The sequence below is a fragment of the Enterobacter sp. 342 genome, from assembly GCF_036663495.1.
In the GTDB taxonomy this organism is placed as follows: Bacteria; Pseudomonadota; Gammaproteobacteria; order Enterobacterales; family Enterobacteriaceae; genus Enterobacter.
This window is the reverse complement of the sequence record NZ_JAWUEI010000005.1, coordinates 113,839-171,509: the sequence shown is the minus strand read 5'-3', so window position 1 is coordinate 171,509 and position 57,671 is coordinate 113,839. Positions and strand designations below refer to the sequence as shown.

Below are 57,671 nucleotides of genomic sequence, written 5' to 3'. Positions count from 1 at the left end.
TGCGCCAACCAGCACCACTGGCTTATTGCACTTCACGGTTAGATCGAGGAAGTAAGCGGTCTCTTCCATGGTGTCGGTACCGTGGGTAATCACGAAGCCGTCGGTGCTGTCACACTCGTTATTGATCTTTTTCGCCAGGGTTAACCAGACGTCATCGTTCATATCCTGCGAACCGATATTGACGACCTGCTCACCCTTAACGTTAGCGATATCCTTAAGTTGAGGAACGGCTTTGACCAGATTCTCTACGCCAACTTTTCCCGCCGTATAGTTAGATTTGGTTGCGGAGTCACCGCCACCGGCAATCGTCCCGCCGGTCGCTAAAATGGTAACGTTCGGTAAGGCGAGCGTTGCACCGCTGAAACCCATTACCAGTGCTGCCAGTGCCGTTTTCCTGAAAAACTCCATGTTATTTCTCCAGTTACGTGAATTTATCGCATTATCCCAACCTCTTAGCTGAATAATGTGATTTCATCCAATTAACCAGACAAATGTATTTTTTAGATTTTTAAATTTAGAGGTAGATGTCGCTTCTACCCAAACCACCAGCAAAATCGCCGTTGCTACGTTTCTGAAAAACCTGCCAGTTCTTCGCCTGGACGGACCGCTTCTGCGCAGACTACTGCGGGGGTATCTGGAGTTTTTACACACTGAGTAACGGCGGTGCGTTTATGGCCCCGGAAACAAATGGAGATACCGATGAGAAGTTGGCGCTGTTTAACACCCTGAACGGCAATGGCGCAGAGATTACCAGTGAAGCTGCAGGGATAGTCGCCTGTCTGATGGCTTACAGCCACCACGCTTGTCGTACTTTTCATTGTAATGTCACTCTGCTGTACGGTGAGCGCTGGCAGATTCAGGGAGGGGATACTATGTCAAAAGCCAACAATGCAGCAACCACGAAGCGCAAGAGGAAATCAAATTAGCGCGAGCGGCTAACAACATATTTTAATCTACCGATCACGGCGCTAAATAGTTTGTATTGTTAGAAATCTAATAAATTGTACAAACATCATGTGATCGTTAACCTTAAATGGCCGAAACGTCCTGGCACCACCCAGAAGACAATAAAGGGGATAGAGTCTGCCGAAAAGTTTCGGCTGGATTGCTATAAAGTTCATCAGTATGATTGCTGGCACAATCAGTGATTGAGAAACAACTTCTGAGTGATAAAGGACGATACGATATGAAAGTGACTGATGAGGCGTTGTTACGTTCAGGGTTTACACCATCGGATTTGCAGAAGATAAAAAACAATGTTGAAAGCTATGGTGGAACGTTGGGGGAAGCGATTCAGGATCTGGCTAATCGATTCAGGGTTGTTTTATGGATAACATCGGCATGTCTGATGGTTTTTATCATTTTAGTGTTGTTTTCTGCGAAAGAAACCGTCGTAGGCGGTGGGATATCAATTCTGATCGCAATAGTCATCGTTGCATTTATTCAGCCGCCAGTCCTTTCTTACAAATCCTGGCGGTTCTGGAGAAAATTCAGAGGCTAATGGTTCGATGTGTCAGTAGAAAGCAGGTCAAATATTACTTTGGCCTTAAGTCCATACCCGACTATTTTCATTGTTAATTTTGGACGGCTCATCGTATCGACTTTGCGATAGAAATCACGGGGCATCCATTTAAATAGCCTCCACGCTTCGGGTCTTCTGGCTAATCCAAAGATGCTATATACACTTGCAGTTAACGTAATGGCGTTATAAGTCACAAGCCCTGTTTCAGGCTTGAAACCCATAAATTGGGCCGCTTCCATAGTGCCATCAGCCACAAATCCCTCTGTTTTATATTGTTTTCCATATATACCAGGAATAATTTCTTTTGACAGACCGTTAATGCCATCTGTGACAAGGATAGCCCCTGCCAGCATACCTAAAGGTGTCATTGTAGCGACCATCAACGCACCGCCAGCAATTGCCATTCCAGAAACCACAATGTGAATAACTGAAATCATGTAGCCGACGATTTTATTATTTTCCTTAACAAACTCGACCTTCGCGTAAAGCTGTGCGGACCTGGTTCTTAACAGACGCTCTTGTTCAAGCAGGTTGTCTGTTTCAGCACGCAGATTTTTGATGCATACGATACATTCTTCATCGGTTTTAGCCCGTCGTGCTGTTTCAAATTCTTTCTCTACAACCTGTTTTATCTCTCCAACAAACTTGATACGTGTTATCCCATCTTGCAAATAGAATGCTGATAACCGATTTGCTGTTTCGACGAGTTTCCGGGCTTCCAGATTCACCATGGTATCTGACCATGTTCTGTTCCTGCCCCTGTTGAGCAGTGCGATATCCATTAAAGACTCCTTCCCAAAATGTATCTGGTTATTTTACGTGCAATAAGGTCGAAGACAACAGGCAATGCTTTCCCAACGTCTGATTTTAGCGGAACTGTAGTGGCACACTGAATTTGGCCACCTGAACAGAGGTGATTTGCTCACCTAAGAACAACACCGGTACTCCAGTGAAAAGAAGAAATTTCAGCGCAGAGTTTAAACGTGTATCCGCTCACATGGCCCTTGACCAGTACCGGACCGTAGCAGCTGTGGCAACCCTGAGAGGCTTCAGAATATTACCGGCAGGGTCATGAAAGAGCAGGGCTGTGAGTTGTCAGCATCTCACCTGTAAGCACCCGTTTTAGTACGGCTTTCCCTATATACGAACAATCACTGCAGTTTCCTCTGACGCTGTGAAGTCAGAGAGGCAGGCATCGGCTGGAACTCCGCATCGGTATTACCCATTTTAGTAGCTGATGGGACTCTCCTGCTGTGAGATAATGCGTACGCAAACGGTTTCGTACCGTTTTCGACACATATATCTTGATGGAATTGATGCCTGGTTTTTTCATTCTGGACGCCGCCGTTCCCTGACGAGGCGTCTTTTTTTCCGTTACTAAAGCGTTAACGGATAATGAAAAAGTGCTGTGTAAGGCAGGAGAAAACGCTAAATGTGATTTAGCCGTTTTTGATTTTTAGGTCGACTTGAGATTGAGGTTTTCCGAACAGATACCCCTGCAGCAGATCGCAACCCAGAACCTGAAGACGTTCCAGTTGTTCTTCGGTTTCAACGCCTTCGGCAATGACCTTCATATTGAGGCTCTTTGCCATGCCCGCAATGAGCTTGACGATATTAAGAGCATCCTCTTTCGTAGATATAGAATTCACAAAGGATTTATCGATTTTTATTTTATCGAAATTAAGCTCACTGAGCCTTGATAGAGAGGAATATCCTGTCCCAAAATCATCAATGGAAATTTTCACACCCGTTGTTCTTAGTTTTTTTAGTATATTTATTGGGGCATTGATGTCTGTGAAGAGGGACGACTCTGTTACCTCTAACTCAAGACGGTTAGGCGGTAAACCCGTTTCTTTCAGAACAGACTGCACCATCGCGGTAAACGATTTGCTGCTCAACTGAACAGGTGAGACATTCACAGAAATCCTTGCCGGAACCGCCCAGGAGGCGGCTTCTCTGCAGGCAAGTTCAAGCACATATTTACCAATCTCGTTAATCATTCCTGTTTTTTCAGCGACAGAAATAAAGTAATCAGGTGACAGAATCCCTTTTGCAGGGTGTATCCAGCGAATCAACGCTTCATAGCCGTAAATTTCCTTGCTGAATGAATCGACAATAGGCTGGTAATAAACAACGAACTCATTGTTTTCTAATGCCAATACCATATCATGTTCAAGGGTTCTGCTTTCAAGCAGCTTTTGTAGCATCCGTTGGCGGAAGACTTTTATTTGTTGCGGGCCTTCTTTTTTGGCTTCATAGAGCGCCAGATCGGCAAATTTATAGAGATAATCAGAGCGTCGTTCATTGTCTGATAAAACGATACCCACACAGGTGGCAATTTTTATAAGTTGATTGTTAATCGTATAGGGCTGGCTAATCTCATCGCAGATTTCTTTGGCGCGTGAGAGTGCTGCTGTTTCGATTAAACCGCTGGACAGAAGCGCAAACTCGTCTCCGCCCAGACGGTAAAATGTCTCTGAATCGCAACTCATTGAAGTCAGACGGCGGGATACCTGACGTAACAGTAAATCGCCGGTGTCATGGCCGTAGGTATCGTTAACCTCTTTAAACCGGTCTAAATCAAATAACATTACCGTTACAGGGATATGGTTTTTATCTGCCTGAAGATTAATTTTGTTGAGATCGTCCCAGAAGTAAAGTCGGTTTTTCATCCCGGTGAGGGAATCATGGTAGACATCATATTCCAGCTTCGCATTCTGAATTTGCAGTGTTTCTTTTGATAACTGGAGCTCTTCCGCAAGGCTTTTAACCTGCATATGTGCTTTGAGAATATTTTTGTTCTGATAAATCATTAAAAACCCCAGGATGAAACTTAATATCACCAGGAGCAATGAAAGTGCAGAGTAAATATAATAAAGAATCTGTATTTTATAGTTCGATTCATTAACCGTGTTAATGTCTTTTGTTAATGCTGTTGCAGAAAGTTGACTCAGTGGTGCATCGAGCATATGCATATTTTTCAGGTATGCCTGTAACTCATGATGGCTCATTTTTTCAAGATTACCATCCAGATAGTTCAGTATTTGCTCTAAGCGTGAAGCGAGCTCCTGGTGCGCTTTATCGCTGTCAATATAGCGACCTAAATCCCCCCCTTTCATTAAATCGCCCTGGCTCAGCATAATTTCAAGGCGCATGCGGACCTGGTCTATCGTAACGTCATCGGTATCGGTTGCGTATAGACCAAGCCATGATTCAAAACGGTAATACTCAGATACCAGTTGGGCCACCGACCAGGACTCAGTATATTGAGTCAGTTTTTGCAACTCCTGCTGACGATCATAAACAAGGTATGCAATATATCCTGTCGTGATAAAAAGAGAAAAAATGATACCAACCAGTATCCTGTTCATTATGTTCTCCTGAACTACTACTCAATCTTCATTTTGCTAACCTGCCATGCTGATCGTGAGTAATAAATCTGATTATTCAACTCAGGAAGACTGTCATAGGGGTATACAATGAATGATGGACCTTTATCGCGGATGCGCATATATTCGCCATTGACCTTTAAGGCAAGTATGGCGTTGTATTTTTGGAAGTCACTGAGTGGGATGGTGGTAGAGTAATCATTGAGCGCGATAACATTAATGTTTGACCCCTTCGCACCCACATAATCCATGAGTTTGCTCATTGGAACACCCTCAAACTTAGTACGGCCATTATACCAGGGGGATGTTGTCTCAAAACTCACCATACCCAGTTTTTCAAGGCTGGCGAGATCAAACACTGCTTTTCCATTTTCATTGGTATTTTCTATATTACCGTAAATCGTTAAAATGGGTTTACCGACTGGTTTTGGCAGTTCACCAGCCCAGGTTACACTTTGCACCAGACAGCATAACAGCAGTAGCATTAATCGCATTTTGACCTCCACTTTTTACCAGAAGTATATGAATTATAATTTAGTTATCATACTAGTTTATATATTTTGTTGAGACGCTAATGTTTTTATACATTTTTTGTGTGTAAGCAAAGATAAATCAATGAGTTATGATTGTGAGGTGACAAGGTGTTTTCTGCTTAAAAACCGCTTAAGTTGTTGAGATAAACCAATGTTACTTGAATAAACCCATCCGCGTTTAAAAAACGATCGCTTTAATTGATTAATATTTGCTCACGCCACTGATTTTACCCGGCCTGGAAACGTAGAAAAACACTACACAATGGGTGCCGAACCCGTACGTTTATCCATCTGAGCGAGAACGTGTAAGCCACGTTGTTGCTGACGGGAAAAATTCATACCGGAAAATCTGTTTAATCAGCCTGCCTCCAGCATCCCAAAACTTACAATTCGCGCGCGGCCCAACTCTTTCGCCCGGTACAAGGCCACATCCGCAGCGCGCAGCAGGTTGTCACTCTGGGCATGTTGCGGGTAGCTGGCAATACCAATCGAAACATCCACCGGCCCAATTTCTGAAAGCCCGTAGCGAAGCGACAGCTCATGCACACCGTTGTAAATCTTCTGTGCGCAGGTGTGTGCCTCTTCCTCACCAGCACCGGCGAGCAGAACCAGGAACTCTTCTCCCCCGTAACGGAATGCCAGACCGTTTTCATGCACGGCCCGCTGGACAATCGACGCCACGCTTTTGATCACCTGATCGCCCGCTTCATGGCCGAAGCGGTCATTGATGCTCTTGAAGTGATCGATGTCGATCATCATGCAGCTTAACGGTTCACTGTTACGCATCGCCTGTGTCATTTGGGTTTGCAGGGTATCTTCCAGATGATGACGATTACGCAAACCGGTAAGCGGGTCAAACAAGGCTTTTTCCAGCAATGCGTCGCGTAGTCGCTGGTTGGCGAGCGCCAGACCGAGTGCTTCGGCCATCAGTTCCAGATACGCGCGGGAAGGGGCATTGTCCGCAGTGATATTCTGGAAGGAGAGCAAACCAATCGCCTCGCCCTGGGCAATAAGCGGCACACACAGTGAACTATTCGACTGTGACTCCGGCAGGTGGTAGCAGGCGATATCTGGCTCACCATTTACCGGCGGGTGGCTCTGCCCGCGACGCACGGCCCAGCACTCATCCGGATGGAATGTCATCTTTTCCCCGATTGGTGAAAGCCATTGTGCGACACAGCGCATTTGCCACGGATCGCGGTCAAGCACGTAGAGTTGGCCCGCTATCCCTGGCGCAATATTCGGTGCAAACAGCTCCGCCACGTTAATCACATCGTTAAAGTTCTCGCACCCTTGCAGTCGCTGGGTCATGCGCGCCAGCAACTCGCGGATGGCCCAGTCGGCATCGCGCTCTTTTTCCAGACGTTGTCGCGCTAGGCCATTTTCACGGAAGATGCGGATGGCTTGTGCCATATCACCGATCTCATCAATCTGGTTGAAGTTCGGCGTTTCAACCGCGTAATCCTGTGAGGCCAGGCGGTGTACCACATCACTCAGACGTACCACTGGGCGCAGCACGCGGCGTTTCAAGATAAAGCCGAGAACAAACAAGAACAGCAGGGCGGTCAGACCAACCATCAGCTCAGAAGCCGTACGCAGCGCTTTCGATTTTTTGGTTGCATCCTGAACGGAGGCGATGACGCGTTTGTCGAGGATCTGACGAAAATGATCGATCTGGTTCTGCGCGCGCTCCAGCTCCTGCTCATACGGGGTGCCATAGAGCAGGGCCACGGCCTGAGCGTCTTCTCCTCTTTCCAGGCTGGAAAGCGCGGTTTGCTGTTCGTCCTGCAGCTCATCAATAATTTTTAACCCTTCACGTAACAGAGACAGCTCATCATCCGTTGCACCATTGTCCCGCAGTTTCTCGAGTCGTAGTTCGATGCTCTTCAGGTTCTTCTCTGACTGGTTGTATTCCTTAAGCACCTGAGGATCTTTTTTGATGACGTACAGGCGCGCTATATCAGACTGTGCCCAGACATCGATTTCGATATCCTCCGTAAGTTCATCAAAACGCTGGCGCTGTTCAACGGCCTGACGTTCTATGGTGTCGGCATTGGACGCCATTAGCATGATGATGCCTGAGGCGATGGTCAGGCAGACCGTGGCACCATAGGCCCAGTTTGTTATCGTCGCGATTCGCACCTGGTGATCCTTTTACGACATGAGTAGGAGGGCGTTTTTTCAAATTATAGAAAACGTCTGATTTAAGGCGAAAAAAAAGGCGGCACAGTGCCGCCTGGTGTGGTCTTTATCGTCACATCCTCACAAATCTGGAGGGTTTTTTCCTTCTTCGATGAAATCCGCGTCCAGCTCTTCAGCATTACCTTCGTGATCGCGCCCGGAGAAGAGGTTCCAGCAGGCAATAAACAGCGCGGCGATCAGCGGGCCAATTACAAAGCCATTAATACCGTACAACTCCATGCCACCAAGAGTGGAGATCAAAATCAGATAGTCCGGCATTTTGGTGTCTTTTCCCACCAGCAGCGGGCGCAAGATATTGTCCACCAGCCCAACGATGATCACGAAGAAGCCTACAATAAACAGCCCTTGCCAGATTTGATGCGTGGCGAACAGGAAGATGGCGGCAGGCACCCAGACAATCGCCGAGCCGATGGCGGGCACCAGCGAGAGGAACGCCATCAGCGCGCCCCAGAGCACGCTACCGTCAATACCCGCGATAGCAAACGCAATCCCGCCGAGGATGCCCTGAACCACCGCCACCGCCGCTGTTCCTTTTACCGTGGCACGCGACACGCCGACGAATTTGGCGAACAGGTGCTGCTTGGCGAAATCCGACAGAGGGAGGGAGTCGAGGATCTGGCGCACCAGATACGGGCCGTCTTTCAGCAGGAAGAACAGCAGATAAAGCATGATGCCGAAGCTAATCGCAAAACCAAATGTTCCTTTGCCAATCAGAAACGCGCTGCCGGCCAGATACTGTCCACCCTGCAGGGCGACATCCGAGAGTTTTTTCTGGATTTGTGCCGCGTTGTTCAGGTTGTGATCTGCCAGGAAGCCGCTGGCCCAGTCCGGAAGGCGGTTGAACAGTCCTGCGACCACTTCCGGGAATTGTGTGTTGTTCTCCTGTAGCTTGGTGTAAACCACGTTCAGCTCAATGGCGAGTGAGGAGAGGATCACCATCAACGGGATAAACACAATCAGGCAGATGATGCCGATGGTCAGCAGCGAGGCCAAGCCGTTGCGATCCCCCAGCGCGGCGCGCAATCTGTTTTTTACTGGGTTAAAAATGACCGTCAGGATCGCGGCCCACAGTATCGCGGAGAAGTAGGGCGACAGCACATCGAAGAAAGCCCAGGTGACAAGGGCAAGGATAAAAATAAAGAAACCTTTGGTCAGTCCGTTAAAGCGCATCAGTCAGTCCAGGTTACTAAGAAACTGTGTCGACTATAGAACTGATTGTAAGAATTACCAACCTTACGCCGGGTGGCGGACAGTGTTGCGGTATGAATTCGCTCTTCACGGATACCACTTTCGACTGACCGAAGAGCGCCTCTTCCCGCACCATGCTGTAAGTATCTGCTTGCGGAGGTGCTTATGGCCTGGCGTCCGATTCTCTATGTGATCCTCACAACCCACCCCAGACTCAGCGCGCGGCGTGCCCGTTTGCGTCTGGTCATCTAGCTTTTTAGTAATAATCGCGGTATAACACACCTTCTTTGGATGTTTAGATGTCCATACGTATAGAAGGTAATATGCAAACACAACAAGAAAATGGGCAGCTTAAGCGCACCATGAAAACACGCCACCTGATTATGCTTTCACTGGGTGGCGTGATTGGGACAGGGTTATTCTTCAATACCGGTTACATTATTTCGACGACCGGGGCGGCAGGTACGCTGCTGGCGTACCTGATTGGCGCGCTGGTGGTCTGGCTGGTGATGCAGTGTCTGGGCGAACTCTCCGTCGCGATGCCAGAAACTGGCGCGTTCCACGTCTATGCCGCCCGCTATCTGGGTCCGGCGACGGGTTACACCGTGGCATGGCTGTACTGGCTGACCTGGACGGTGGCGCTCGGGTCGAGCTTTACTGCTGCCGGGTTCTGCATGCAGTACTGGTTCCCACAGGTGCCCGTCTGGGCGTGGTGCGTGGTGTTCTGCGCGGTGATTTTTGGCCTGAACGTGATCTCCACGCGCTTCTTCGCCGAGGGCGAGTTCTGGTTCTCGCTGGTCAAAGTGATCACCATCATCGCCTTTATTATTCTTGGTGGTGCGGCAATCTTTGGTTTTATCCCGATGCAGGACGGTTCGCCTGCGCCAGGCTTAACCAATATTACGGCTGAAGGCTGGTTCCCGCACGGTGGCCTGCCGATCCTGATGACCATGGTGGCGGTGAACTTTGCTTTCTCCGGCACAGAGCTTATCGGTATTGCAGCCGGAGAGACGGAAAATCCACATAAGGTGATTCCGGTCGCTATCCGTACCACCATCGCGCGCCTGATTATCTTCTTTATCGGTACCGTATTTGTACTGGCGGCGCTGATCCCGATGCAGCAGGCGGGAGTGGAAAAGAGTCCGTTCGTGCTGGTGTTTGAAAAAGTCGGGATCCCGTATGCTGCAGATATCTTTAACTTTGTGATTTTGACGGCGATCCTCTCGGCGGCCAACTCCGGGCTGTATGCTTCGGGCCGCATGCTGTGGTCGCTTTCGAACGAGAAAACGCTGCCGCGCTGTTTTGCTCGCGTTAATAAAAACGGCGTCCCGCTGGCGGCGCTCTCCGTTTCCATGCTTGGCGGCGTACTGGCGCTGTTCTCAAGTGTGGTGGCACCGGACACGGTGTTTGTGGCGCTGTCGGCGATTTCTGGCTTTGCGGTGGTGGCGGTGTGGATCAGCATCTGCGCGTCGCACTTTGTTTTCCGTCGTCGTCATTTACAGTCCGGCCAGCCTCTCTCGGCTTTGCAGTATCGGGCACCATGGTATCCGCTGGTGCCAGTGCTCGGTTTTATCCTCTGTGTGGTGGCCTGTGTCGGCCTGTGGTTTGACCCAAGCCAGCGCATTGCCCTTTATTGCGGGCTTCCGTTTGTTGCCCTGTGTTATGGTGCGTACTACCTGACCCGAAATATGACATCGCAGGAGCCTGAACATGTCGCAGAATAATCCGCTTACCGCCATCCTCGAAAAACAGCCATTTGTTGTACTGGACGGCGCGATGGCAACGGAGCTGGAAGCACGTGGTTGTAACCTTGCAGACAGCCTCTGGTCTGCCAAAGTGTTGGTCGAAAACCCGGATCTTATCCGTGAAGTTCACCTCGACTACTACCGGGCAGGCGCGCAGGTGGCGATCACCGCCAGCTATCAGGCCACGCCTGCGGGCTTTGCAGCGCGAGGTCTGGACGAGGTGCAATCCCGGGCGTTAATTGGCAAAAGCGTGGAACTGGCGCGTAAGGCGCGTGAAGCGTATCTGGCTGAAAATCCACATGCGGGTACGCTGCTGGTGGCCGGTTCCGTTGGGCCGTATGGTGCGTATCTGGCGGACGGCTCAGAGTATCGTGGTGACTATGTACGCAGCGAAGAAGAGTTCACTACCTTCCACCGTCCACGCGTAGAAGCGCTACTGGATGCGGGAGCGGATCTGTTGGCCTGCGAAACGCTGCCGTCTTTTGGGGAAATCAAGGCGCTGGCGGCACTTCTGGCCGAGTATCCGCGCGCGCGCGCGTGGTTCTCTTTAACCCTGCGCGACAGCGAGCACCTGAGCGACGGTACGCCGCTACGGGAAGTGATTGCAGAGCTGGTGCACTATCCGCAAATTGTGGCGCTGGGTATCAACTGTATCGCGCTGGAAAACACCACCGCGGCGCTGAAACACCTGCAAAGTCTGACCTCGCTGCCGCTGGTGGTCTATCCCAATTCTGGTGAACACTATGATGCGGTCACGAAAACCTGGCACCATCACGGTGAAGCGTGCGAGACGCTGGCAGGGTATTTGCCGCAGTGGCTGGACGCAGGGGCCAAATTAATCGGTGGATGCTGCCGGACCACGCCGAAAGATATTGCTGAGCTGAACGCGCAGCGCTGATGCCCTCACCCTGACCCTCTCCCACAGGGAGAGGGAAAAGCAACACCGCACAAAACCAACTATCCTTTCCCGTTTTTTTTCTAAAAACGAATCGTAATTAACGATTCTTTTTTATTCCTTTATCAAAATTCCCGCGCCGGAAATACTGCCCTCATAACAACAAGGGGAGCAGGCACTATGGCAATTTCATCGCGAATCACACTTCTCGGCGCACTGGCGCTGTGGGCATTTCAGGCGCAGGCGGTGGACGTCACCGTCGCCTATCAAACCTCTGCGGAACCAGCAAAAGTCGCGCAGGCGGATAACACCTTTGCCAAAGAGAGCGGGGCGAAAGTCGACTGGCGTAAATTCGACAGCGGCGCGTCCGTCGTGCGCGCGTTAGCATCCGGCGATGTGCAGATCGGCAATATAGGATCCAGCCCGTTGGCGGTAGCCGCCAGCCAGCAGGTGCCGATTGAAGTCTTCCTGCTCGCGTCTCAACTGGGTAACTCTGAAGCGCTGGTGGTGAAGAAAAACATCACTAAGCCGGAAGATCTGATTGGCAAGCGTATTGCCGTACCATTCATTTCAACCACCCACTACAGCCTGCTGGCGGCGCTCAAGCACTGGGGCATCAAACCGGGCCAGGTGCAAATTATCAACCTGCAACCACCAGCAATTATCGCGGCCTGGCAGCGCGGCGATATTGACGGCGCGTATGTCTGGGCACCGGCTGTCAACGAGCTGGAAAAAGATGGCACCGTGCTGACCGACTCAGAAAAAGTGGGCCAGTGGGGCGCACCAACCCTCGACGTTTGGGTCGTACGCAAAGACTTTGCCGAGAAACACCCTGAGGTGGTGAAAGCCTTCGCCAAAAGTGCGATTGACGCCCAGCAGCCCTATATCAGCAACCCTGATGAATGGCTGAAGCAGCCCGCCAACCTGGAAAAACTCTCCCGCCTGAGCGGCGTGCCGGAAGCGGACGTTCCAGGGCTGGTGAAAGGCAATACCTATCTGACGCCCGCGCAACAGGTGCAGCAGCTGACCGGGCCGGTGAACAAAGCGATTGTGGATACCGCTACCTTCCTGAAAGAGCAGGGCAAAGTGCCTGCGGTAGCCGCGGATTACAGCCAGTACGTAACCGATCGTTTTGTGAAATAAGGAGTCCGCCATGCTGAATATTACGAACCTGCACGCCGATTACGGCGGTAAACCCGCGCTGGAGGATATCAACCTGACGCTGGACAGCGGTGAACTGCTGGTGGTGCTGGGCCCGTCCGGGTGCGGAAAAACCACGCTGCTGAATCTGATCGCCGGGTTTGTCCCTTATCAGCATGGCACCATTCAACTGGAAGGCAAAAAAGTGGAAGGCCCGGGCGCCGAGCGCGGCGTGGTCTTCCAGAACGAAGGATTACTTCCCTGGCGCAACGTGCAGGAAAACGTGGCATTTGGGCTACAGCTTGCGGGTATCAATCGCGAACAGCGGCTGGAAACGGCACGGACGATGCTGAAAAAAGTGGGGCTGGAAGGGGCGGAAAAACGCTTTATCTGGCAGCTTTCCGGCGGTCAGCGGCAGCGCGTAGGTATTGCCCGCGCGCTGGCAGCGAATCCACAGCTATTGCTGCTGGACGAGCCGTTCGGGGCGCTGGATGCCTTCACCCGTGAGCAGATGCAAACTCTGCTACTGCGCCTGTGGCATGAGACGGGCAAGCAGGTGCTGTTGATTACCCACGATATCGAAGAGGCGGTGTTTATGGCGACAGAACTGGTGCTGTTATCGCCAGGGCCAGGCCGTGTGCTGGAACGCCTGCCGCTTGAGTTTGCCCGTCGCTATGTGGCGGGTGAACCGGTGCGTAGCATCAAATCCGACCCGCGGTTTATTGAACAGCGTGAATACGTTTTAAGCCGCGTGTTTGAACAACGGGAGGCGTTCTCATGAGCATCGTTTTCAGTGAAAAAACACGCCGTGCGCGCCCCGCATTACGCTGGCCGTTCCCTCGCCAGCTCACACTGAGCGTCGGCACGCTACTGGTTTTACTGGCGGTGTGGTGGGTGGTGGCCGCTCAGCAGTGGATTAGCCCGCTGTTTCTGCCGCCGCCGGGACAGGTGCTGGCGAAACTCATCACCATCGCCGGGCCGCAGGGGTTTATGGATGCCACACTCTGGCAGCATTTAGGTGCAAGTCTGGCGCGCATTCTGGTGGCGCTGCTGGCGGCGGTCATCATTGGTATTCCCGTAGGGATCGCGATGGGGCTGAGCCCGACGGTGCGCGGCATTCTCGACCCGCTGATTGAGCTTTACCGCCCGGTGCCGCCGCTGGCGTACCTGCCGCTGATGGTGATCTGGTTCGGAATCGGTGAAACGTCAAAAATCCTGCTGATCTATCTGGCGATTTTCGCACCCGTTGCCATGTCCGCGCTGGCGGGCGTGAAGAGCGCCCAGCAGGTGCGGATCCGCGCGGCGCAGTCTCTGGGGGCAAGCCGGACGCAGGTACTGTTGTTCGTAATTTTACCGGGAGCGTTGCCGGAAATTTTAACCGGGCTGCGCATTGGTCTGGGGGTTGGCTGGTCAACGCTGGTGGCGGCGGAGCTGATTGCGGCGACCCGTGGTCTTGGATTTATGGTGCAGTCTGCCGGAGAGTTTCTGGCGACTGACGTGGTACTGGCAGGAATTGCGGTGATCGCTGTGATCGCCTTTGGATTAGAACTGGGACTGCGCGCGTTACAGCGCCGCCTGACGCCCTGGCATGGAGAAATACAATGAGTGAACGTCTGACCATCACCCCGCTGGGGCCGTACATTGGGGCGCAAGTGTCGGGGCTGGATGTGACCCGCCCGCTGAGCGATAACCAGTTTGAACAGCTGTATCACGCGGTGCTGCGCCATCAGGTGGTCTTCCTGCGCGAACAGGCCATCACCCCACAGCAGCAGCGCGCCCTGGCACTGCGTTTTGGTGATCTGCATATCCACCCCGTTTACCCGCATGCGGAAGGCGTGGAGGAGATTATCGTGCTCGACACGCATAACGATAATCCACCAGACAACGACAACTGGCACACTGATGTGACGTTTATCGAGACACCTCCTGCAGGGGCGATTCTGGCGGCGAAACTGCTGCCGGAAACCGGCGGCGATACACTGTGGGCCAGCGGCATTGCAGCCTTTGAAGCGCTCTCCGCGCCGTTCCGGACGCTGCTGAGCGGCTTGCGGGCGGAGCATGACTTCAAAAAATCGTTCCAGGAGTACAAGTACCGTAAGAGCGAAGAAGAACATCAGCGCTGGCAGGAAGCGGTTGCAAAGCATCCACCGTTGCTACATCCGGTCGTGCGTACTCATCCGGTGACGGGCAAGCAGGCGCTGTTCGTCAACGAAGGGTTCACCACGCGAATTGTGGACGTGACGGAAAAAGAGAGCGAGGCGTTGTTGAGTTTCCTGTTTACGCATATCACTAAACCGGAATTTCAGGTGCGCTGGCGCTGGCAGGAGAACGATCTGGCGATCTGGGATAACCGCGTGACGCAGCATTACGCCAATGCGGATTACCTGCCGCAGCGCCGGATTATGCAGCGGGCAACGATTTTGGGGGATAAGCCGTTTTACCGTGCGCCTTGATCCCCTCATACCTGGCCCTCTTCCTTTTAGGGAGAGGGTTGTAAATGTGCCTCAATATACCGCTGGTAGCGGTTCGCCTTCAGGTAACACAAATCCACCAGCACCAGTCCGTCGACACAGTCGTTAAATGTCGGGTCGCTGCCGAAATCAATAAACTGCACGCCGCCGGGTTCGCAAAGTTCGGAATATTGTTTGTAGAGTGGCGGAATGCCACAGCCCAGATTGCCGAGCAGGGATTTCAGTTTTGTCAGATCATCCACGTAATCCACACCGCCAAACTGCGCGAGCACGTCCGGCAGCGATGCCGGGTACGGCTGACGTGAGGCGGCTAATGGATGCGTCGCCGGGAACCACAGGCGGTAAAACGCCACCAGCAGATCCCGTGCGGCAGGAGGTAAGCCACCGGAAATGGAGACCGGGCCAAACAGGTAGCGATAGTGCGGATAACGCGCCAGGTATGCCCCAATGCCGGACCACAAATAATCCAGGCCACGGCGTCCCCAGTAACGCGGCTGAATAAAGCTACGTCCCAGTTCAATGCCGTGCTCCAGCACATCCTGCATTTTGTCGTCGTAGTGGAAAAGGCTGTAGCTGTACAACCCTTCCAGACCCCGTCGCTCAACCTGGCTGGCGGTAGGCATAAAGCGATACGCACCGACGATCTCCAGATCTTCATCATCCCACAAGATCAGGTGCAGATAATCATCATCGTAACGGTCGGTGTCCCGGCGTTTACCGCTCCCTTCTTCCACCGCGCGAAAGGCAATCTCGCGCAGACGGCCCAGCTCACGCAGCAGCGGGACATCTTCCTGACCGTTACGCTGCCAAAGATAGATGGTTTTACCGTCACTGGTTTTGCCCAGACATTCGGCCTGCGCCAGCGCTCGTTTCAGAGTGGCCCGGTCTTCCGGGCGGGCGATAGCACACTGAGTTTTAAAAACGCCAGGCACTCCCTTGCCAAGACGCATCACGTGCTGTCGGCACTGCTCGGCCATCTCACGCGACGAAAGGGTGGCGCTATGCCAGTGCTGCCACGCAATCTGCTGGCCAATTTTAATCGGCAACTGGCTATGGCGGCGGCGGAACATCTGCTGCATGAGCAACAGCATCGACAGCGTCGGGGATACCAGCGTGCTGGCATAAAAGAGCAGGCTGTTATGCGCCTGAATATGCACCGGTAGCAGCGGGGCGCGCAGTTTACTGGCGAGCTTGATAAAGCCAGAGTGCCATTTTTTATCGCGAATACCCTTACGCGTGGGCCGCGAAACTTCTCCCGCCGGGAAGAAGATCAGCACGCCTGCGTTTTGCAGATGCTGTTCCATCTGGACCAGGGATGTTTTCGCCGTCCTGCCACCCATATTATCCACAGGAATAAACAGCGAACTGAGTGGCTCAAGGTGAGTCAGCATCCGGTTGGTCACGACTTTGACATCGCGTCGTACCCTGGAGACGGCGTACAACAGCGCCAGCCCGTCAAGCGTACCCGTCGGGTGGTTGGCAATAATGACCAGTGGGCCATGTTCGGGGATTTGTTCGAGATCGCGGGCGGAAACGGTGCAGAGAATATCAAGGTGCTCCAGAACTTGCTCCACCATATCCAGACCTTTCAGGTGGCGGTGTGCTGCGGCAAATTGCTGGAATTCGTCTTCGTAAAACAGTCTTTTTAACAGACTTTTTTGCCAGGGTGCAGGCCTCGCCTGAGGCCAAAGATCGTCGAGAACGCTATCGAGGCTAAACATGATTACTCCTCCTGCCGTCTTGCGAAGACAGTAGAAGGAGCAGATGTCGGTTGTATTGCAGTTTGGTGAAGATTAGCGCAGGATTTTTTTCTCGGCCAGATCCAGCGCAAAGTAGCTGAAGATCAGATCCGCGCCCGCGCGTTTGATCGCGCCGAGGCTTTCGAGGATCACTTTCTCTTCGTCAATTGCGCCTGCCAGAGCGGCGAATTTTATCATCGCGTACTCACCGCTCACCTGATAAGCACCCAGTGGCAGCTCGGTACGCTCGCGAATGTCGCGCAGGATATCGAGATAAGCACCGGCCGGTTTCACCATCAGGCAATCTGCGCCCTGGGCTTCATCAAGCAGGGATTCACGAATCGCTTCCCGACGGTTAAGCGGGTTCATCTGATAGGTTTTACGGTCGCCTTTCAGTGCCGTACCCGCCGCTTCACGGAACGGGCCGTAGAACGAGGAGGCAAATTTGGTGGAGTAGGACATGATGGCTGTGTCAGTAAAACCGGCGGCATCCAGTGCCTGACGGATAGCCTGAACCTGTCCGTCCATCGCGGCGGATGGCGCGATGAAATCCGCACCGGCAGCGGCAGCGACTACCGCTTGTTTGCCGAGATTAAGCAGGGTGGCATCGTTGTCCACGCCGTGATCGCACAACACACCGCAGTGGCCATGAGAGGTGTATTCGCAGAAGCAGGTGTCGGACATCACTACCATTTCCGGCACTGTCTCTTTACAGATACGTGACATACGAGCGACCAGGCCGTCCTCTTTCCAGGCATCGCTACCGGTAGCGTCGGTATGGTGAGAGATGCCGAAGGTCATCACCGAGCGGATCCCCGCATTGGCGATACGTTCGATCTCACGTGCCAGATATTTTTCCGGAATGCGCATCACGCCAGGCATGGCTTCGATGGCCTTATAGTCATCAATCTCTTCTTCAACAAAAATCGGCAACACCAGATCGTTTAAGGTCAGTGTTGTCTCTTCAAACATAGCGCGCAGTGCAGGTGACTTGCGCAGGCGGCGGGGACGTGCAATTAAATCGGTCATGGTATGCCTGATGTTTGTGGAACAAAGAAGGTTAGTGTACATCAAAGTGAAGACCGGTGTTTTACTAAAGTGGGCATTTTGTTTTTGCGAAAGGCAGTAATGAAATATTTGTGATGCTTCTATATTAAAGGTAATACATGGTTGAAAGTTATTTATTATTTTTAGGTGATATATTTCGTGACGGCCGACCAGTATTTTAACGTTGTGTTATTTATAATATTTATCTATTGTACCTCATTCTTTTCTTGTGCCGAAAACCTAATTGTCTGGATGCGGACTTAATGGAAACATTCATTGAACCTTTCCGAATTGAAACTGCATAATTCCCTCCGCAATAAAACATTGCAAAATGATTTGATGGACAAACTTGCTTACGTCCCTGAGGAGGGATGACCCAATGCAAACATGGAAAAAGAAACTGGTTGTATCTCAACTTGCATTAGCCTGCACCCTGGCTATCGCTTCTCAGGCCAATGCGAAGGATATTTCCGGTACGACATATAATACTTTTGTATACGATAATACAGCATCCATCCCCGGGTATTATGGTTATACTGACTGGAATGACTCTGACGTTGCTCACGACGGTGATATTTATCCAGTGATGAGTAAATCCACCGTGAATGGTATTATTTCCACATATTATCTGGATGAGGGTGTTAATGGTCGGGCGAATGCATTAAGCATTTCCAGTAGCACCATTAATGGCATGATCACCTCTCAATGTATGACCGCTTCGTGTTCTGATGGCCTGGATACCGACGGTACGATCCATTCGCAGTACGATCGTTTTAGCCTGACCGTCGATAACTCCACCATTAACGATACTTACGAGCACTATGCGTATGACGTTGTTAACGGGGAGAATACGGAAACACATTATCTGGATACTTATGGTCTGGGTAATGCGATTACCCTGGATGTGGAATCGGATATTGTTATCCAGAATAATTCTCACGTCGCCGGTATTACCCTGACGCAGGGTTATCAGGAACTGGACAATACCCCGTACGACGGTGTTGAAGGTGTAGCCAACAGCAGTAATGTGTTTACCGACACGCTTCTGGTGAAAGACTCTGTACTGACTTCTGGTGCGTATAGCGATCTGGGTACCAGCGGGTTTTATGGTCAAACCGCGAAGCCGAGCGATTATGGTGAAACCAACGCGACAGCAGCAGATGATGCAGCGCTGATTGTGGCAGCCAGCGCGTCTGATAATGCGATGCAGACCTCTGCCACGTTAGATCATTCCACCATCACTGGCGACATTCTGTTCTCCAGCACCTTCGACAACAACTTCTACCCGAATGGCGATCCGGCAACCGATACCACCGAAGATGGTATCTATAATCCAACCACCAATGGTTGGGATGGCACCGATAAGCTGGAGGTCACTCTCACCAATGGCAGCAAATGGGTTGGCGCGGCGCAGTCCAGGGTTGACGCCATCGGCACTGCACAGATGTATGGCCTGGGCTATAGCAACGTAGACTGGAGCACACTGTCCCCTAACAGCATTTGGCCGGACTCCACCTATGACGGCAACGGACACGTTGCGGGGGAGGCGGTTTATCAGAGTGGTCTTTTCAACGTTACGCTGGATAACGGCTCTGAGTGGGATACCCGCAAGGTTTCTAACATCGACACGCTGACGGTAAACAACCAGTCTCAGGTCAATGTTGAAAACTCTGCCATGTTGGCTGATTCCATTACTCTGACCAATGCTTCATCGCTGAATATCGGCGACAGCGGCGGTGTGGCCACCGACCATCTGTATCTGGACAGCGATAGCCGTGCAGCACTGCTGGAAGAAACGGCCGATCTCTACGCCAACACCATCACCGTGGATAACGGTGCTGAGCTGGTGCTGGGGCTGGGTCAGGTTGATACGCACAATATGGTGCTGACCGATGGTGGTGTGCTGAACGTTGCCAGTCGTGATTACGTGCTGAACAGCGATCTGAACAACGCTCGCTATATCACTAACGATAAGCACAATGCCGATTATGACTACGGTGTTGTGGCGATTAACTCGGACGGCCATCTGGCGGTGAACGGTGACGTTGCAGGCAACTACAAAGTACGCATTGACGATGCGACCGGTGCTGGTTCCGTAGCCGATTACAAAAACAAAGAGATCGTTCGCGTCTATGACAATAACGCGGAGACTGCAGCCAGCTTTACTGCCGCAAACAAAGCCGATTTAGGTGCTTATACCTATCAGGCGCGGCAGCAGGGTGACACCGTTGTTCTCCAGCAGAAAGCGCTGACCGACTACGCGAATATGGCGCTGAGCATCCCTTCTGCCAATACCAACATCTGGAACCTGCAGCAGGATACAGTCGGAACGCGTCTGACCAACAGCCGTCACGGACTGGCGGATAACGGCGGGGCGTGGGTGAGTTACTTCGGTGGCAACTTTGACGGTGATAACGGTGTAATCAGCTACGATCAGGACGTGAGCGGTATTATGGTGGGTCTGGATACCCAGATTGACGGTAATAATGCGAAGTGGATCGTCGGTGGCGCGGCAGGTTTCGCGAAGGGGGATATCAGCGATCGTACCGGTCAGGTCGATCAGGACAGCCAGACGGCGATGATCTACGCGTCGGCGAAGTTCATGAACGATCTGTTCCTCGACAGTTCCCTGAGCTACACCCGCTTTAACAGCGATCTCTCTGCAAACATGAGCAACGGTCAGTATGTTGACGGTAACACCACCAATGATGCAGTGGGTTTTGGGCTGAAACTGGGCTATGACTGGAAGCCAAACCTCTCTGGCTACGTTACGCCATACGCAGCGGTGTCTGGCCTCTTCCAGTCCGGTGATGACTATCGTCTCAGCAATGACATGCGCATGGATGGGCAATCTTACGATAGCCTGCGTTATGAACTCGGTGTTGATGCGGGTTACACCTTCAACTACGGCGGCGATCAGGCTCTGACCCCTTACTTCAAACTGGCCTACGTCTATGATGATGCCGACAACAATGCTGATATAAACGATGACAGCATTGATAACGGCGTGAAAGGCTCAGCTGTGCGGGTAGGGCTGGGCACCCAGTTCAGTTTCACGAAGAACTTCAGTGCTTACACTGATGCCACTTATCTGGGCGGCGGCGACGTTGACCAAAACGGGGGCGCAAATCTGGGTGTGAAATATACCTGGTAATGAATAAAGCGGGGGGAGTGATATCCCCCCGCTTTTTATATACAACAATAAAAATAATATTGAACCGACAAATACGGATGCCTTGAGGTCTGCATGAACGTTAATGCGAAACCACTTTCTGAATTACGCCGGCTCGAACAGTGTTTGAAATCAGCCAGTACCCCTTTTAAATGTGCCCCACAACAGCTAATTACCTCTGGCGAGTGTAGTGAGTCCCGGACGATCGTGTTACAAACAGGTATCATCGAAATCTATCGTCATTCTGATGAACTGCTTGTAGGCATCGCGACAGCGCCTTTTATTTTTGGTTTGTCTACCGTGATGATTAATCACTGTCAGGAATATAGAGTACAGGCCAAAACATCCTGCACGGGCTTTTATTTGCCCGCTGAGACCACCCGTCAACTGATACAACAGAACTCTTTATGGCAAGACGCTTTCGGCTGGTTATCCTGGATAAATTACATTCTGGGAAAACGCGATATGCAGCTGGTGGGAAATAACTCCTATCACCAGATCCGCGCCATGCTGCTGAATATGGCGGAGTGGGATGAAACGTTGCGCTCAAAAATTGGTGTGATGAATCATATTCAACAAAGTACGCGTATTTCGCGCTCGGTTGTTGCAGAGGTTCTCGCTGCTTTACGGCAAGGAAACTATATCAATATGAGCCGGGGCAAACTGGTTAGTATCAACCGTTTGCCCTCGGAATATTAAGGTCAGTTAGACGCAGTGAGCACCTGGGCTTTATTGGCACTCAGTTCAGCCACTAAGTTATTAAGACCGTCACTCATATTGACGAAACGCGTATGCGGAGAGCGGGTGACCACCACAAATGCGCCTACGTTAGACTGCGGGATCATCGCCATATACGTAATAAATCCACCGCCGCCGCCGGTTTTCTGAATAATACCCGGACGACCATTTTTCGGGGCCAGATAGACCCAGCCCAGGCCGAGCGCATCGGCTTTACCCGGAACGTCCATCCCGATGACGCGGTGCAGTTGAGTACGCTGATAAATCAGGGTCTGCATACGATCGGCCTGGTTGCTGCGCGAGTAGAAATCCGAAGAAAGGAACTGCTGCATCCAGCGCATCATGTCGCCAGGAGTGGAATACACCCCGCCACTGCCCACGGCTGCCAGCGTGTTATTACAGGGGCTGGCGCCTTTCTCTGCCACCATCAGACGACGGCACTGATCCGGGGAAGGGGTAAAGGTGGTGTCTTTCATGCCCAGCGGGCGGGTTATCTGTTCTTCAAACAGTTGCGGGTAGGGTTTTCCAGCCGCCGTTGAGAGAGCATCTGCCAGCAGGTCAAACGCCAGGTTTGAGTACGAGGCTTGCGAACCCGGAGCTGCCTTCAGCGTGGCGGTGCTCAGGTAATTCCAGCGCTGGTCGCGCGTTGGCCAGACAAATACGTCACGATGCGCTGCCCCACCAGGCTGCTCACGCGGCAGGGCGCTGGTATGAGTGGCAAGGTTCACAAGCCGGATCGGTGTGCCCTGGTAGGTTGGTACACGTGCGCCCGGCGGGGCGTACTTGCTGAGCGGATCGTCGAGCTTAACCACGCCCTGATCGAGCAGTTTCACCAGCATTTCACTGGTCATCAGCTTGGTTAAGGATGCGATGCGGATAACAGAATCCAACTGCGGGTGAATGTTATTTCCTGGGCGTGTTTCGCCAAAGCTTCGGAACACGCGCTGGTTGCCGTCGATCACGACCATCGCCATCCCGGTTGCGCCGCTGCCGTAATAGATAAGGTTCGCGTAACGATCGGCAATATCTGAAGCCAGAACGGGCGCCGTCAGCGGTTGGGCTGCCTGGGCGGTAGAAAAGCTCACCGCACACAGCGCGGCAAAAGAGAGCAGACAACGTTTCAACGAAAAGCATCCATGAAGTGAATGAGGAAAGTAATGGGTATTTATACTACTAATCGGAACCGTGCAATGCCCCGAATTGCATAACGATAGCGAGAAAAACGTAACCATGGGTAAATATGAACAATTTACCTGGCAAGCCATCTCCCATTTTGTGACATCGGGCTTATGATAAGCACCAGTGTCACTCAATCTTACGGAGAACGGTATGTCTGAAAAGCGTGTGGTTATGGTTGTCGATATGCAGAACGGGGTATTTGAAACGCCTCGTCATCAGCGTGAAAAGTGTGTCTCTCTGATCAACCAGCTTACGCAGGCAGCCGACAAGGTGATTTTTATCCAGCATACCGAGGCCGGGGGGCTGGAAGAGGGAAGTGATGGGTTTGCATTGCTGCCTGAACTGCATCAGCCAGCTGATGCGTTCTATGTTACCAAAACGGCCTGCGATGCGTTTTATAACACCCCGCTTGAGGCGCTATTACGCGAGCAGGGTATTCAAGAGTTTGTCATCTGTGGTTGTGCCACGGATTACTGTGTCGATGCCACGATCAAGAACGGCGTCAGCCGGGGTTATCACATAACCGTGGCGGAAGATGCCCATACTACCGCCGATCGCCCGGCGGCAGAAGCGCAGATCCTGATTAACCACCACAACGACGTCTGGCGTAACTTCATCGCGCCGGCGAATCCTCTCGCAGTGAAACGCACCGAAACAATTCTCGAAAACTGGAAAGCGAACTAATAATTAACCCTCGGGTCTGACCTTTTTGCCTGAGCCTGAAGACGGGCTCAGGCACGATTTTCGTGTGGTGATGTGTTGAGCACAGCAACAGCCATAACAACAAGAAGGAAGCATTATGTTTAAGTCTTTTTTCCCAAAGCCGGGGCCTTTTTTCCTGTCGGCATTTATTTGGGCACTTATCGCTGTCATTTTCTGGCAGGCGGGCGGCGGCGCATGGCTGATGCGCATCACGGGCGCGACAGGTGAGGTGCCGATTAGCGCGGCGCGCTTCTGGTCGCTCAGCTATCTGCTGTTTTACGCCTACTACACGGTGTGCGTAGGGGTGTTTGCGCTGTTCTGGTTTGTGTATTCTCCGCACCGCTGGCAGTACTGGTCGATCCTCGGCACATCGCTGATTATCTTTGTGACCTGGTTCCTCGTAGAAGTGGGCGTGGCAGTTAACGCCTGGTATGCTCCGTTCTATGATCTGATCCAGACCGCGCTGAGTTCACCGCATAAAGTGACCATTAATCAGTTCTACCATGAGGTAGGTATTTTCCTTGGTATCGCTCTTATTGCTGTGGTCATTGGTGTGATGAACAACTTCTTCGTCAGCCACTATGTTTTCCGCTGGCGTACTGCGATGAACGAACACTATATGGCGCACTGGCAACACCTGCGCCATATCGAAGGTGCGGCGCAGCGTGTGCAGGAAGACACCATGCGTTTTGCCTCCACCCTTGAAGATATGGGCGTAAGCTTTATCAACGCCATCATGACGCTGATCGCCTTCCTGCCTGTGCTGGTTGCGCTATCGGCACATGTGCCAGATCTGCCTGTTGTCGGCCATCTGCCGTACGGTCTGGTGATCGCGGCAATCGTCTGGTCGCTGATGGGTACGGGCTTGCTGGCGGTGGTTGGGATCAAACTGCCGGGTCTGCAGTTTAAAAATCAGCGTGTCGAAGCGGCTTATCGTAAAGAGCTGGTATACGGTGAAGATGATGCTAACCGCGCATCGCCACCGACCGTACGTGAACTGTTTAGCGCTGTGCGTCGTAACTATTTCCGTCTCTACTTCCACTATATGTATTTCAACATTGCGCGCATTTTGTACCTGCAGGTGGATAACGTTTTCGGTTTGTTCTTGCTGTTCCCGTCCATTGTTGCGGGTACGATTACGCTCGGTCTGATGACGCAGATCACCAACGTTTTCGGCCAGGTCCGTGGTGCGTTCCAGTATCTGATTACCTCCTGGACCACCCTGGTAGAACTGATGTCTATCTACAAACGTCTGCGTAGCTTTGAACGTGAGCTGGACGATCGTGACCTGCAGGAAGTGACCAATACTTTTAGCTAATACAGGGAGTTGTTATGTCTTTTGCCGTACCGCGTGTGTTACCGTTGTCCTTACTGGCTGCTCTCGTCCTGGTGGGATGCGCCGAAAAAGGGGCCGCTCCGCTCAAGAAGGGCGAAAAGCCGGTTGATGTGGCAAGCGTTGTACGGCAGAAAATGCCCGCTAGCGTGAAGGATCGCAATGCGTGGGCAGATGCACTGGCAAAAACCTTTGAAAGCCAAAAGATCGCGCCGACCGAGGAGAATATCTGCTCGGTGCTGGCGGTGGCGCAGCAGGAGTCGATGTACCAGTCAGACCCGGTGGTGCCGGGTCTGAACAAAATAGCCTGGAAAGAGATCGATCGCCGCGCGGAATCCATGCATATCCCGGTGTTCCTCGTTCACACCGCACTTAAAATCACCTCGCCAAACGGTAAAAGCTACAGCGAACGTCTGGATACGGTGAAAACTGAAAAACAGCTCAGCGCCATCTTTGATGATTTCATCGGTATGGTCCCAATGGGGCAGAAACTGTTTGGCTCACTTAACCCGGTACATACTGGTGGGCCGATGCAGGTGAGCATTGCGTTTGCCGAAAAGCACGCCGACGGCTACCCGTGGAAAATCGACGGTACGGTACGCCAGGAGGTCTTCTCACTGCGCGGCGGTCTGTGGTTTGGCACGTACCATCTGCTGAACTATCCGGCGAACTACAACGAACCGCTGTACCGCTTTGCCGACTTCAACGCGGGATGGTATGCCAGCCGCAATGCGGCATTTCAGAGTGCGGTCAGCCGCGCAAGTGGTGTGAAGCTGGCGCTGGACGGTGATCTCATTGCTTACGGCAGCAGCGAGGCGGGTAGCACCGAACTGGCAGTACGGAAATTATCGACAAAGCTTGGTCTGAGCAACAGCGACATTCGCCGTCAGCTTGAGAAAGGTGATAGCCTGGCCTTTGAGAAAACGGACCTCTACAAGAAAGTCTTTGCACTTGCTGAGCAGAAGAGCGGGAAAACGTTACCGAGAGCTATTCTGCCGGGTATTCAACTGGAAAGCCCGAAGATCACGCGTAACCTGACAACGGCATGGTTCGCAAAACGGGTGGACGATCGTCGGGCGCGTTGTATGGGGCTTTAATGGCGGCGGCGAATACGCAGAACTAACGCCACGGCACCTAAAATCATACAACCCGCGAGGAAGGGAACCAGGCCAAACAGGGTACTGACACCAAACCCAATCTCAACCCGTGGGCGTCCGTTATCCTGTACCTGCATAAGGTGCTCATATACCCCAGGTGCATGAACCAGCATATTGAGCAACTGTGAGCCTGCCCAGAAGCAGAACAGAACAAACAGGGCATAAGCAATATTACCTGCCGTGGAGGTTTTTGGTTTGCCGGCAAAAATCGGTTTCGACAATGTAAAATCAGCCATGATGACCTCCTGAAATATCACTCTGCTCAATACGCGTTTTTACAGGGGAAGTTTGACAGGTCATCGCATTTGTCAATATCAGAATCGTGGTAATTTACCCTCAGGAATTCTCCTGGATTGTCGATTTCTGCAGCACATCACAATTTCATTACTTAAGTGAAATTGCGTCGCGTTTCAGAATTTCCGTATCTGCCACAGACCTGGCCGTAAAACTGTGAGAGGATGTCTTTTTTTCCTGCCGGAGTTGTTATGAAGCTCACGTCCAAACTACGCCGTGACTGGCACTACTACGCCTTTGCTATCGGGCTGATCTTTATTCTTAACGGCGTCGTGGGGCTGCTGGGATTTGAAGCAAAAGGATGGCAAACCTATGCTGTCGGGCTGGTGACCTGGGTGATAAGTTTCTGGCTGGCAGGATTGATTATCCGCCGTCGTCCTGAAGAAACGACAGCGGATGAAACGGAGACGGCGAAGAGAGCCGATTAACCGTTTACGGAGCTTTTAAGGGCGCTGTCGGCGGCATGACGCTCCAGCGCCAGCTCGATCAGGCGGGTGATAAGTTCAGAGTAGCCCAGCCCGCTCGCCTGCCACAGTTTCGGATACATACTGATATTCGTGAAACCCGGCAGCGTGTTGATTTCATTGATGACCACCTCGTTTTCCGGTGTCAGGAACACATCCACACGTGCCATGCCACTGCAGCCGAGTGTCTGATAGGCGTTAATGGCGATCGCCCGGATCGTATCGTTGACCGCCGGATCGATATTTGCTGGCACGACTACCTGAGCGCCTTTGTCATCAATGTATTTGGTGTCGTAAGAGTAGAAGTCGCTGTTTAAGACCACTTCACCGCAGGTGCTCGCCTGTGGGAAATCGTTGCCCAGCACGGCGCACTCAATTTCACGGCCTTTAATACCCTGCTCAACCACCACTTTATGGTCGAATTCAAATGCCAGACGGACAGCCTGCGTGAATTCAGCTTCACTGGTGACTTTGCTGACGCCCACGGAGGAGCCCTGGTTTGCCGGTTTCACAAACAGCGGCAGGCCCAGTTGGTCAGCAATTTGCGCGAAGCTGTGTTTGTCGCGGTTGGCACGGGTGAGCGTGACGAAAGGGGCAATATTCAGCCCGGCATCACGCAGCAGGCGTTTGGTGACGTCTTTATCCATGCAGGCGGCAGAACCCAGCACATCGGAACCTACGAACGGCAGGTTGGCCATGCGCAACATCCCCTGGAGGGAACCATCTTCACCCAGAGTACCGTGAACGATGGGGAACACGACATCAATCTGAGCGAGAGCCTGTGCATTGCCAGCGTCGATGAGTTGCCCTTTCACGACGCCGGGCACAGTGGCGACGCTAATTTCCGAAGGATTAAGGGCGATATGTGCTGGATCGTTGGCATTAAGCAGATACTGGCTGGCATCGTTAACATGCCACTGGCCCTGTTTATCAATACCCAGCAGCACTACCTCGAAACGGCTTTTATCAATCGCATCAACGATATTTTTGGCCGATTGCAATGAAACCTCGTGCTCTGCTGATTTTCCCCCAAAGACAATACCTACGCGCTGCTTTGCCATCTCACTCTCTTCCAGTATGACGAAAAGCCAATAACATACCACGATGCCCTGCGGGTTTCGCGGCCTTCCGCCATAATGTTTTGGGGAATGTTGATGGGGAAGTCTGAGAAGAAAAATTCTTCTGAAGCAGAATGTTCCGCCATAAAATGGATGTTTTGTGACTTATTTCACAAATATGATGACTGGGAAGATAAAACACCAAAGTCATTACGGCCGCATCTCTGGTGCGACGTCAGTATGCGTAGCTTGCTAATCTGTAGGCGAATTCGCCTAAAAATGAAGACTGTTTCTTTATGGAATCATGGAAAGTTAATCTTATCTCGGTCTGGTTCGGTTGCTTCTTTACCGGGCTCGCCATCAGCCAGATCTTGCCGTTCCTGCCGTTGTACGTTTCACAGCTGGGGGTAACCTCGCATGAAGCACTCTCCATGTGGTCCGGTCTGACGTTCAGCGTGACTTTTCTGGTCTCTGCGATTGTGTCACCGATGTGGGGCAGCCTGGCCGATCGGAAAGGGCGTAAACTGATGCTGCTGCGAGCATCACTCGGGATGGCCATCGCCATTCTGCTGCAGGCCTTCGCCACCAACGTCTGGCAGCTGTTTTTCCTCCGGGCGGTGATGGGGCTGACTTCCGGGTATATTCCGAATGCTATGGCGCTGGTCGCCTCTCAGGTGCCACGCGAACGTAGCGGCTGGGCGCTGAGTACGCTTTCCACCGCACAGATTAGCGGTGTAATTGGCGGCCCGCTGCTGGGGGGCTTTCTGGCGGACCACGTCGGGCTGCGTGCCGTATTTATCATCACCGCGATCCTGCTGGTGGTCAGTTTTCTGGTCACGCTGTTTCTTATCAAAGAGGGCGGTCGGCCCGTTATCAGCAAATCTGAACGTCTGAGTGGTAAGGCCGTCTTCGCCTCTCTGCCTTACCCTGGGCTCATGATCAGCCTGTTTGTTACTACCATGGTGATCCAGCTCTGTAACGGTTCGGTCGGGCCGATTCTGGCGCTGTTTATTAAGTCGATGGAGCCAGACAGCAATAATATCGCCTTTCTCAGCGGCATGATTGCCGCCGTGCCAGGCGTATCCGCACTGATTTCTGCACCACGGTTGGGAAAACTGGGAGATCGGATCGGTACCGCGCGTATTCTGATGGCCACGCTGATTTTTGCCGTGGTGCTCTTTTTCGCCATGTCGTTTGTGACCTCTCCGCTTCAGCTTGGCGTGTTGCGATTTTTGCTCGGCTTTGCCGATGGTGCAATGTTGCCTGCGGTACAGACCTTACTGGTCAAATATTCCAGCGACCAGGTAACAGGGCGTATTTTTGGATATAACCAGTCGTTTATGTATTTGGGGAATGTTGCCGGTCCGCTTATTGGCGCATCGGTTTCCGCGATGGCTGGTTTTCGTTGGGTATTTGCCGCGACGGCAATTGTTGTTTTGATCAACATTATCCAGTTGGCTATTGCTCTGCGTCGCCGCAGACACATGGCGGAGGTAAAATCGGCAAAATAATACTTTTGTCGATGTATTATATATTCTTATTGTTGCCGCATTTTTCTATAACCAAATGCGGCATTTTTTTTAGAAAAACGTTTCGCTGATAATCCCTCTGCTCTATTTTTGCGGCGCTGTCACTTTTGCATAAGGTAATACCTTTCTCCGCTTTGCATATTTGACTCTTGATGTTAATTTCAGGAATAAATCACATAAGGAAATAACACGATGAAAAATCTCATTGCTGAGTTGCTGGTCAAGCTTGCACAAAAGGAAGAGGAGTCAAAAGAACTGGTCGCCCAGGTCGAAGCCCTGGAAATTGTTGTCACTGCGCTATTACGACAGATGACTCAATCTGACCAACAGGCATTGATAGAGAGCGTTGAAGGTGCGCTGGATAAGGCGCAACCTGATACTCAGGTTCCTGTGCAGGATGCAGAGTTGCTCCAGCAATATGTAAAGAAGCTCTTGAGGCATCCGCGCAGCTAAACCGTCACCGGACATAACGACGTGTCATAGAATTGTCATGCAGGATGCCTATAGTCGCTCTGTTTTTATTTTTATGTATTTGTACATGGAGAAAATAAATTGAAACAGAGCGCACTTTTCATCGCATTACTTCCCCTGCTAATTACCCCTGCCATTTATGCTGATATGTCCAATACCCACGTGCTGGATAATCGCGCAGCGAAAGGTGATATCACCCAGCCAGGCGGCGCGCGTCGATTATCAGAGGATCAAACCGCAGCCATTCGCGCTTCGCTGAATGAGAAACCGGCGAAAAATATTATTCTGCTCATTGGCGATGGAATGGGTGACTCCGAAATCACGGCAGCGCGAAATTATGCCGAAGGGGCAGGCGGATTTTTTAAAGGTATCGACGCATTACCGCTTACCGGACAATATACCCATTACTCACTGGATAAAAAAACCGGTAAACCAGATTACGTAACGGATTCGGCTGCCTCTGCTACGGCGTGGTCTACGGGGGTAAAAACCTATAATGGCGCGCTGGGTGTTGATATTCACGAAAAAGATCATCAAACCATTCTGGAAATGGCAAAAGCTGCGGGGCTGGCCACCGGTAATGTCTCTACTGCTGAACTTCAGGACGCGACGCCGGCGGCGCTGGTATCTCATGTGACCTCACGTAAGTGCTACGGCCCGTCGGTGACCAGTGAAAAATGTCCAACGAATGCCCTGGAAAAAGGCGGTAAAGGTTCAATTACTGAACAACTGCTGAATGCACGCGCTGACGTCACGCTGGGCGGTGGGGCGAAAACCTTTGCAGAAACCGCGACGGCGGGTGAATGGCAGGGGAAAACGCTGCGTGAACAGGCACAGGCTCGTGGTTATCAACTGGTGAGCGATGCAAGCTCTCTGGCAGCAATCACTGAGGCGAATCAGGACAAACCGCTGCTGGGACTGTTCTCTGATGGCAACATGCCTGTGCGCTGGGAAGGTCCAAAAGCCTCTTATCACGGCAATATTGATAAGCCTGCAGTGACCTGCACACCTAACCCGAAACGCACTGACAGCGTGCCGACGCTGGCGGCGATGACTGACAAAGCCATCTCTCTGCTGAGCAAGAGCGAAAAAGGGTTCTTCCTGCAGGTGGAAGGCGCGTCGATCGACAAGCAGGATCATGCGGCGAATCCGTGTGGCCAGATTGGCGAAACCGTCGACCTGGACGAAGCAGTCCAGAAGGCACTCGAATTCGCGAAGAAAGACGGAAACACCCTTGTGGTGGTCACCGCGGACCATGCGCACGCGAGCCAGATCATCCCGGCTGATACCAAAGCCCCTGGCCTGACGCAGGCGCTGAACACGAAAGATGGTGCTGTAATGGTGCTGAGTTATGGCAACTCTGAAGAAGAGTCCATGGAGCACACGGGCACGCAGCTGCGTATTGCCGCCTACGGACCGCATGCGGCAAATGTGGTAGGGCTGACCGATCAAACCGATCTGTTCTACACCATGAAAGCGGCGTTGGGTTTTAAATGATAAAAGCCCGGCGGAATTTGTCTCTGCCGGGTGGTTTTTTTCCTGTCACGGACCAGACTTACAGGGAATGTTCACAAAAGGATGGTGCAATGAAAACAACATTACTGGTTACTCTGCTCTCTGGCCTGTTCCTGATTTCATCGGCGAACGCGGAAGAAAAAACATTAACGCCTCAACAGCAACGCATGACCACCTGTAACCAACAGGCCACGTCCCAGAGTCTGAAGGGGGATGCCCGTAAGACCTATATGAGCGACTGCCTGAAAAATGGCGCGTCAAAACCTGCTGAAAAAAGCCTGACGCCACAGCAGCAGAAAATGCGCGACTGTAATGCGAAGGCTACTGAGCAGTCTCTGAAAGGTGACGATCGCAGTAAATTTATGAGCACTTGCCTGAAGAAAAAAGCGTAGTTCTAACGGGTGAGTGGCTCTGGCGACTCACCCGAAATTTCATACTTTCCTCGCACCCCCCCTCTCTATAATTTGGGAAAATGTTTCAGAATATTCCCAAAAATGATGAATGATGAATCTTATTACGACAAAAAATGCATTCGCGAAGAGTGGGATTTAACCCTTTCTCTGGATGCCCCTCACCGTGCTGGTATTCAGTTTGCCCGGCGAGTTCGGCTGGCGCGCGTTATCGGACTAGCGGCGATGTTTTTCCCTGTCGCGGGGATACTGGTCACCCATTTTCTAGCTGGTGGCTGGTGGCTTTTACTGGTGGGATGGGCGTTCATCTGGCCTCACCTCGCGTGGCAGTTATCCTGTCGCGCTTCATCACCTCATCATCAGGAAATCTTCAATCTCAAGATAGATGCCATTATCGCCGGGCTCTGGATTGGCGTGATGGGGATTAATGCGTTACCCACGACCGCGCTGGTGATGATGGTGGGGATGAATATGATGGGCTCCGGCGGCTGTCGTCTCTTCATTCCGGGGATCATATTGACCTTTCTCTCCGCACTGTTGACGCTGCCCCCTGTCGGGAGAGTGGTGGTGTTCAACCCTGATCCTGTGGAGTGGGGCTTAACGCTTCCTGTGTTTGTGCTTTATCCCATGCTGTTTGCCTGGCTCAGTCATCGCACAGCCGTCAGGCTGGCTGAGCATAAGCGGCGGCTGGAAATGATGAGCACTCGCGACGGAATGACTGGGGTCTTTAATCGTCGACACTGGGAAATGCTGCTGCGAAACGAATTTGAGCAGTGCCGGCGTCATAATGGTACGGCCACGATCCTGCTCATTGATATCGACCACTTTAAAAACATCAACGATACCTGGGGGCATGATGTGGGCGATGAGGCGATCATTGCGATTACGCGTCAGTTGCAGATATCGGTACGCTCAGGCGATGCAATAGGCCGTTTTGGTGGGGATGAGTTTGCGGTGATTATGTCGCGGACAACCGCTGACAGCGCAATCGCCGTCATGTCCCGGGTTCACGAACGGCTGGAAAAACTGTCGTTACCCTGCGCGCCTAAAGAAACGCTGCGCATAAGCGTAGGTGTTGCCACCTGGGGGCCGCAGTTTGGGCACTACCGGGAATGGTTGAAGGCCGCTGATGTAGCGCTGTACAAGGCAAAAAATACCGGGCGCGGCCGCACCGAAGTGGCTGCCTGACACCCGGTTGAGACGATCAGGATTTACTCAGTTTCTCTGATTTTTCCATACATTTTGCCATCGCTTCGATGACGGCAGCACGGAATCCACGTTCTTCCAGTACCCGCACCGCTTCGATGGTGGTACCACCAGGGGAGCAAACCATATCTTTCAGCTCACCAGGATGTTTACCGGTTTCCAGCACCATTTTGGCAGAACCCATAACTGCCTGTGCTGCGAATTTATACGCCTGAGCACGTGGCATACCGCCCAGTACCGCGGCGTCGGCCATCGCTTCTAAGAACATGAAGACATACGCAGGGGCTGAACCGCTCACGCCGACAACCGGATGGATCATGGATTCGGCAATGACTTCCGCTTCACCAAAGCAGCGGAAAATGTTCAGGACATCTGCCACGTCTTCCGTGGTCACCAGTGCGTTTGGCGTGACGGAAGTCATGCCAGCGTTGACCAGTGAGGGGGTATTAGGCATCGCCCGGACGATTTTACGATCGTGCCCCAGCGCACGCGCCAGTTGATCCAGCGTGACGCCAGCAGCGATGGAGACGACCAGCGTCTCTTTATTCAGGCTGGAGGTGATGTCGCTCAGCACTTTGATCATGATGTTCGGCTTAACGGCGCCAAAGACGATATCGGCGACCTGGGCGACTTCCTGAGCGCTTTCGGCGGCGTTAATCCCGTATTGATCGCGCAACGCGGCGACTTTATCAGGTGACGGGGTATAGACCCAAATCTGACCCGGCAGAACCTGGCCGCTGGCGATCAGGCCGCCCAGGATGGCTTTGCCCATGTTACCGCAGCCGATAAACCCGATTTTCTTATCCATCACGACTCTCCGTCATTATGCGTTGTTTTCTCTGATTGATAGCTTAACAACGAAATGCAGGCGACAATAGTCGGCAGAGTCATTAAGGGGAGACAATATGGCGATTTGGGTTGATGCGGACGCGTGTCCGAATGTGATTAAAGAGATTTTGTTCCGCGCCGCCGAGCGTGTTCAGATGCCGCTAACGCTGGTGGCGAACCAGAATATTCGCGTCCCTCCTTCCAGATTCATTCGCGCGTTGCGGGTTCCGGCCGGGTTTGACGTGGCGGACAACGAAATTGTCCGTCTGTGTAGCGCGGAAGATCTGGTGATCACGGCGGATATTCCTCTGGCTGCAGAAGTGCTGGAGAAAGGGGCTGCGGCGCTGAACCCTCGGGGGGAGCGTTATTCACCTGCGACCATTCGGGAAAAACTCACCATGCGTGATTTTATGGATACGCTACGCGCCAGTGGTGTACAGACAGGGGGGCCAGACAGCTTATCCCAGCGCGATCGCCAGCAGTTTGCCGCAGAGCTGGATAAATGGTTACTGGAAGTGAAGCGCCGAACCGCGTAATGATAACCATTGTCAATTTGTGGTACAGTATGGCCTCCACAGGGTTGTCATCCCGTACCGCTTTGCAGTAAAGTAATCGAAACATCTTCTGCAATTATTTCTTTACACTCTTCGGCCATCCGGCATCAAGGGGAACACCTGGTTATGACCCAACCCATCTTTTTAGTTGGCCCCCGCGGCTGTGGGAAAACCACCGTTGGCCTGGAACTGGCACGCGCGTGCGATCGTCAGTTTGTGGATACTGACCACTGGCTGCAAACAGAGGCCGGAAGAACAATCGCGGATATTGTCGAACAGGAAGGATGGGACAGCTTCCGCGCACGTGAAACGGCGGCGCTGAAAGCGGTAACCACACCGTCTGCCGTTATCGCGACAGGAGGGGGCATTGTTCTGGCTGAATGTAATCGCCACTTTATGCGCGAAAAAGGCATTGTGATCTATCTCTGTGCACCTGTTTCGGCCCTGGTAGGGCGTCTGGAAGCATTTCCGGAAGAGGGGCAGCGTCCTGCACTGACGTCCAGACCGCTTAGCGAAGAGGTGAAAGAAGTGCTGGCCGAACGTGATGCGCTATACCGTGAAGCAGCACACCACGTGGTGGATGCTTCTGCGTCCCCGGAAGATGTGGTTACCCAGATTATCACTGCCCTGCGTTTGGCTTGTGCCAGCTAACCGGCGTCTATACTTATAGCTCTGACATAAAAAAAGGATGAGCTATGCCAACCAGACCTCCCTATCCTCGTGAAGCGCGTATTGTTACCGTTGAAAAAGGCCATACGGGTCATACCGTGACCTGGTATCAACTGCGTGCCGATCACCCCAAACCGGATTCGCTGATCAGTGAACACGAGACTGAACAGGAAGCGCTGGATGCCAAACGGCGCTACGAAGATCCCGATATGTCCTGAATGTTTTCCGTAATACTCCAATACCGTGCCTGAATCACACTTTTTACTCATCGTGAATGTTAAGCAGGGGTTAATATTTAGTTATTACAGGTGACTCCGTAATCGACAGGCGATCTTTACATTTCGATGTGAAGATCACCTGCTACGCTTGGTGCTGTTTTGTTGAAAAAATGAACTGTGCAGCGTAGTGAGCCTGTACCTGTATGCACGATGTTGTAGTAATGGAAGGCGATAAAGATGAAGGCGACGTTGGCGATCCTCACCATTGGTGTGGTCCCTGTAAGCGAAGTGTTACCGCTCTTAACCGAGCATGTCTCTGAACAACAGATAACGCATCTTAGCCTGCTGGGGAAGATGAGTCGGGAAGAGGTCATGGAAGACTACGCTGTAGAGGCGGGGGAGGATCCCCTGGCGACGTTATTAAGTGACGGTAAACTGGCGCATGTTTCGCGTCAGAAAATCGAGCGCTCGCTGCAAGGGGTGATAGAAGTGCTCGATAATCAAGGTTATGACGTTATTTTGCTGATGAGTACCGCACCCATTAAAGGTCTCACGGCGCGTAATGCGATACTGCTGGAACCGATGCGCATCATCCCGCCGCTGGTGGCCTCAATTGTTGATGGCCATCAGGTGGGGGTCATCGTCCCGCTCGAAGAGTTGATGGATAACCAGGAGGTGAAGTGGCATGTACTTGAAAAAGTGCCCTTATATGCGCTGGCAAATCCGTTCTGGGATAGTGATGCCGCACTGATTGAGGCCGGACGTGAGTTGCTGGAGAGGGGGGCGGATGTGTTGATTCTCGATTGTCTTGGCTTCCACCAGCATCATCGCGATTTACTGCAAAAGGCGCTGGATGTGCCGGTGTTGTTATCCAATGTTCTGATGGCTCGCCTGGCTTCAGAGCTTCTGACGTAATGATTTTGCGTGACAGGTGATGAGCATGGCCCCTATAGTGAATTTTTATCTAAAAATATAAGGGCCAGTTCATGCTTCAAAGTAACGAATACTTTTCCGGTAAAGTGAAATCCATTGGTTTTACCAGCAGCAGCACTGGCCGCGCCAGTGTCGGTGTCATGGCCGAAGGGGAATACACGTTTGGTACGGCCGAAGCGGAAGAGATGACGGTCGTTAGCGGTGCGCTCAACGTCTTACTGCCGGGTGAAACGGAATGGAAAGTTTACGCAGCCGGACAGGTTTTCAACGTTCCTGGCCACAGCGAGTTCCATCTGCAGGTTGCTGAACCGACCTCTTATCTGTGCCGTTATCTGAAATAAAAAATAAGCCGGGTGGCGCTAACGCTTACCCGGCCTACGCTTTGCCTGTTATCTCTGCGCTTCGCCGCCGAGACCTTCCACCAGATTCTGAATCAACGCGGCCAGTTCCCCGGTCATCAGGATGAAGTCCGCATCAAAACGCTGGGCGTAATCTTCCCGGTCGATATCTTCATTCTGATCGCGCAGTTCATCGCAGAACTTCAGACGTTTCACGGAACCGTCATCGCACATCATGAACTGAATCCGCTGCTGCCAGTCGAGCGCCAGTTTGGTCACCACTTTGCCCGCTTCGATATGTACGGCAATTTCGTCGCTCACCAGATCCTGTTTCTTCGCGCGGATCACGCCGCCATCTTCCAGCAGGGCTTTTAGCTCGGCTTCATCGAGGATCTGGAAACCTTGCGCGGCAGCACCGCTGCGTACCCACTCGGTCAGGGTCAGCTCGATTGGCGTTTCCAGCGCCAACGGCACGACCGGCAGGGAGCCGATACTTTTGCGCAGCAGAGCCAGCGTATCTTCTGCTTTTTTGGCGCTGGCGCAGTCCACCATAATCAGCCCGTTAACGGTATCGATCCACATCATGGTCTGGCTGAAGCGACTAAAGGCGCGCGGCAGCAGAGAGTGCAGAACTTCGTCTTTCAGCGAATCTTTTTCGGTTTTCTTCAGCTTGCGACCCTGCTCGGCTTCCAGCTTGAAGATCTTCGCTTCGAGCGCCTGTTTAACCACCGGCGTTGGCAGAATTTTCTCTTCTTTACGGGCGCAGACGATGATTTGACCCGTGCTGCTGGCGTGGGTCAGTGCATCGCTTTGTGAACCCATTGGCGGAACCCAACCGGTTTTTGCCATATCCTGGCTACCGCAAGGGGAAAAGGTGTAAGCGGCTAACTGTTTTTCCATCTCTTCTGCACGCAGCGAAACGTCGCGGCTGAGACGGTAAACCATCAAATTTTTGAACCACAGCATGATAATTTCCACGGCCTTGTCGTTAAATCAGCGGGCATGATAACGAATTGTCGCATCGCTTGCATTGCTAATCGGGAAGCGTGCTTATACTCTGTTGATAATCAAAATAATGAGGAAAGTCTTGTGCGTATTGGGATTGATTTGGGCGGCACCAAAACAGAAGTCATCGCACTGAGCGAGCAGGGGGAACAACTGTTCCGCCACCGTCTGCCTACGCCGCGCGATGATTATCACCAGACTATCGAGACGATCGCGAGACTGGTCGAGATGGCAGAGCAGGCGACAGGGCAAACGGGCACCGTCGGAATGGGGATCCCAGGGTCGATCTCGCCTTATACCGGGGTAGTTAAAAATGCTAACTCGACCTGGCTCAACGGTCAGCCTTTTGACAAAGATTTGAGCGCGCGTCTGAACCGGGAAGTGCGTCTGGCTAACGACGCCAACTGTCTGGCGGTTTCAGAAGCGATTGACGGCGCGGCTGCCGGTGCCCATACCGTTTTTGCTGTCATCATCGGTACTGGCTGCGGTGCAGGCGTGGCCTTTGGCGGGCGTGCCCATATCGGGGGTAACGGTACGGCGGGCGAGTGGGGGCACAACCCACTGCCGTGGATGGATGAAGATGAGCTTAAATACCGCGCTGAAGTTCCGTGTTATTGCGGCAAACAAGGTTGTATTGAGACGTTTATCTCCGGTACCGGTTTTGCTACCGATTACCACCGTCTGAGTGGTCAGCCGCTTAAGGGGAACGAGATCATGCGTCTGGTCGAAGAACAGGACCCGGTAGCTGAACTGGCACTCCGCCGCTACGAAATGCGTCTGGCGAAATCGCTGGCGCATGTGGTGAATATTCTCGATCCGGACGTGATTGTGCTGGGTGGTGGTATGAGCAACGTTGACCGGCTGTACACCACTGTCCCGAATCTGGTGAAACAGTGGGTCTTCGGCGGCGAGTGTGAAACCCCGATCCGTAAAGCACTACACGGAGACTCCAGCGGCGTGCGAGGCGCGGCGTGGTTGTGGCCGGAATAAAAGCAAAGAGTGTTTATTCCCTCTCCCACCGGGAGAGGGTACCAGACAGCACAGATCTCCCCCACCATCACTCCACCGCAAACGCTTTATCCAGCCTGCTATACCCCAGCCCGTTGATCTTTTTCACTTTGATCTGCACCGGAATACGCTCTTTCATCGCCTCGACGTGGCTGATCACACCGATCGTTTTCCCGGTGGCGTTCAGCGCGTCGAGGGCATCCAGCGCGGTATCCAGTGTTTCACTGTCGAGCGTGCCGAACCCTTCATCCAGGAACAGCGAGTCGATCCGTGTTTTGTGACTCACCAGATCGGAAAGTGCCAGCGCCAGTGCCAGACTGACCAGGAAACTTTCGCCGCCTGAGAGCGTACGGGTGTCGCGCACAGCATCCGCCTGCCAGGTATCGACCACTTCCAGCTCCAGGGCATCGCTGGCTTTGCGCTGGAGCAGATAACGCCCGTGCAGGCGGTTAAGTTGCTGGTTAGCAAGCCAGACAAGATTGTCCAGCGTCAGCCCCTGGGCGAACTTACGGAACTTGTCGCCGGTACTGGAGCCGATAAGCGCATTCAGGTAGCCCCAGTCGTCTGCCAGACGACTGGCCTCTTCAATTTGCTGCATTAAAGCCAGTTGGTGCAGGCGGTTATCGCTATCCTGCTTAAGCTGCTGGCGGATTTCTCCCTGCCGCGTGGTGTTCTCACGAAGCTGCTGCGTCAGGTGTTGTAGCTGGATCTGCAGGCCTGGTGCATCGGTGTCGAGTCCTTCTGGCTGCAGTGCCTGGTGCGCCTGCAACTGTTGGTTTGCCTGTCCGGACAGGGCGGCGGCCTGCTGTATCTGGTTTTCCAGCGAGTGTTTCAGTTGTTCGAGGTGGCGGAGGGTGCTCTCCTCCAGTAGTGCTGCAAGGAACGCGTCCTGATCGGCAAAACAGCTTGCCGACAGTGCCTGGGCGAACTGCGCCTGCGAGTGCTGCAGGCGCTCACGCTCCAGTGTTTCCTGCTGCTGTTGTGCCGCCAGTTGGCTCTGCAGAGACACGCATTCGTCGTGGATTGCGCGCCAGTTGTCAGGAATGGCGGGTTCGATCTCTTCACTGTTGGTAACCGGAAGTGCGTCAAGCAGTGGCTTCAGGGCGTTTATACGTTCCTGAATCGCACCCTGCTGTGTCTGTTTCTCCTGCCACTGGGCGAATTCCGTCTCACGGGTGTTCAGCCAGGTGGCCTCAGTACCTTCTTCAGGTACGCTGAGTGAAAGAGAGACCAGGGCGCTTTCCAGCCCCTGACGCGTTGTCGCCAGTTGCTGCTGATACTGGCGTTCTTGCTCTTCCAGTTCGTTGAGCTGGTTTTGCAGCGTCAGGCGCTGGCTGAGCTGATAAAGCTGGCGTTCATAGTGCTCCTGTTCGCTCATCCAGACGGCAATATCTTCCTGAATATTCAGCGAAATATTTAATGCCGCGCAAACTTCCAGCCACTCTTTAGTGAGTGCTTGCTCTTCCTGAGAGAGTGTCTGCGCTTCGCCTGTCTCGCGCTGGATCTGTTGAGTCAGGGCATTAACCTGGCCCAGAACCAGCAGTCCTTCCTCTTTTAGCGAGGCGACCTCTTTTTCCAGGGCATCACGGCGACGCTGATTATCAGTCAGTTCAAGCGCTTGATATTTCTCCACGGCGGGATGTTCGCTGGAGCCGCACAGTGGACAGGGTTTGCCTGCCTCAAGCTGAGAACGATAGCTTTCCAGATCTTTAATCGTCGCTTCACGTTCACACAGGGCTTTCAGGTCCAGATAGTGCTGGTTTTTCTCTTTGTATTGCTGGCGACGTAGCGTCAATGTTTCATTGAGTTTTACCTGCTCAGCCAGGGCTTTCTGCACGCTTTCACCGTTCTGGTGCAGGCGTTTTTGTAGCGGCTGATAGCGGGCATGGAGCGAGGTCAGACGTTGACGCATCGTTCGTGATTGCGCCTGTTGTTCCATCGCTACTGCAACCTCATCCGCCTTCAGCGTCAGGGTTGTTTCCGGCAGGGCGGCCCGTTTATGGCGTAATTCAGTGAGGCGGGCGGTCAGGGCAGTAAGCTGATTTTTATCACGGCTAAGCTGAGCGAAGTGCGCTCGCCAGCCTGCCATTTCCTGTCCCCACAAGCGGAATCGATCATGTTCTGTCTGCCACTGCGCCAGTACCGTTAATTCGGTCTGAAGCTGCTCATGGGTACGAATGGCGGTCTGACGGATACGCGAGCGCAGTGCGGTTTTGTCTTGTAAGCGAGTATTTACTTCGATAATTCGCTGCTGGGTTTGAGCCAGACGCGAGGCTTGTTCTTGCTGGTGCTCCCAAAGCGGTCGAAGCTGAGCGGCAGGTTGAGCAAGCTGGAGCTTTGCCAGGTCAGGCGCGGCATCGGTCAGCGCCTGTTGTGCCTGCTGTTGTAACACGGTTACGCGCTGTTGCTCGCGAAGAAGCTCATCATGGCGCGTAAGCCACTGATAATCCTTCTGCTGTCTCTGTTGTTGTGCCAGCAGTGTTTTTTCTTCGTCAGTAAGTGCCTGCAAACTTTGCTGTAACTGCTGCTGTTGCTCTTCGCTCAACAGCACCACACCCGCTGCCTGTGCCTCGCGCATTTCAAGTACGTTTCGGGCGGCTTTGTGTTTCTCAAATATCCTGGCGGAAATCTGGCCATAGATCTCGGTTCCGGTCAGTTCTTCCAGCAGCTCTGCGCGATCGCTCGGTTTGGCATTGAGGAAAGCGGCAAACTGCCCCTGAGAGAGGAGCATTGAACGGGTAAAGCGGCCATAGTCCAGCCCGGTGAGCGCGGCGGTTTGCTCCAGTTTATCTGTCACTTTGTCGGCGAGAATCTTGCCATCTTCACAGCGAGCCAGTTCCACACGCGGTGCCTGCAGGTTCCCGTCCGGCTGATTACGCGCCCGGTTCTGGCTCCAGAAGGCGCGGTAGGCGGTACCTTTTACTTCAAACTCAACCTCGGCCAGACACTCGGCGGTATCACGCGTCATCAGGTCGTTTTGCGCCTGAGACACTTTTTGCAGACGCGGCGTTTCGTGATAGAGCGCCAGACAGATGGCGTCGAGCAGGGTGGTCTTGCCTGCACCGGTCGCACCGGTAATGGCAAACAGCCCGTTGCTGGCAAAGGGCTCAGCGGTAAAGTCAATTTTCCACTCGCCCTTAAGTGAGTTGAGGTTTTTCAGACGCAGGCTCAGGATTTTCATGCGTTCTCTTCCTCGTTATTCAGTGCGTGCAGCGTATGGGCGAACAGCTCGTTCAGCCGGGCGCGTTTTGCATCATCCATCTCTTCCTGGGCCAGTCGGCGTTCAAAAACCTCTTCGACCTTAAGTTCGCTCAGCGTTTCGCGCTGAGCACTCAGTAGGATTTTTTCGCGCTGCTCGCGACTACGGCGTACCAGTAAAACCTCGACAGGAAGATCTTCCGTCAGCGCCTGAATTTTTCGCTGCATATCATGCAGATAGTCGTCTGTCGTGATTTCGATATCCAGCCAGACGGGAGGATTAAGCGCAGTGCCACGCCACTGTTCAAGCTGGGTGGTGATGGCATCAAGGTCACCCTTCAGCACCGCCAGCGGCTGGGTGACAGGGACCTCCTGCGTTTCGACGGCGCTGAGTTTACCTTCGTTAAAACTCACCAGATGCACAGATTTGGCTTTACCTGCCTCATCAAAACTCAACGAAATGGGCGAGCCGCAATAGCGAATGTGTTCGCAGCCACTGATGATCTGCGCGCGGTGGATATGCCCAAGCGCAATGTAGTCGGCAGGCGGGAAATTTTGCGCCGGGAACGCATCCAGCGTGCCAATATAGATGTCACGTACGGCGTCACTTTTACTGGCCCCGACGGTGGTGAGATGTCCGGTCGCAATCACCGGAATGAGCTGTTCGCCGCGCAAGGTACAGGCATCGGTATACTGTTGGTGATAATAATCAGTGATGCTCTGCAACAGATGCTGCTGTTTTTCCCCGCCGGACATCCCCGCCTGGCTCTGCACGATATCGCGTGGGCGCAGGAAGGGAACCGGGCACAGCACCGCCCCCGGTGTACCGTCACGTTTTTTCAGGATCTGCGGAGCATGCCCGGCACTGGCCACCACGGTAGTGTTCAGGAAGGCCAGGATGTCGCGGGATTCATTCAGCGTGGCGACGGAGTCGTGATTACCGGCGACAATCACCAGATGACAGCCGGTTTGCTGCAGATTTACCACGAAGCGGTTGTACAGCTCACGCGCATAGCTTGGCGGCGAACCGGTGTCGAAAATGTCACCCGCAACAATAATCGCATCCACTTCGTGCGATCGGGCCGTATCCAGCAGCCAGTTCAGGAACGCTTCATGCTCCGCTGCCCTGCTTTTGCTGTAAAAGTTTTGACCCAGATGCCAGTCCGAAGTGTGAAGTATGCGCATAGGAGATCCGTGGCGAAAAAAGATGTTGGCGATTATAAACATTCAGGGGGCAGAAAATAACCGCTGTAATAAAACAACAGTTTGCCATTTATGGTGGTAAGGTTTTTCATAAATCTGTCATAAATCTGACGCATAATGACGCCGCATTACAAACTTGTAACTTAAATAAGATAAGACAGGGCAAAGTATGGCGAGACGTATTCTGGTCGTAGAAGATGAAGCTCCAATTCGTGAAATGGTGTGCTTCGTGCTCGAACAAAATGGCTTCCAGCCGGTTGAAGCGGAAGATTATGACAGCGCGGTGAACCAGTTGAATGAGCCCTGGCCCGATCTGATTCTGCTCGACTGGATGTTGCCAGGCGGCTCTGGACTGCAGTTTATCAAACACATTAAACGTGAAGCGATGACCCGCGATATCCCAGTTGTCATGCTGACGGCGCGTGGCGAAGAAGAAGATCGCGTACGTGGGCTTGAAACGGGTGCCGATGATTACATTACTAAGCCGTTCTCCCCGAAAGAGCTGGTTGCTCGTATCAAAGCCGTAATGCGCCGCATTTCACCGATGGCAGTGGAAGAGGTGATTGAGATGCAAGGTCTGAGCCTTGACCCGACCTCACACCGTGTCATGACGGGCGAAAATCCGCTCGACATGGGGCCTACCGAATTTAAACTCCTGCACTTCTTTATGACTCACCCGGAACGCGTTTACAGCCGCGAACAGTTGCTGAATAACGTCTGGGGAACTAACGTATATGTCGAAGACCGGACGGTTGACGTCCATATCCGCCGCCTGCGAAAAGCGCTGGAACTGAGCGGCCACGATCGCATGGTGCAGACGGTCCGCGGCACGGGTTATCGTTTTTCTACCCGTTTCTGAACAATGACAGGAGTGTGACGCGTGCTGGAACGTCTGTCATGGAAAAGGCTCGTCTTTGAACTGATCTTATGTTGTATTCCGGCCTTCATTCTGGGGGCCTTTCTTGGATACCTGCCGTGGTTTCTGCTGGCTTCGGTCACCGGGCTGCTGATCTGGCATTTCTGGAACCTGTTACGCCTCTCCTGGTGGCTATGGGTTGACCGAAGTATGACGCCGCCGCCGGGAAGCGGCAGTTGGGAACCGCTGCTTTACGGTCTGCACCAGATGCAGATGCGCAATAAAAAGCGCCGCCGCGAACTGGGAAGCCTGATCAAGCGTTTTCGCAGCGGGGCGGAGTCGCTCCCGGATGCGGTCATTCTGACGACCGAAGAAGGGACTATCTTCTGGTGTAATGGTCTTGCGCAACAGTTGCTGGGGTTGCGCTGGCCGGATGATAATGGCCAGAATATCCTTAACCTTCTGCGTTATCCTGAGTTTGCTCAGTATCTGAAAAAGCGTGATTTTACGGGTCCGCATAATCTGAAACTCAATAATGGTCGCCATCTGGAAATCCGCGTGATGCCCTACAGCGATCAGCAGTGGCTGATGGTGGCGCGCGATGTCACCCAGATGCACCAGCTGGAAGGCGCGCGACGCAACTTCTTCGCGAACGTAAGCCACGAATTACGTACCCCGTTGACCGTACTTCAGGGTTACCTGGAGATGATGCAGGAGCAAACGCTTGAAGGTGCGCCACGTGAAAAAGCGCTGCACACCATGCGCGAGCAAACGCACCGTATGGAAGGTCTGGTAAAACAGCTGTTGACGCTATCGAAGATTGAAGCGGCGCCAACGCTTGCGCTGAATGACACCATTGATGTCCCCATGATGCTGCGGGTGGTGGAGCGTGAAGCACAAACGTTAAGCCATAAGAAGCACCACCTAAGCTTTGAGGTCGACAATACGCTGAAGGTACTGGGCAGTGAAGATGAGCTGCGTAGCGCCATTTCCAATCTGGTGTATAACGCGGTGAATCATACGCCGGAAGGGACGGAGATCGTGGTGCGCTGGCAGCATACCCCAACGGGCGCTGAATTTAGCGTCGAGGATAATGGTCCGGGGATTGCACCGGAGCACCTCCCGCGTCTGACCGAACGCTTCTATCGCGTGGATAAAGCGCGATCGCGGCAGACAGGGGGAAGTGGCCTGGGGCTGGCAATTGTAAAACATGCCGTCAATCACCATGAAAGCCGTCTCGATATTCAGAGTACCCTGGGTAAGGGAACCCGCTTTAGTTTCGTGATCCCGGAACGATTAATTGCCAAAAAGATCGCCTGATAACGGGTGTGTCATTTTACCTTTCCACGGGTCAGCGTTTGCTGGCCCGTTTGCTTTGCAGTCAAACGAAACGCGAATGAATTTTATACGGCTGACTGTTTTTTGTTCGCATGATTAGCCATGGGTTTTTCTGATAATTAGCGTATTGTGCTGGTGTGTATTTTCATGCTGGCATATTGTTCTGGTTTTACGATCCCACCTTGCCTTTAAACGTTATAAGCGTTTAAATTGCGCCCCAGATACTGTCAGACCGACTGTATTTGCGTGGTAAATCGAAAAACTATTCTTCTCCACGCCAGGACGGGAGCATTTCCCGCTGAAATTGAGCAATTTTTCGGCTGTATCTTCCCACCAGGGAAATCGAAAAACTCAATGTTTTCAACACCACATCCACAGGCAGTAAGGTTTTATGACCCATCACTTAAAATCGCGTGACATCATCGCGCTGGGCTTTATGACATTTGCGCTGTTCGTTGGCGCAGGCAACATCATTTTCCCTCCAATGGTTGGCTTACAGGCGGGTGAACACGTCTGGACTGCTGCATTTGGTTTCCTGATTACTGCTGTGGGTTTGCCGGTACTGACCGTTATCGCCCTGGCGAAAGTGGGTGGCGGTGTTGATAGCCTCAGCACCCCGATCGGCAAAGTGGCGGGTGTCCTGCTGGCAACCGTCTGCTATCTGGCTGTTGGCCCACTGTTTGCGACCCCCCGCACGGCAACCGTTTCCTTCGAAGTAGGTATTGCTCCTCTGACGGGTGACGGCGCGATGCCGCTGTTTATCTACAGCCTGATCTACTTCGCGATTGTGATTCTGGTTTCCCTCTATCCGGGCAAGCTGCTGGATACCGTCGGTAACTTCCTGGCTCCGCTGAAAATTGTGGCACTGATTGTGCTGGCGGTTGCGGCGATTGTCTGGCCGGCAGGCCCGATTAGCGACGCCATGGATGCCTACAAAAACGCCGCGTTCTCTAACGGTTTTGTGAATGGCTACCTGACGATGGATACGCTGGGTGCAATGGTGTTTGGTATCGTAATCGTTAACGCTGCGCGTTCCCGTGGTGTGACCGAAGCACGTCTGCTGACCCGCTACACCATCTGGGCTGGCCTGATGGCCGGTGTAGGCCTGACACTGCTCTATCTGGCGTTGTTCCGTCTGGGTTCCGATAGTGCCATGCTGGTTGATCAAAACGCGAATGGTGCGGCTATTCTGCATGCTTATGTTCAGCACACCTTCGGTGGTGCGGGTAGTATGCTGCTGGCGGCGCTCATCTTCCTGGCATGTCTGGTGACGGCCGTTGGCCTGACCTGTGCCTGTGCGGAGTTCTTTGCGCAGTATCTGCCGCTCTCTTACCGCGCACTGGTATTTATTCTCGGCATCTTCTCCATGGCGGTGTCAAACCTCGGTCTGAGCCACCTGATTCAGGTCTCTATTCCGGTGCTGACGGCTATCTACCCGCCGTGTATCGTGCTGGTGGTACTGAGCTTTACTCGTCCGTGGTGGAACAACTCCTCACGAATTATTGCGCCAGCCATGTTTATCAGCCTGATTTTTGGTATCCTTGATGGGATTAAAGCATCAGCTTTCGCAGAAATTTTGCCAGCCTGGACACAGCGTCTGCCACTGTCCGAACAAGGCCTGGCCTGGCTGATGCCTACCGTTGTTGCACTGGTTCTGGCGGTTATCTGGGATCGTGCTGCAGGGCGTCAGGTCGCATCGAACGCCCATTAATCAACGGCAACAAACTGTTTAACCACGGGGCTTAAGGCCCCGTGGTTTTTTGTTTTTTTCGTGTTGAATGGCAAGATTTAAATGGAAAGCACTAACAAACTTAAACGTGGGCTGAGCACGCGCCACATCCGCTTTATGGCGCTGGGCTCCGCTATTGGTACCGGTCTTTTTTATGGCTCGGCAGATGCCATTAAAATGGCCGGTCCAAGCGTGCTGCTGGCGTACATCATCGGCGGCGTGGCGGCGTATATCATCATGCGCGCCCTCGGCGAAATGTCGGTTCACAATCCTTCAGCCAGTTCGTTCTCCCGTTACGCGCAGGAAAACTTAGGTCCGCTGGCCGGGTTTATTACCGGCTGGACCTATTGCTTTGAAATCCTGATTGTGGCGATTGCCGATGTGACCGCGTTTGGTATCTATATGGGGGTCTGGTTCCCGGCGGTACCGCACTGGATTTGGGTGCTGAGCGTGGTGCTGATCATCTGCGCGGTTAACCTGATGAGCGTGAAAGTCTTTGGTGAACTGGAGTTCTGGTTCTCTTTCTTTAAGGTCGCCACCATTATCATCATGATTGTCGCCGGTTTTGGGATCATCATCTGGGGGATTGGTAACGGCGGTCAGCCGACGGGTATCCATAACCTCTGGAGCAACGGCGGTTTCTTCAGTAACGGCTGGCTCGGCATGGTGATGTCGCTACAGATGGTGATGTTTGCCTACGGCGGTATTGAGATTATCGGTATCACCGCCGGGGAAGCGAAAGATCCTGAGAAGTCGATTCCGCGCGCCATCAACTCGGTGCCGATGCGCATTCTGGTGTTCTATGTGGGTACGCTGTTCGTAATCATGTCTATCTACCCGTGGAACCAGGTGGGCACTAACGGTAGCCCGTTTGTACTGACCTTCCAGCATATGGGCATTGCGTTTGCTGCCAGTATTCTGAACTTTGTGGTGCTGACTGCGTCGCTTTCCGCGATCAACAGTGACGTCTTTGGCGTAGGGCGTATGCTGCACGGCATGGCGGAGCAGGGCAGTGCGCCAAAGGTATTTGCCAAAACATCACGTCGCGGTACGCCGTGGGTCACCGTGGTGGTGATGACCGTCGCACTGCTGTTCTCGGTTTACCTGAACTACATCATGCCGGAAAACGTCTTCCTGGTGATTGCGTCGCTGGCAACCTTCGCGACGGTGTGGGTGTGGATTATGATCCTGCTGTCACAGGTTGCATTCCGCCGTCGTCTGTCACCGGATGAGGTGAAAGCTCTGAAGTTCAAAGTGCCGGGCGGTGTGGCAACGACCGTGGTCGGCCTGCTGTTCCTGGTCTTTATCATCGCCCTGATTGGCTACCATCCGGATACCCGTATTTCCTTATACGTGGGCTTCGCGTGGATCGTCCTGCTACTGGTGGGCTGGATGTTTAAATGCCGCCGTGACCGTCAACTGGCGGAAGCACAGTGATGTAAATGCCCGACGATGTCGGGCATTTTTTCTCCTCCCCCATCCTCCTCCCCCAATAAACCGCATCATGATGAGCTAACCTTAATCACCCTGTGGCAAGGTGACGTCAATTTCATCAAAGGGGATTCGTGATGTTAAACGCCTGGCACCTTCCGGTTGCCCCATTTGTTAAGCAAAACAAAGACAACCTTGTGATTACGCTCTGGCTGACGGGGGAGAATCAGCCTGAACGCGTGACGCTACGCGCCGAAATTGATAACGAAGAGACCGCGCTGAAAATGCACAAACAGCGCAGCCAGCCGCAGCCGGGTATCACGGCCTGGCGGGCAAATATCGACTTGCGCAGCGGGCAGCCCCGTCGCCGTTACAGTTTCAAACTGCTGTGGAACAACCGTCAGCTGTGGTTTTCCCCGCAGGGGTTGAGCCGTTTTCCTCCGGCCCGTCTTGAGCAGTTTGCGGTGGATTACCCGGATAACGGGCCGCAATGGGTTAACGATCAGGTCTTTTACCAGATCTTCCCGGACCGCTTTGCCCGCAGTGAAAAACGCACCGCCGACCAGGATAAGATCTATCACCACCATGCGGCGGGCCACGACATCATCCTGAAAGCATGGGATGAACCACTGACTGCGCAGGCTGGCGGCTCGACGTTCTACGGCGGCGATCTCGATGGTATCAGCGAAAAGCTGCCGTACCTGAAAAAGCTCGGCGTGACAGCGTTGTATCTCAATCCGGTGTTCAGTGCGCCGAGCGTACATAAATACGATACCGAAGATTATCGCCGCGTTGACGCGCAGTTTGGCGGCGACGAGGCGTTATTGCGCCTGCGGCAGAACACCAGAAATGAAGGCATGCGCCTGATTCTGGACGGTGTGTTTAACCACAGCGGAGATTCACACGCGTGGTTTGACCGTCATAATCAGTCGATGAGCGGAGCATGCCATAACCCGGATTCACCACAGAGAAGCTGGTATAGCTTTAATGAGGAGGGGCGTGCGCTGGACTGGCTGGGTTATCCGAGTCTGCCAAAGCTGGATTTCCAGTCACCTTCTCTGATCAATGAAATCTACGGCGGTGAAGACAGCATTGTACGCCACTGGCTGAAAGCACCGTGGAATATGGATGGCTGGCGCCTGGATGTGGTGCACATGCTGGGCGAAGCGGGCGGGGCGCGGAACAATATTCAACACGTCGCGGGTATTACCCGTTCTGCAAAAGCGGCTCAGCCAGAGGCATTTGTATTTGGCGAGCATTTTGGCGATGCGCGCCAGTGGCTGCAGGCTGATGCGGAAGATGCGGCGATGAACTATCGTGGCTTTACCTTCCCGCTATGGGGATTCCTGGCGAATACCGACATCTCCTACGATCCGAATCACATTGATGCCGAAACCTGTATGGCGTGGATGGATAACTACCGCGCCGGTCTGTCGCATCAGCAGCAATTACGGATGTTTAATCAGCTGGATAGCCACGATACGGCGCGCTTTAAATCCCTGCTTGGCAAGGATGTGGCGCGTCTGCCGCTGGCCGTCACCTGGCTCTTCACATGGCCTGGCGTGCCTTGTATTTACTACGGTGATGAAGTGGGGCTGGACGGTAACAACGATCCGTTCTGCCGCAAAACCTTCCCGTGGGAGCCAGCGAAACAGGATAAGGTGTTGTTGGGTTTGTATCAGCGTATGGCGAAGTTACGTAAACAGAACCTGGCGTTACGTTATGGCGGCTGCCAGGTGGTGTATGCTCACGATAACGTGGTGGTATTTGCCCGTGTTTATAACCAGCAGCGCGTGCTGGTGGCGATTAACCGGGGTGAGGCCTGTGAAGTGGTGCTGGATGATTCTCCATTGCTGCACGTGAAGGCGTGGCAATGCAAAGAAGGTAAAGGGACTCTTCAGGAAGGCATACTCTCACTTCCTGCAATTTCTGCTTCCGTGTGGTTCGGTAATTAACCTCTGACTGCAACCGGTACGGTGTACTGGTTGCAGAATATTCCCCTGGGTTGTTCGGTTTTATTCAACAGAGGGGACAAATATCTTTACTATCCGCTCAGTCAATTCTCGCTATACTCAATTTGCTTTATCAGTCAGGGCCCTTTCTCATATAGCACACCAAATGTTTGCTTTTAACCTATTGTTTAAAAGGTACTTTTATGTCTATTCGTGAACTGATTGATCCATCCAATTCCGCACTGATTTTTATCGATCACCAACCGCAAATGTCCTTTGGTGTCGCTAATATTGACCGTCAATTGCTGAAGAATAATACGGTAGCACTGGCGAAAGCAGGCAAAATTTTTGATGTTCCTGTTATCTACACATCGGTCGAAACGAAAAGCTTCAGCGGTTATATCTGGCCAGAATTGCTGGCGGTTCATCCGGATGTCAAACCCATTGAACGTACCTCGATGAACTCCTGGGAAGACGATGCGTTTGTTGCGGCAGTTAAAGCAACGGGCCGTAAGAAACTTATCATCTCAGCCCTGTGGACCGAGGTTTGCCTGACCTTCCCGGCACTGATGGCGCTCGACGAAGGTTTCGAAGTGTACGTGGTAACCGATACATCCGGCGGTACATCTGTTGATGCGCACGAACGTGCGATTGATCGTATGGTTCAGGCCGGGGCCGTACCAGTGACCTGGCAACAGGTTCTGCTTGAGTACCAGCGCGACTGGTCACGCAAAGGCACTTACGACGCGGTGATGGACCTGGTTCGCGAGCACAGCGGGGCTTATGGCATGGGCGTTGATTATGCCTACACCCTCGTTCATGGCGCACCAGAACGCAAAGCGTAAACCTTTCAGGGCGGGGTTCTCCCGCCCATCAATGACCAGGGAGCTTTTATGGCGCAAACATCACATGTGACGCTGGTGATTACTCACACGTTACTTCCGGGACAGGCTGAGCACTACGAACAGTGGCTTGGCAGGATCATGCCCATCGCGGCGGAATTTCCCGGCCATCTGGGCGCGAACGTAATCCGCCCGTCCGAAGGGCAAAACCTGTGGACGGTGATCATCCGCTTCGACACCCTCGAACACCTCTATGAGTGGACTCAGTCCGATACCCGCAATGCGCTGGTGAAAGAGATTGAACCGCTGCTGGCGGAAGGCGACAAAACCGAAGTGCGTACGGAACCTGCGTTCTGGTTTACGCCACCGGAGACACACGTACGTAAGCCAAAACAGTGGAAACAGTTTCTGATCACGCTTCTGGTGATCTTTCCCAGCACCAATCTGGTACCACAGGTGACTGGCGCGCTGCTTCCTGGCCTGAAAGGCTCATTGCTGCTGCATTTGATTAACGATGCCTGTGTGGTCGCGCTGGTGGTCTGGCTGTGGATGCCCATCGTGACCCGTCTGTTTGCCGGATGGCTAAAAAAAGCCTGATTCGGCCGAAAGGAGTACGTTATGCCTCAAACTGCCACACTGATCTTAACTAAGGGTAAGATCCATACACTCGATCGTGAAAATCCGCTTACCGAGGCGGTAGCGATCGCCAACGGCAAGATCCTTGCTACGGGTAATCACGATCGCATCATGAGTTATGCGACGCAGGGAACGCAGATCGTCGATTTACAGGGAAGCACGGTAATCCCCGGTCTGAACGATTCTCACCTGCACCTGATCCGCGGTGGGCTCAATTACAACCTGGAGCTGCGCTGGGAAGGTGTCCCTTCACTGGTGGATGCCTTGCGCATGCTTAAAGTTCAGGCCGACCGCACACCGTCACCACAGTGGGTGCGTGTTGTCGGCGGCTGGAGCGAGTTTCAGTTTGCTGAACGTCGGATGCCGACCATTGAAGAGCTCAATGAGGCGGCGCCGGATACCCCGGTATTTGTGCTGCATCTCTACGATCGCGCGCTGCTCAACCGTGCGGCGTTGAAAGCTGTCGGGTATACCAAAGAGACTCCGAACCCACCGGACGGCGAGATTGTGCGCGATAACAATGGTAACCCGACCGGGATGCTGATCGCCAAACCTAATGCGATGATCCTCTACGCCACACTGGCGAAAGGGCCGAAACTGCCGATTGAGCAGCAGGTGAACTCTACGCGCCAGTTTATGCGCGAGCTGAACCGCCTGGGATTGACCAGCGCAATTGATGCAGGGGGCGGTTTCCAGAACTACCCGGAAGATTACGAGGTAATTGCTGAGCTGCACGCCAAAGAGCAGATGACTGTGCGCATTGCTTATAACCTCTTTACCCAGCGCCCGAAACAGGAACTGGAAGATTTTGAGCGCTGGACAGATATGCTCAAACCGGGTCAGGGAACAGATTTCTATCGCGCGAATGGGGCCGGTGAGATGCTGGTCTTCTCGGCGGCAGATTTTGAGGATTTCCTTCAGCCGCGTCCGGATCTGCCCGAGGGAATGGAAGACGAACTGGAGCGTGTGGTGCGTCATCTGGTGGAAAACCGCTGGCCGTTCCGCCTGCACGCGACCTATGACGAATCCATCAGTCGGATGCTGGATGTGTTCGAGAAAGTGAACCGCGACATCCCGTTTAACGGGTTGCACTGGTTCTTCGACCATTCAGAAACCATCACCGAGCGAAATATCGAACGCGTGAAAGCGCTGGGCGGCGGGATTGCGGTCCAGCACCGCATGGCATTCCAGGGCGAGTACTTTGTCGACCGTTATGGCAAAGAGGCGGTGAAGCACACGCCACCCGTGGCGAAAATGCTGGAACTGGAGGTGCCGGTTGGGTTAGGTACGGACGCGACTCGCGTGGCGAGTTATAACCCGTGGACAGCGCTCTACTGGCTGGTGTCCGGGCGTACCGTAGGTGGGCTGGCGATGTATGACGACAATAACCGTCTGCCGCGCGACGTTGCCCTTGAATTGTGGACGGCAGGTAGTGCGTGGTTTTCCAGCGAGCAGGGTAAAAAAGGTCGCCTGGTCGAAGGGCAACTGGCGGACCTGGTGGTGCTGTCGAAAGACTACTTCAGCGTGCCGGAAGAGGAGATCAAAGGTATTGAATCGGTACTGACCGTGGTGGATGGCAAGGTAGTGTATGCCGCCGGACATTTCAGCCCTCTTTCGCCACCGCCAATTCCGGTTGTGCCAGAGTGGTCGCCGGTGGTGAAGGTACCCGGACATTATCGCTCCGCACCGCCAGCGGCAAGTAAAGTGGGTGCGGTGGTACAGATGCACCAGTGCATCGGGAGTTGTGGTGTGCATGGGCATGCGCATGGTATCGCGCGTCAGTCGGATATTCCTGTCTCTGATGAGCAGGCATTCTGGGGCGTGTTAGGGTGTTCGTGCTTCGCGTTCTAAAACAAAAGGCCCGCATAAGCGGGCCTTTTTCGTAAACCGTGCCGATTACAGGCTGGATACGTTCTCAGACAGGTATTTCGCTACGCCGTCTGGAGAGGCAGCCATACCTTCTTTACCTTTTTCCCACTGAGCCGGGCACACTTCACCGTGCTCTTCGTGGAACTGCAGCGCGTCAACCATACGCAGCATTTCGTCGATGTTACGACCCAGTGGCAGATCGTTCACAACCTGGTGACGAACGATGCCGTTTGCGTCGATCAGGAAAGAACCACGCAGTGCAACGCCAGCGTCCGGATGTTCGATACCGTAAGCCTGCTGGATTTCACGTTTGATGTCCGCAACCATTGCGTATTTCACCGCACCGATGCCGCCTTTGTCGACAGGGGTGTTACGCCATGCGTTGTGTACAAATTCAGAGTCGAAGGAGACGCCAACAACTTCTACGCCACGCTTCTGGAATTCTTCGTAACGTTTGTCGAACGCGATCAGCTCAGACGGGCAAACGAAAGTGAAGTCCATTGGCCAGAAGAACAGAACGGTCGCTTTACCGTTGGTGTGCTGTTTGAAGTTGAAGTTTTCAACGATTTCACCGTTGCCCAGAACTGCTGCAGCTGTAAAATCCGGAGCCGGACGAGTTACCAGAACCATATGATTCTCCTGTAGATACTAAGGTTATTTGGAACGCAACGCGAGCCAGTATAGAGAGTGTTCATGGATAAGACAAAGAGGTGGTGACAATCGTTCCGCCAGCTTTTACCTATCAATGCGAATTCTGTCAGAGCTGTTTGTTTTTCGCCTGCGCCATCATGCGTGGATAGAATTGCCAGAAACGGGTCTCCAGTGCATCGTAATGTTCATCCAGGTCATACCAGGAGTCGCGCAGCGCATCCAGGCGCGGTCGGCGGCTGGCCATCCCGTTTAACACATTCTGAATGAAGTCCATCTCGCGATAGCGCTCCAGCCAGCGTTCTGACCACAGGTAGTTATTCAGATTCACAAAGCGCGGCGGCGAGTCGGGCAAAATGATTGACACCTGCTGGTGGGCATAGCGCGCAAAATCCGGCAACGGAAACTCCGGCGAGAGTTGTGCCCAGTGGCGCGACAGGAAATGATCCCACATCACATCAAGCGTGATAGGTGCAACGCGGCGGGTTTCGGGGCGAAACCACGCTTTGGCTTCTGTCACTTCCGGCAGGTTATCTGTCAGCACGTCGATACGGCGATGCATAAAAATACCGTCGACGATCTCAGGAGAATAGTTCTCAGCGGGGTTACCGCGCACGAAATCGGCCAGCAAATTACCGGAAAGGGAGCTGTCAGCGAGGTGGGCGAGATGCAGGTGAGCGAGAAAATTCATGCGTTTTATTTGTCCGGGGGTGGCTAGTTGTTGCAGCAAGAGGGTGTGAGCACTAGACTATGCCGCCTGTTTTTAAGTCACGAGTATACGTCATGCGCGTCGCCGATTTCTCCTTTGAACTACCTGAATCCCTGATTGCTCACTATCCAATGCCTGAGCGCAGTAGCTGTCGTTTGCTGTCACTGGATGGGCCAACGGGCGAGCTGACGCACGGTACTTTCACCGATTTACTCGACAAGCTCAACCCTGGCGATCTGCTGGTCTTTAACAATACCCGTGTGATCCCGGCGCGTCTGTTTGGCCGTAAAGCCAGCGGCGGCAAGATTGAAGTGCTGGTCGAACGTATGCTCGATGATAAACGTATTCTGGCACATATTCGCGCCTCTAAGGCACCGAAGCCGGGTGCTGAGCTGCTGCTCGGTGATGACGAGAGCATCAAAGCGACCATGACCGCGCGCCACGATGCGCTGTTCGAGGTGGAATTCGATGACGAGCGTACTGTGCTCGACATTCTGAACGCTATCGGCCACATGCCGCTGCCGCCGTACATTGAGCGTCCGGACGAAGAGGCCGACCGCGAGCTGTACCAGACTGTCTACAGCCAGAAACCTGGCGCAGTCGCCGCGCCGACCGCGGGTCTGCATTTTGATGAGCCGCTGCTGGAAAAACTGCGTGCAAAAGGCGTTGAGATGGCGTTCGTGACGCTGCACGTTGGCGCGGGTACCTTCCAGCCGGTGCGCGTGGACAGTATCGAAGATCACATCATGCACTCCGAGTATGCCGAAGTACCGCAGGACGTGGTGGATGCTGTTCTGGCGGCGAAAGGCAGAGGGAGCCGCGTGATTGCCGTCGGTACGACCTCCGTGCGTTCGCTTGAGAGCGCCGCACAGGCCGCGAAGAACGATCTTATCGAACCGTTCTTTGGCGATACGCAGATTTTCATCTACCCGGGTTATCAGTACAAAGTGATTGATGCGCTGGTGACCAACTTCCATCTGCCTGAATCCACGCTGATTATGCTGGTGTCTGCATTTGCGGGGTATCAGCATACGATGAATGCCTACAAGTCTGCGGTAGAACAAAAATATCGCTTTTTTAGCTACGGGGACGCGATGTTTATCACGTACAATCCGCAGGCTTTGAATGAGCGTGTCGGGGAATAAGTCCGCGGCACTGTTTTACAACGTTGGACTGTTTTTCTGACGTCGGAGAAAAAATGAAATTTGAACTCGATACCACCGATGGCCGCGCGCGTCGCGGTCGCCTGGTGTTTGATCGCGGTGTGGTGGAAACCCCCGCGTTTATGCCTGTGGGTACCTACGGCACCGTAAAAGGGATGACGCCGGAAGAAGTGGAAGCCACTGGCGCACAGATTATCCTCGGCAACACCTTCCACCTGTGGCTGCGTCCGGGTCAGGAGATCATGAAGCTCCACGGTGACCTGCACGACTTCATGCAGTGGAAAGGCCCTATCCTGACCGACTCCGGCGGTTTCCAGGTCTTCAGCCTGGGTGATATTCGCAAGATCACCGAGCAGGGCGTACACTTCCGTAACCCGATCAACGGCGATCCTATTTTCCTCGATCCAGAAAAATCGATGGAGATTCAGTACGATCTCGGTTCTGACATCGTCATGATCTTCGACGAATGTACACCGTATCCGGCCGACTGGGATTACGCCAAACGCTCGATGGAGATGTCTTTGCGTTGGGCGAAGCGTAGCCGCGACCGTTTTGACTCCCTGGAGAACAAAAATGCGCTGTTCGGCATTATTCAGGGGAGTGTTTACGAAGATTTACGTGATATCTCCGTTAAAGGTCTGGTAGAGATAGGTTTTGATGGCTACGCTGTCGGCGGTTTGGCTGTGGGTGAGCCGAAGGAAGACATGCATCGCATTCTGGAACATGTCTGCCCGCAAATCCCGGCAGATAAACCCCGTTACCTGATGGGTGTGGGTAAACCAGAAGATCTGGTTGAAGGTGTACGCCGTGGCATTGATATGTTCGACTGCGTGATGCCAACCCGTAACGCGCGTAATGGTCATCTGTTTGTTACCGATGGCGTGGTGAAAATCCGTAACGCGAAGCATAAGAGTGACACCAGTCCGCTCGATGCCGAGTGCGATTGCTATACCTGTCGCAATTATTCTCGCGCGTATCTGCATCATCTCGATCGTTGTAATGAGATTTTGGGTGCGCGTCTCAATACCATTCATAACCTTCGCTATTATCAGCGCTTAATGGCTGGTTTACGCAAGGCTATCGAAGAGGGTAAATTAGAGAGCTTCGTGACCGATTTCTACCAACGTCAGGGTCGAACCGTTCCACCTTTGAACGTTGATTAATTTTAATAATGAGGGAATTTGAATGAGCTTTTTTATTTCTGATGCGGTAGCGGCAACAGGTGCTCCGGCGCAGGGCAGCCCGATGTCTCTGATTCTGATGCTGGTTGTGTTCGGTCTGATCTTCTACTTCATGATCCTGCGCCCACAGCAAAAGCGTACCAAAGAGCACAAAAAGCTGATGGACTCCATCGCGAAAGGCGATGAAGTGCTGACCAATGGTGGTCTGGTTGGTCGCGTAACCAAAGTGGCTGAAAGCGGCTACATTGCTATCGCGCTGAATGA

General features: G+C 52.9%; 52 protein-coding genes and 1 pseudogene (2 of these 53 only partly in view). 36 read left to right on the top strand and 17 right to left on the bottom strand.

Features of this window, described 5'->3' with window-relative positions; genetic code table 11:
* A protein-coding gene (gene ansB, locus V6E55_RS06355) for an L-asparaginase 2 (protein ID WP_129996613.1) crosses the window boundary here: on the bottom strand, positions 1-408 show its beginning. The gene continues 639 nt to the left of window position 1, outside the view; the window shows 408 of its 1,047 coding nt (coding positions 1-408); its start codon is at positions 406-408; its stop codon lies off the left edge, out of view.
* Positions 409-504: 96 nt separating this feature from the next.
* Here ansB and V6E55_RS06350 point away from each other — a divergent pair.
* Together V6E55_RS06350 and V6E55_RS06345 are read left to right on the top strand one after the other, a co-directional pair.
* A pseudogene (locus V6E55_RS06350) lies at positions 505-812 on the top strand (antirestriction protein); the annotation flags it as partial.
* A 374-nt stretch (positions 813-1,186) separates the two neighbouring features.
* Positions 1,187-1,501 (top strand): hypothetical protein, encoded by a 315-nt coding sequence (locus V6E55_RS06345; protein ID WP_041911130.1) that lies wholly within the window; start codon positions 1,187-1,189, stop codon positions 1,499-1,501.
* Here the strand turns inward: V6E55_RS06345 and V6E55_RS06340 are convergent.
* The 5 genes from V6E55_RS06340 to V6E55_RS06320 all read right to left on the bottom strand — a co-directional run bounded on the left by V6E55_RS06340 (position 1,498) and on the right by V6E55_RS06320 (position 8,816).
* Positions 1,498-2,304, bottom strand: a complete 807-nt coding sequence (locus V6E55_RS06340) for a DUF4225 domain-containing protein (protein ID WP_316942400.1) — start codon at positions 2,302-2,304, stop codon at positions 1,498-1,500. The genes V6E55_RS06345 and V6E55_RS06340 overlap by 4 nt on opposite strands.
* Positions 2,305-2,961: 657 nt before the next feature.
* On the bottom strand, positions 2,962-4,893 hold the full coding sequence (locus V6E55_RS06335) for a putative bifunctional diguanylate cyclase/phosphodiesterase (RefSeq protein WP_129996610.1): 1,932 nt from the start codon (positions 4,891-4,893) through the stop codon (positions 2,962-2,964).
* Positions 4,894-4,910: 17 nt separating this feature from the next.
* A complete protein-coding gene (locus tag V6E55_RS06330) occupies positions 4,911-5,405 on the bottom strand; it encodes a molybdopterin-dependent oxidoreductase (protein WP_114977874.1) in 495 nt (164 codons plus the stop codon).
* A gap of 396 nt (positions 5,406-5,801) precedes the next feature.
* Positions 5,802-7,586 (bottom strand): diguanylate cyclase, encoded by a 1,785-nt coding sequence (locus V6E55_RS06325; RefSeq protein WP_316942399.1) that lies wholly within the window; start codon positions 7,584-7,586, stop codon positions 5,802-5,804.
* Positions 7,587-7,706: 120 nt separating this feature from the next.
* Complete coding sequence (locus V6E55_RS06320) at positions 7,707-8,816, bottom strand: AI-2E family transporter (RefSeq protein WP_114977884.1); 1,110 nt, start codon at positions 8,814-8,816, stop codon at positions 7,707-7,709.
* A 341-nt stretch (positions 8,817-9,157) separates the two neighbouring features.
* On the opposite strand from V6E55_RS06320, the gene mmuP reads away from it, so the two are divergent.
* From mmuP to tauD, 6 genes are all read left to right on the top strand, one after another.
* Positions 9,158-10,558: an S-methylmethionine permease gene (gene mmuP, locus V6E55_RS06315; RefSeq protein ID WP_114977885.1), complete on the top strand. Its 1,401-nt coding sequence runs from the start codon at positions 9,158-9,160 to the stop codon at positions 10,556-10,558.
* Positions 10,545-11,477, top strand: a complete 933-nt coding sequence (gene mmuM / locus V6E55_RS06310; RefSeq protein WP_316942398.1) for a homocysteine S-methyltransferase — start codon at positions 10,545-10,547, stop codon at positions 11,475-11,477. Before mmuP ends, mmuM begins: the two co-directional genes overlap by 14 nt.
* A gap of 177 nt (positions 11,478-11,654) precedes the next feature.
* Positions 11,655-12,617, top strand: coding sequence for a taurine ABC transporter substrate-binding protein (gene tauA, locus V6E55_RS06305; protein WP_023293188.1), 963 nt, complete (start codon positions 11,655-11,657; stop codon positions 12,615-12,617).
* Positions 12,618-12,627: 10 nt separating this feature from the next.
* Entirely contained in the window at positions 12,628-13,395 is a 768-nt protein-coding gene (tauB, locus tag V6E55_RS06300; protein WP_236920306.1) for a taurine ABC transporter ATP-binding subunit, read from the top strand.
* Complete coding sequence (gene tauC / locus V6E55_RS06295; protein ID WP_114977889.1) at positions 13,392-14,219, top strand: taurine ABC transporter permease TauC; 828 nt, start codon at positions 13,392-13,394, stop codon at positions 14,217-14,219. Before tauB ends, tauC begins: the two co-directional genes overlap by 4 nt.
* Positions 14,216-15,067 (top strand): taurine dioxygenase, encoded by an 852-nt coding sequence (tauD, locus tag V6E55_RS06290; protein WP_114977890.1) that lies wholly within the window; start codon positions 14,216-14,218, stop codon positions 15,065-15,067. Before tauC ends, tauD begins: the two co-directional genes overlap by 4 nt.
* 26 nt (positions 15,068-15,093) lie before the next feature.
* Here tauD and V6E55_RS06285 read toward each other — a convergent pair whose 3' ends face one another.
* Both V6E55_RS06285 and hemB read right to left on the bottom strand, forming a co-directional pair.
* Complete coding sequence (locus V6E55_RS06285; protein ID WP_236920307.1) at positions 15,094-16,806, bottom strand: lysophospholipid acyltransferase family protein; 1,713 nt, start codon at positions 16,804-16,806, stop codon at positions 15,094-15,096.
* 72 nt (positions 16,807-16,878) lie between these two features.
* Positions 16,879-17,853 (bottom strand): porphobilinogen synthase, encoded by a 975-nt coding sequence (gene hemB / locus V6E55_RS06280; RefSeq protein ID WP_021241687.1) that lies wholly within the window; start codon positions 17,851-17,853, stop codon positions 16,879-16,881.
* A gap of 397 nt (positions 17,854-18,250) precedes the next feature.
* Between hemB and V6E55_RS06275 the strand changes: the two genes are divergently transcribed.
* Both V6E55_RS06275 and V6E55_RS06270 read left to right on the top strand, forming a co-directional pair.
* Entirely contained in the window at positions 18,251-21,025 is a 2,775-nt protein-coding gene (locus tag V6E55_RS06275; protein WP_316942397.1) for an autotransporter outer membrane beta-barrel domain-containing protein, read from the top strand.
* A 93-nt stretch (positions 21,026-21,118) separates the two neighbouring features.
* A complete protein-coding gene (locus V6E55_RS06270) occupies positions 21,119-21,742 on the top strand; it encodes a helix-turn-helix domain-containing protein (protein WP_316942396.1) in 624 nt (207 codons plus the stop codon).
* A 2-nt stretch (positions 21,743-21,744) separates the two neighbouring features.
* On the opposite strand, the gene ampH is transcribed toward V6E55_RS06270, so the two are convergent.
* Positions 21,745-22,905 carry a D-alanyl-D-alanine-carboxypeptidase/endopeptidase AmpH gene (gene ampH, locus V6E55_RS06265; RefSeq protein ID WP_114977895.1) on the bottom strand — a complete coding sequence of 387 codons (1,161 nt, stop codon included), beginning with the start codon at positions 22,903-22,905 and terminating at the stop codon, positions 21,745-21,747.
* A 205-nt stretch (positions 22,906-23,110) separates the two neighbouring features.
* On the opposite strand from ampH, the gene V6E55_RS06260 reads away from it, so the two are divergent.
* The 3 genes from V6E55_RS06260 to V6E55_RS06250 all read left to right on the top strand — a co-directional run bounded on the left by V6E55_RS06260 (position 23,111) and on the right by V6E55_RS06250 (position 26,092).
* Positions 23,111-23,644 (top strand): isochorismatase family protein, encoded by a 534-nt coding sequence (locus V6E55_RS06260; RefSeq protein WP_236920311.1) that lies wholly within the window; start codon positions 23,111-23,113, stop codon positions 23,642-23,644.
* A gap of 115 nt (positions 23,645-23,759) precedes the next feature.
* Positions 23,760-24,980 (top strand): peptide antibiotic transporter SbmA, encoded by a 1,221-nt coding sequence (sbmA, locus tag V6E55_RS06255; RefSeq protein ID WP_316942395.1) that lies wholly within the window; start codon positions 23,760-23,762, stop codon positions 24,978-24,980.
* A gap of 14 nt (positions 24,981-24,994) precedes the next feature.
* The gene (locus V6E55_RS06250; RefSeq protein WP_236920313.1) at positions 24,995-26,092 is read left to right on the top strand and encodes a DUF1615 domain-containing protein; all 1,098 of its coding nucleotides are present in this window, start codon (positions 24,995-24,997) and stop codon (positions 26,090-26,092) included.
* On the opposite strand, the gene V6E55_RS06245 is transcribed toward V6E55_RS06250, so the two are convergent.
* A complete protein-coding gene (locus V6E55_RS06245) occupies positions 26,089-26,388 on the bottom strand; it encodes a DUF2755 family protein (RefSeq protein ID WP_236920314.1) in 300 nt (99 codons plus the stop codon). The two genes, V6E55_RS06250 and V6E55_RS06245, sit on opposite strands and share 4 nt — an antisense overlap.
* Positions 26,389-26,637: 249 nt before the next feature.
* Between V6E55_RS06245 and V6E55_RS06240 the strand changes: the two genes are divergently transcribed.
* Positions 26,638-26,874: a DUF2754 family protein gene (locus tag V6E55_RS06240; RefSeq protein WP_025756225.1), complete on the top strand. Its 237-nt coding sequence runs from the start codon at positions 26,638-26,640 to the stop codon at positions 26,872-26,874.
* Here V6E55_RS06240 and ddlA read toward each other — a convergent pair.
* Complete coding sequence (gene ddlA / locus V6E55_RS06235; RefSeq protein ID WP_236920315.1) at positions 26,871-27,971, bottom strand: D-alanine--D-alanine ligase; 1,101 nt, start codon at positions 27,969-27,971, stop codon at positions 26,871-26,873. The genes V6E55_RS06240 and ddlA overlap by 4 nt on opposite strands.
* Before the next feature lie 293 nt (positions 27,972-28,264).
* Between ddlA and V6E55_RS06230 the strand changes: the two genes are divergently transcribed.
* The 5 genes from V6E55_RS06230 to adrA all read left to right on the top strand — a co-directional run bounded on the left by V6E55_RS06230 (position 28,265) and on the right by adrA (position 33,081).
* Positions 28,265-29,479, top strand: a complete 1,215-nt coding sequence (locus V6E55_RS06230; protein ID WP_316942394.1) for a multidrug efflux MFS transporter — start codon at positions 28,265-28,267, stop codon at positions 29,477-29,479.
* Positions 29,480-29,689: 210 nt separating this feature from the next.
* Complete coding sequence (gene iraP, locus V6E55_RS06225) at positions 29,690-29,950, top strand: anti-adapter protein IraP (RefSeq protein WP_129996595.1); 261 nt, start codon at positions 29,690-29,692, stop codon at positions 29,948-29,950.
* A gap of 99 nt (positions 29,951-30,049) precedes the next feature.
* Positions 30,050-31,465 (top strand): alkaline phosphatase, encoded by a 1,416-nt coding sequence (phoA, locus tag V6E55_RS06220; protein WP_316942393.1) that lies wholly within the window; start codon positions 30,050-30,052, stop codon positions 31,463-31,465.
* Between the two features lie 89 nt (positions 31,466-31,554).
* Positions 31,555-31,875, top strand: a complete 321-nt coding sequence (gene psiF, locus V6E55_RS06215; RefSeq protein ID WP_028017684.1) for a phosphate starvation-inducible protein PsiF — start codon at positions 31,555-31,557, stop codon at positions 31,873-31,875.
* 102 nt (positions 31,876-31,977) lie between these two features.
* Complete coding sequence (gene adrA, locus V6E55_RS06210) at positions 31,978-33,081, top strand: diguanylate cyclase AdrA (protein ID WP_236920317.1); 1,104 nt, start codon at positions 31,978-31,980, stop codon at positions 33,079-33,081.
* 16 nt (positions 33,082-33,097) lie between these two features.
* Here the strand turns inward: adrA and proC are convergent, their stop codons facing one another.
* Positions 33,098-33,907: a pyrroline-5-carboxylate reductase gene (gene proC, locus V6E55_RS06205; protein WP_028017682.1), complete on the bottom strand. Its 810-nt coding sequence runs from the start codon at positions 33,905-33,907 to the stop codon at positions 33,098-33,100.
* Between the two features lie 97 nt (positions 33,908-34,004).
* Between proC and V6E55_RS06200 the strand changes: the two genes are divergently transcribed.
* The 5 genes from V6E55_RS06200 (at position 34,005) to ppnP (ending at position 36,642) form a co-directional block, all read left to right on the top strand.
* Positions 34,005-34,463 (top strand): YaiI/YqxD family protein, encoded by a 459-nt coding sequence (locus V6E55_RS06200; RefSeq protein ID WP_014830847.1) that lies wholly within the window; start codon positions 34,005-34,007, stop codon positions 34,461-34,463.
* A gap of 144 nt (positions 34,464-34,607) precedes the next feature.
* A complete protein-coding gene (aroL, locus tag V6E55_RS06195; RefSeq protein WP_316942392.1) occupies positions 34,608-35,132 on the top strand; it encodes a shikimate kinase AroL in 525 nt (174 codons plus the stop codon).
* 44 nt (positions 35,133-35,176) lie between these two features.
* Complete coding sequence (yaiA, locus tag V6E55_RS06190; protein WP_114977906.1) at positions 35,177-35,368, top strand: protein YaiA; 192 nt, start codon at positions 35,177-35,179, stop codon at positions 35,366-35,368.
* Positions 35,369-35,605: 237 nt separating this feature from the next.
* A complete protein-coding gene (locus tag V6E55_RS06185; RefSeq protein WP_114977907.1) occupies positions 35,606-36,283 on the top strand; it encodes an AroM family protein in 678 nt (225 codons plus the stop codon).
* 71 nt (positions 36,284-36,354) lie between these two features.
* Positions 36,355-36,642: a pyrimidine/purine nucleoside phosphorylase gene (gene ppnP / locus V6E55_RS06180; protein WP_008503270.1), complete on the top strand. Its 288-nt coding sequence runs from the start codon at positions 36,355-36,357 to the stop codon at positions 36,640-36,642.
* A 48-nt stretch (positions 36,643-36,690) separates the two neighbouring features.
* Here ppnP and rdgC read toward each other — a convergent pair whose 3' ends face one another.
* Positions 36,691-37,605, bottom strand: coding sequence for a recombination-associated protein RdgC (gene rdgC / locus V6E55_RS06175; RefSeq protein WP_028017678.1), 915 nt, complete (start codon positions 37,603-37,605; stop codon positions 36,691-36,693).
* A 123-nt stretch (positions 37,606-37,728) separates the two neighbouring features.
* Here rdgC and mak point away from each other — a divergent pair, with 123 nt between their 5' ends.
* On the top strand, positions 37,729-38,634 hold the full coding sequence (gene mak, locus V6E55_RS06170) for a fructokinase (RefSeq protein WP_129996588.1): 906 nt from the start codon (positions 37,729-37,731) through the stop codon (positions 38,632-38,634).
* 67 nt (positions 38,635-38,701) lie between these two features.
* On the opposite strand, the gene sbcC is transcribed toward mak, so the two are convergent.
* Together sbcC and sbcD are read right to left on the bottom strand one after the other, a co-directional pair.
* Positions 38,702-41,833: an exonuclease subunit SbcC gene (sbcC, locus tag V6E55_RS06165; RefSeq protein WP_316942391.1), complete on the bottom strand. Its 3,132-nt coding sequence runs from the start codon at positions 41,831-41,833 to the stop codon at positions 38,702-38,704.
* Positions 41,830-43,035 (bottom strand): exonuclease subunit SbcD, encoded by a 1,206-nt coding sequence (gene sbcD, locus V6E55_RS06160; RefSeq protein ID WP_316942390.1) that lies wholly within the window; start codon positions 43,033-43,035, stop codon positions 41,830-41,832. Before sbcD ends, sbcC begins: the two co-directional genes overlap by 4 nt.
* Before the next feature lie 187 nt (positions 43,036-43,222).
* Between sbcD and phoB the strand changes: the two genes are divergently transcribed.
* The 8 genes from phoB (at position 43,223) to V6E55_RS06120 (ending at position 53,688) form a co-directional block, all read left to right on the top strand.
* Positions 43,223-43,912 (top strand): phosphate response regulator transcription factor PhoB, encoded by a 690-nt coding sequence (phoB, locus tag V6E55_RS06155; RefSeq protein WP_003859122.1) that lies wholly within the window; start codon positions 43,223-43,225, stop codon positions 43,910-43,912.
* A 21-nt stretch (positions 43,913-43,933) separates the two neighbouring features.
* Positions 43,934-45,229: a phosphate regulon sensor histidine kinase PhoR gene (gene phoR, locus V6E55_RS06150; RefSeq protein ID WP_114977911.1), complete on the top strand. Its 1,296-nt coding sequence runs from the start codon at positions 43,934-43,936 to the stop codon at positions 45,227-45,229.
* A gap of 409 nt (positions 45,230-45,638) precedes the next feature.
* A complete protein-coding gene (brnQ, locus tag V6E55_RS06145) occupies positions 45,639-46,958 on the top strand; it encodes a branched-chain amino acid transporter carrier protein BrnQ (RefSeq protein WP_114977912.1) in 1,320 nt (439 codons plus the stop codon).
* 81 nt (positions 46,959-47,039) lie between these two features.
* Entirely contained in the window at positions 47,040-48,413 is a 1,374-nt protein-coding gene (gene proY / locus V6E55_RS06140; protein WP_316942389.1) for a proline-specific permease ProY, read from the top strand.
* A gap of 131 nt (positions 48,414-48,544) precedes the next feature.
* Positions 48,545-50,362, top strand: a complete 1,818-nt coding sequence (gene malZ / locus V6E55_RS06135) for a maltodextrin glucosidase (protein WP_316942388.1) — start codon at positions 48,545-48,547, stop codon at positions 50,360-50,362.
* A 200-nt stretch (positions 50,363-50,562) separates the two neighbouring features.
* The gene (locus V6E55_RS06130; RefSeq protein ID WP_014069092.1) at positions 50,563-51,204 is read left to right on the top strand and encodes a hydrolase; all 642 of its coding nucleotides are present in this window, start codon (positions 50,563-50,565) and stop codon (positions 51,202-51,204) included.
* Positions 51,205-51,252: 48 nt separating this feature from the next.
* Positions 51,253-51,798, top strand: coding sequence for an antibiotic biosynthesis monooxygenase (locus V6E55_RS06125; RefSeq protein WP_028017671.1), 546 nt, complete (start codon positions 51,253-51,255; stop codon positions 51,796-51,798).
* Positions 51,799-51,819: 21 nt separating this feature from the next.
* Entirely contained in the window at positions 51,820-53,688 is a 1,869-nt protein-coding gene (locus V6E55_RS06120) for an amidohydrolase (protein WP_316942387.1), read from the top strand.
* Between the two features lie 45 nt (positions 53,689-53,733).
* Here V6E55_RS06120 and V6E55_RS06115 read toward each other — a convergent pair whose 3' ends face one another.
* Both V6E55_RS06115 and acpH read right to left on the bottom strand, forming a co-directional pair.
* Positions 53,734-54,336 (bottom strand): peroxiredoxin, encoded by a 603-nt coding sequence (locus tag V6E55_RS06115; protein ID WP_008503347.1) that lies wholly within the window; start codon positions 54,334-54,336, stop codon positions 53,734-53,736.
* Between the two features lie 127 nt (positions 54,337-54,463).
* Entirely contained in the window at positions 54,464-55,045 is a 582-nt protein-coding gene (gene acpH / locus V6E55_RS06110; RefSeq protein ID WP_316942386.1) for an ACP phosphodiesterase, read from the bottom strand.
* A 92-nt stretch (positions 55,046-55,137) separates the two neighbouring features.
* On the opposite strand from acpH, the gene queA reads away from it, so the two are divergent.
* The 3 genes in view from queA to yajC are tightly spaced (at most 53 nt apart) and all read left to right on the top strand, a layout consistent with a single transcriptional unit that may run on beyond the window.
* The gene (queA, locus tag V6E55_RS06105) at positions 55,138-56,208 is read left to right on the top strand and encodes a tRNA preQ1(34) S-adenosylmethionine ribosyltransferase-isomerase QueA (RefSeq protein WP_114977917.1); all 1,071 of its coding nucleotides are present in this window, start codon (positions 55,138-55,140) and stop codon (positions 56,206-56,208) included.
* Between the two features lie 53 nt (positions 56,209-56,261).
* Entirely contained in the window at positions 56,262-57,389 is a 1,128-nt protein-coding gene (tgt, locus tag V6E55_RS06100; RefSeq protein ID WP_028017667.1) for a tRNA guanosine(34) transglycosylase Tgt, read from the top strand.
* Positions 57,390-57,411: 22 nt separating this feature from the next.
* Positions 57,412-57,671, top strand: the 5' portion of a protein-coding gene (yajC, locus tag V6E55_RS06095; protein ID WP_000007630.1) for a preprotein translocase subunit YajC. The gene runs 73 nt beyond the window's last position; the window shows 260 of its 333 coding nt (coding positions 1-260); it begins with the start codon at positions 57,412-57,414; the stop codon falls past the right edge of the window.

What these genes read in the sequence shown, in the direction of transcription:
- V6E55_RS06345 (WP_041911130.1), top strand. Translation starts at nt 1,187, where the DNA reads ATGAAAGTGACTGATGAGGCGTTGTTACGTTCAGGGTTTACACCATCG.
- V6E55_RS06340 (WP_316942400.1), bottom strand. Translation starts at nt 2,304, where the DNA reads ATGGATATCGCACTGCTCAACAGGGGCAGGAACAGAACATGGTCAGAT.
- V6E55_RS06335 (WP_129996610.1), bottom strand. Translation starts at nt 4,893, where the DNA reads ATGAACAGGATACTGGTTGGTATCATTTTTTCTCTTTTTATCACGACA.
- V6E55_RS06330 (WP_114977874.1), bottom strand. Translation starts at nt 5,405, where the DNA reads ATGCGATTAATGCTACTGCTGTTATGCTGTCTGGTGCAAAGTGTAACC.
- V6E55_RS06320 (WP_114977884.1), bottom strand. Translation starts at nt 8,816, where the DNA reads ATGCGCTTTAACGGACTGACCAAAGGTTTCTTTATTTTTATCCTTGCC.
- mmuP (WP_114977885.1), top strand. Translation starts at nt 9,158, where the DNA reads ATGCAAACACAACAAGAAAATGGGCAGCTTAAGCGCACCATGAAAACA.
- mmuM (WP_316942398.1), top strand. Translation starts at nt 10,545, where the DNA reads ATGTCGCAGAATAATCCGCTTACCGCCATCCTCGAAAAACAGCCATTT.
- tauA (WP_023293188.1), top strand. Translation starts at nt 11,655, where the DNA reads ATGGCAATTTCATCGCGAATCACACTTCTCGGCGCACTGGCGCTGTGG.
- tauB (WP_236920306.1), top strand. Translation starts at nt 12,628, where the DNA reads ATGCTGAATATTACGAACCTGCACGCCGATTACGGCGGTAAACCCGCG.
- tauC (WP_114977889.1), top strand. Translation starts at nt 13,392, where the DNA reads ATGAGCATCGTTTTCAGTGAAAAAACACGCCGTGCGCGCCCCGCATTA.
- tauD (WP_114977890.1), top strand. Translation starts at nt 14,216, where the DNA reads ATGAGTGAACGTCTGACCATCACCCCGCTGGGGCCGTACATTGGGGCG.
- V6E55_RS06285 (WP_236920307.1), bottom strand. Translation starts at nt 16,806, where the DNA reads ATGTTTAGCCTCGATAGCGTTCTCGACGATCTTTGGCCTCAGGCGAGG.
- hemB (WP_021241687.1), bottom strand. Translation starts at nt 17,853, where the DNA reads ATGACCGATTTAATTGCACGTCCCCGCCGCCTGCGCAAGTCACCTGCA.
- V6E55_RS06275 (WP_316942397.1), top strand. Translation starts at nt 18,251, where the DNA reads ATGCAAACATGGAAAAAGAAACTGGTTGTATCTCAACTTGCATTAGCC.
- V6E55_RS06270 (WP_316942396.1), top strand. Translation starts at nt 21,119, where the DNA reads ATGAACGTTAATGCGAAACCACTTTCTGAATTACGCCGGCTCGAACAG.
- V6E55_RS06260 (WP_236920311.1), top strand. Translation starts at nt 23,111, where the DNA reads ATGTCTGAAAAGCGTGTGGTTATGGTTGTCGATATGCAGAACGGGGTA.
- sbmA (WP_316942395.1), top strand. Translation starts at nt 23,760, where the DNA reads ATGTTTAAGTCTTTTTTCCCAAAGCCGGGGCCTTTTTTCCTGTCGGCA.
- V6E55_RS06250 (WP_236920313.1), top strand. Translation starts at nt 24,995, where the DNA reads ATGTCTTTTGCCGTACCGCGTGTGTTACCGTTGTCCTTACTGGCTGCT.
- V6E55_RS06245 (WP_236920314.1), bottom strand. Translation starts at nt 26,388, where the DNA reads ATGGCTGATTTTACATTGTCGAAACCGATTTTTGCCGGCAAACCAAAA.
- V6E55_RS06240 (WP_025756225.1), top strand. Translation starts at nt 26,638, where the DNA reads ATGAAGCTCACGTCCAAACTACGCCGTGACTGGCACTACTACGCCTTT.
- ddlA (WP_236920315.1), bottom strand. Translation starts at nt 27,971, where the DNA reads ATGGCAAAGCAGCGCGTAGGTATTGTCTTTGGGGGAAAATCAGCAGAG.
- V6E55_RS06230 (WP_316942394.1), top strand. Translation starts at nt 28,265, where the DNA reads ATGGAATCATGGAAAGTTAATCTTATCTCGGTCTGGTTCGGTTGCTTC.
- iraP (WP_129996595.1), top strand. Translation starts at nt 29,690, where the DNA reads ATGAAAAATCTCATTGCTGAGTTGCTGGTCAAGCTTGCACAAAAGGAA.
- psiF (WP_028017684.1), top strand. Translation starts at nt 31,555, where the DNA reads ATGAAAACAACATTACTGGTTACTCTGCTCTCTGGCCTGTTCCTGATT.
- adrA (WP_236920317.1), top strand. Translation starts at nt 31,978, where the DNA reads ATGATGAATGATGAATCTTATTACGACAAAAAATGCATTCGCGAAGAG.
- proC (WP_028017682.1), bottom strand. Translation starts at nt 33,907, where the DNA reads ATGGATAAGAAAATCGGGTTTATCGGCTGCGGTAACATGGGCAAAGCC.
- V6E55_RS06200 (WP_014830847.1), top strand. Translation starts at nt 34,005, where the DNA reads ATGGCGATTTGGGTTGATGCGGACGCGTGTCCGAATGTGATTAAAGAG.
- aroL (WP_316942392.1), top strand. Translation starts at nt 34,608, where the DNA reads ATGACCCAACCCATCTTTTTAGTTGGCCCCCGCGGCTGTGGGAAAACC.
- yaiA (WP_114977906.1), top strand. Translation starts at nt 35,177, where the DNA reads ATGCCAACCAGACCTCCCTATCCTCGTGAAGCGCGTATTGTTACCGTT.
- V6E55_RS06185 (WP_114977907.1), top strand. Translation starts at nt 35,606, where the DNA reads ATGAAGGCGACGTTGGCGATCCTCACCATTGGTGTGGTCCCTGTAAGC.
- ppnP (WP_008503270.1), top strand. Translation starts at nt 36,355, where the DNA reads ATGCTTCAAAGTAACGAATACTTTTCCGGTAAAGTGAAATCCATTGGT.
- rdgC (WP_028017678.1), bottom strand. Translation starts at nt 37,605, where the DNA reads ATGCTGTGGTTCAAAAATTTGATGGTTTACCGTCTCAGCCGCGACGTT.
- sbcC (WP_316942391.1), bottom strand. Translation starts at nt 41,833, where the DNA reads ATGAAAATCCTGAGCCTGCGTCTGAAAAACCTCAACTCACTTAAGGGC.
- sbcD (WP_316942390.1), bottom strand. Translation starts at nt 43,035, where the DNA reads ATGCGCATACTTCACACTTCGGACTGGCATCTGGGTCAAAACTTTTAC.
- phoB (WP_003859122.1), top strand. Translation starts at nt 43,223, where the DNA reads ATGGCGAGACGTATTCTGGTCGTAGAAGATGAAGCTCCAATTCGTGAA.
- brnQ (WP_114977912.1), top strand. Translation starts at nt 45,639, where the DNA reads ATGACCCATCACTTAAAATCGCGTGACATCATCGCGCTGGGCTTTATG.
- proY (WP_316942389.1), top strand. Translation starts at nt 47,040, where the DNA reads ATGGAAAGCACTAACAAACTTAAACGTGGGCTGAGCACGCGCCACATC.
- malZ (WP_316942388.1), top strand. Translation starts at nt 48,545, where the DNA reads ATGTTAAACGCCTGGCACCTTCCGGTTGCCCCATTTGTTAAGCAAAAC.
- V6E55_RS06130 (WP_014069092.1), top strand. Translation starts at nt 50,563, where the DNA reads ATGTCTATTCGTGAACTGATTGATCCATCCAATTCCGCACTGATTTTT.
- V6E55_RS06125 (WP_028017671.1), top strand. Translation starts at nt 51,253, where the DNA reads ATGGCGCAAACATCACATGTGACGCTGGTGATTACTCACACGTTACTT.
- V6E55_RS06120 (WP_316942387.1), top strand. Translation starts at nt 51,820, where the DNA reads ATGCCTCAAACTGCCACACTGATCTTAACTAAGGGTAAGATCCATACA.
- V6E55_RS06115 (WP_008503347.1), bottom strand. Translation starts at nt 54,336, where the DNA reads ATGGTTCTGGTAACTCGTCCGGCTCCGGATTTTACAGCTGCAGCAGTT.
- acpH (WP_316942386.1), bottom strand. Translation starts at nt 55,045, where the DNA reads ATGAATTTTCTCGCTCACCTGCATCTCGCCCACCTCGCTGACAGCTCC.
- queA (WP_114977917.1), top strand. Translation starts at nt 55,138, where the DNA reads ATGCGCGTCGCCGATTTCTCCTTTGAACTACCTGAATCCCTGATTGCT.
- tgt (WP_028017667.1), top strand. Translation starts at nt 56,262, where the DNA reads ATGAAATTTGAACTCGATACCACCGATGGCCGCGCGCGTCGCGGTCGC.